Consider the following 55,741-nt stretch of genomic DNA (forward strand, 5'->3'; position numbering starts at 1 on the left):
CGGCCGTTGACGCCGCTGGTCTTGCCTTCGCCGAAGGAGGGCTGCTCGCGCCGCACGTAGCCGACCAGGGCCTGCAGGGTGGTCGAGCCGGTGGCGATCCAGTTGACGCGCGCCTTCAGTTCGTCCTGGGTGAAGTCGTCGGCCAGGGTGTTGTCGAGGCGCCCGGGGCGGCGGAACGGGTAGTCGCCCTCCAGGCGGCGCGCCACCAGGCCGACCGAGCTGCCGCTCTTGGGCGTGTACATCAGCTCGACCTCGGCCGCCTTTTCGGTGCGGTTGTTGAAGCGCTGGGCCAGCAGTTCGTAGGTGAACTCGTCGCGCGCCACGCCGAAGCGCAGCTTCCAGCTCGGGTGCATCTTGATGCCGGCGTCGATCAGGCGGTGCTGCTGCTGGCGCAGGTTGCGCTCGTCGCTGCGGAAATCGGTATAGGGCGCCAGCGTGCGGGCGTAGCTGGCCTCGGCGCGGCCTTCGAACAGGCGGCCCAGTTCCCAGTTCCAGACGCCCTGGACGTCGCGGCCGTCGTAGTCGAGTTGCTTGAAGTAATCGAACTTGACCTTGGAGGCCTTGGCGCTGACCGCCACGCGCTGGCGGCTGATGCGCTTGTTGTAGACGATGCCGCCTTCCAGGGTGCGGTAGGAATCGCCGCGCTTGTTGCCGAAAGGCCTTTCGTTTTCGGGAACGCGCAGCAGGTTGTCGTCATAGGCCCAGCCGATGCCGCCGTACAGGCGCATGCCCTCTTCCGCCTGGGCGAAAGCAGGCGTGGACAGGGGGAAGGTGAACAGGGCGCCGATCACGACGGCCAGGGGGCGGTAGCGGATACTCAGCATATTGTTTGTCTTCTCGAAAGTTAGTTCGCGCTGGATCACCAGAAGGCCCAGTTGCCGGTAGACACCACCCAGATGCCCAGCAATCCGTTGGTGACGGCATGGGCCAGGATGGGTGACCACACATTGCGATGCCGCATGTAGAGCAAGGTATAGGCGATGCCGGCGACGATGCCGGCCAGCCACAGGTTGTGCTCGAAACCAAAGAGCACGACGGAAATCAGGATGGCCTTGAGGCCGACGCGCGCCGGGTCGACGCGCTGGAAATCGGCTTCCTCGATCCAGCGCATCAAGAACGAACGCCAGAACAATTCTTCCATCACGGGAACGACCAGGGCGGCGCCGGCGATGCGGATCGCGACCAGCAGCCAGTCGATCTCGCCCTCGGTGATCGGGTTATAGCCCGCGCTGGAGCCGACCACCATCCATGGCAGGTCGAGGTTGATCCACAGGACCAGCACCAGCACGCCGACGGCGACCGCCAGCGCTGCTTGCTTGAGTGAAATGAATGCTGCGCGCAGCTCCTCGTACTGCTTCCAGAATACCGCCAGCAAGACCAGCACGGCGCCGGCCTGGACCGGGTAGAGCCAGCGCAGCTCGGCGCGCGCCATGCCGGCGCGTTCCAGCATGTCGCCCAGCACGATGAAGAAGATATAGGTGCCGAAAGGCAGGATGCGCGCCCAGGCCGCGCGGCTGAGGAAAGGGGTGTCGACCGAGAGCGCCCCGGGGGCGGAAGGAGCGATACGTGGTTCGTTGTGCTCGGTCATGTGTTGAATCGCAGGCGCCTGGCCTGCATGCCCCCTTCGTTACACTACTCCCCCCTGGCGCGGGCTTCGATGCGCTCCCAGCGTTCCAAGGCGTCGAGCAGCAGGTCATCGATCTCGGCGTAGCGGGCGGTAAGGCGCCGCGCTTCGTCCGGTTGGTCCTTGTACAGCTCCGCGGAATTCAGCTTGGCTGTGATCGCGGACTGCTCTTCTTCAAGATTGGCGATCAGCTGAGGAAGTTCCTCGAGCTCACGCTGTTCCTTGTAGCTCAACTTTATCTTTTTGCCAGATACGTTCTGTGCGGTAGATGACATACCACCGCTTTTTGTTGAGCTGGACTTGAGCGCTTCGGCGGCTTTCGCCGCTGCGGCGGCGGGCGTCGGCTCGCTGGCCTTGACGCGCTCCCAGTCGCTGTAGCCGCCGACGTATTCGCGCCACAGGCCTTCGCCTTCGGCGACGATGACTTGGGTAACGACATTGTCCAGGAAGGTACGGTCGTGGCTCACGAGAAACACCGTGCCGCTATAGTCTTCGAGCAATTCCTCGAGCAATTCGAGGGTGTCGATGTCGAGGTCGTTGGTGGGTTCGTCCAGCACCAGGCAGTTGGCCGGCTTGGCGAACAGGCGCGCCAGCAGCAGGCGGTTGCGTTCGCCGCCCGAGAGCGACTTGACGGGCGAGCGCGCGCGTTCCGGCGCGAACAGGAAGTCGCCCAGGTAGGTCATCACGTGTTTCTTCTGGCCATTGATCTCGACCCAGTCGCTGCCCGGGCTGATGGTGTCGGCCAGGCTCGCCTCCTCGTTGAGCTGGGCGCGCATCTGGTCGAAATAGGCCACGTTCAGGCGGGTGCCGAGGCGCACCGCGCCGCTGTCCGCGCTCTCCTCGCCCAGGATAATGCGCAGCAAGGTGGTCTTGCCGGCGCCGTTGGGGCCGATCAGGCCGACCTTGTCGCCGCGCAGGATGGTGGCGCTGAAGTCGCGCACGATGCACTTCTCGCCGAAGCTCTTGGACACGTTCTCGAGGTCGGCCACGATCTTGCCGGAGCGCTCGCCGCTGCCGACTTCGAGCCGGATCTGGCCCTGCTGCTCGCGCCTTGCGGCGCGCTGCAGGCGCAGGGCTTCCAGGCGCCGTACGCGGCCTTCGTCACGGGTGCGGCGCGCCTGCACGCCCTTGCGGATCCACACTTCTTCCTGGGCCAGGAACTTGTCGAACTTGGCGTTCTCGACTTCCTCGTTGGCCAGCAGTTCGCGCTTGCGTTCCTGATAGGTGGAAAAATTGCCCGGGAAGGAAAGCAGGCGGCCGCGGTCCAGCTCGATGATGCGGGTGGCGACGTTGTCGAGGAAGCTGCGATCGTGGGTGATGAAGAGCACCGAGCCGCGGAATTCGCGCAGCAGGCTTTCCAGCCACTTGATCGAAGTAAAGTCGAGGTGGTTGGTGGGTTCGTCCAGCAGCAGCACGTCCGGGCCGGAGACGAGGGCCACGGCCAGGGCCACGCGCTTCTGCATGCCGCCCGACAAGGTGCCCATGGTGGCCTCGCCATTCAGGCCCAAGCGGTCGAGGGTGGTATCGACCTTGCGCGCCAGGTTCCAGCCGTCGACGGCGTCGAGCTTGCCCTGCAGCTCGTGCATGCGCTCCATCAGGGCTTCGTCATTGCCTTCGCCGAACTTGCCGGTGAGGGCCTCATATTCGGTCAGCATCGCCTGCTGGTCGCCCATGCCGGCGGCGACCGCCTCGAACACGGTGGAGGCCGGGTCGAACACCGGCTCCTGCTCCACGTAGGCGATGCGCAGGCCCTGCTGCATCACCAGCAGGCCGTCATCCAGCTTGGCGCGGCCGGAGATAATCTTGAGCAGCGAGGATTTGCCGGTGCCGTTGCGGCCGATCAGGCCGACGCGCTCGCCGGCTTCGAGGGAAAAATCGGCATGGTCGAGCAGGGCCACGTGGCCGAAGGCCAGCTGGGCGGAGGTAAGGGAGATGACAGCCATAGTCGGTCCAACTTCTCGCGCCGCCAACAAGGGGGCGCAGGAAAATGTGCGGGTTGATTGAGTAAGGCGCACATTGTACCGACTTGGGGGCGAGGACTTCCAATTGTCAGGCTCGCATCGGCTATAATTGCGCTCGGTCCACGGTACCGGCCCGTTCGCGGGGCCCGCCCGCCGGACCGCAGGCCTCGTCATGCCCTGCCCGCCTCACGGCGGCGCTCGCGTCCTCCCTGTAGCACAATGGATAGTGCACATGCCTCCTAAGCGTGGGATCCAGGTTCGATTCCTGGCAGGGGGACCACCACCCGGCCCGATCAATGCCACACCGCAGGATCGATCTCGCGCACCGTGCGCAAGGTCGGCTTGCCGAACAGATAGCCCTGCATCAGGTCCACCCCTGCATTCGCCAGCCAGTCGCGCTCGCCCACCGTCTCCACGCCTTCGGCCAGCACGCACACGTCCAGCTTGTGGCACATGCCCAGCACCCCGCGCACGATGGCCTGGCGCACCCGGTCGGTGTCGATCCCGCGCACCAGCTGCATGTCGAGCTTGACGATGTGCGGCTGGTACTCCGACAGCAGCTCCAGCCCGGCCAGCCCGGCGCCGAAGTCGTCGATCGCGGTCACGAAGCCGTAGCGCCGGTACTCGCGGAAGATGTTCACCAGATGGGGCCGGTCGCGTACCTTCTCCCCTTCCCTGACCTCGAAGATGATGTTCTCGACCGGGTAGCCGGCCTCGCGCGCGGCGTTGAAGGTGTGCTGGATGCAGGTGGCCGGGTGGTAGACGGCGTTCGGCAGGAAGTTGATCGACAGGCGCTCATGGATGCCGAGTTCGGCCGCGCTGCGGATGGCCTGGATGCGGCAGGCCTGGTCGAAGTCGTAGCGGTTCTCCTCGTCGACCTCGGACAGCACCGACCAGGCGCTCTGGCCTTTCGGTCCGCGCACCAGCGCCTCGTAGGCGTAGACGCTGCGCTGCTTGAGGTCGACGATGGGCTGGAAGGCGAAACTGAGCTTGAATTCGCGGCCATGCATGCGCCGGCACCGGCCGCAGGAGCGGAATTCCGGTGGCACTTCGGGCTGGGTCAGCATGCTGGCCTCCTGTCGGGACTGGCGTTCATTATGCGCCGCCCGTCACCGACAGTCGCACGATTGCAGTCCCGACTGTCGGTTACCGCTACCGCCCTTCGGCGATGCGGATCCGGCGCTTCATCGTCGACAGCAGGCCGATCAGGCTTTCCTTGTCCTCGGCCGGGATCTCGGCCAGCATCTCGTCGATCCAGCGCTCGTGCACGGCGGCCATGTCGGCGAAGGCGCGGCGGCCCGCCGGCGTCAGCTTGACGGCATAGGCGCGCCGGTCTTTGGCGTCGGCCACGCGCAGCACCAGGCCTTCGCGTTCCAGCTGGTCGGTGATGCCGGTGACGTTGCCGCCCGTGACCATCATGCGCCTGGAGAGTTCGCCCATGCGCAGGCCGTCCGGATGGCGCTCGAGCTGGGCCATCAGGTCGAAGCGCGGCAGGGTGATGCCGAAGCTGGCGCGCAGCCGGCTGCGGATCTCGTTCTCGATGCGCGTGGTGCAGGACAGCATGCGCAGCCACAGGCGCAGCGACTGGTGGTGTTCCTGCGTCAGCCGGCTTTCGAGGTCGAGCGCGGACAGCGCATCCTCGTCCTCGTCGCGGTCCTGCCCTTTGTCGTCCTGCATGGTTTCTCCGTATTTGTCCGCGCTCCGCCGGCGCTCTGGCGGCGCCTTGTCAGTGTGCCCGCGTGCCAGGGCGCCGGCTAGGGCGCATCGGTGCGCAGCTTGAAGCGTTGCAGTTTACCGGTTTCGGTGCGCGGCAGCTGTTCGCGAAAGCGCAAGGCGCGCGGGTACTTGTAGGGCGCGATCTGCTGCTTGACGAATTCCTGCAGTTCGCGCGCCAGCGCCTCGGACGGGACCTGGCCCGGCTTGAGCACCACGTGGGCCTCGACCAGCTGCCCGCGTTCGGCGTCGGCCCGCCCCACCACGCCACATTCGGCCACCGCGGGGTGGCGCAGCAGCGCTTCCTCGACCTCGGCCCCGGCGATGTTGTAGCCGGCCGAGATGATCATGTCGTCCACCCGCGAGCGGTAGTAGAAATAGCCGTCTGCGTCCATCTCGTAGGCGTCGCCGGTCAGGTTCCAGCCGTTCTTGACGTAGTCGCGCTGGCGCGGATCGTCCAGGTAGCGGCAGCCGGTCGGGCCCTTCACCGCCAGCCGCCCCACCACGCCCGGCCCCAGCTGCCGCCCTTCGGCGTCGAGGATGCAGGCCTGGTAGCCCGGCACCGGCTTGCCGGTGGCGCCGGGACGGATGTCGGCGCCGGCCGCCGAGATGAAGATGTGCAGCATCTCGGTGGCGCCGATGCCGTCGATCATGGCCAGGTTCGTCGCGGCCTGCCAGGCTTCGCGCGTGGCCAGCGGCAGCGCCTCCCCGGCCGACACGGTGCGCGTCAGGCTGGACAGGTCGAAGTCCGGCGCCAGCGCCGCCATCTGGCGGTAGAAGGTCGGGGCCGTGAAGCAAACCGTGGCGCGATGCTGCTCGATCGCCGCCAGCAGGGCCTCGGGGCTGAGCTTCTCGTACAGCACGGCGCGCGCGCCGACCCGCAGCGGGAACAGCAGCAGCCCGCCCAGGCCGAAGGTGAAGGCCAGCGGCGGCGTGCCGATGAAGACGTCGTCGATGTGCGAGCGCAGCACGTGGCGCGGGAAGCAGTCGCAGATCGCCAGCACGTCGCGGTGGAAATGCATGGTGCCCTTCGGCACGCCGGTGGTGCCCGAGGTGAAGCTGATCAGGCAGACGTCGTCGGCCGCCGTGTCGTGGGCCGGAAACGGCGCGTCGTGGCGCGCCATGCGCGCTTCCAGGCCGTCCTGCGCCTCGCTGTCGAAGCGCAGCAGCGGCAACTGCGGCATGTCCATGGCCTCGATCTCGGCGCACAGGCCGCCGGCGCACAGCACCGCGCCCACGCGCGCCCTGGTGGCGATGGTGGCCAGCTCGCGCGCGCGCAGCAGGGGCATGGTCGGCACCGCGATATAGCCGGCCTTGATCACGGCCAGGATGGCGGCCGCCATGGTCGGGCAGTTGGCGCCGCGCAGCATGATGCGGCTGCCGGTCGGCAGGCCCAGGTCCTGGCGCAGCACGTGGGCGATGCGGTCGACCCGCTCAAGCAGCCCGGCGTAGGTGAGCGTCTCGCGCGCCCCAACGAGCGCCACGCGTTGACCCCAGCCGCGCGCCACGCCGGCGTCGAGCAGCTCGGCCACGCAGTTCATGCGTTCGGGATAGCGCAGCCCGGGCAAGTCGAAGCGCAGTTCGGGCCAGTCGGCGACAGGCGGCAGGTGGGCGCGGGCGAAATCGTCCGCGTAGCCGCTCGGCGCGAGCGCGCCGGCCGCCATGGCGTTTGCGGAGGATGCGATTGCTGCTGGGTCGTCGGTCATATGCGGCCTCGATGATTGGACAGGCAACGATGCACTACGCCGTCGCCCCCGCGAGCGCGGGGGCCCTGCAACGCCTTCCAGCTACATTTGGCGTTCCAATTACTTTAAATCTAAAGTAACCCATCAGCAAGCGGATTCGTCGCCCCGCGCTCAGCCATGGCGCGTGCGTTCGGCCTGGCGCAAGACGCTGGCCCCGGCACGCCCCAGGGCCTGCCCGATCCGTCCCGCGTCGAGGGCGCAGGCGTCGAACTGCTCGAGCTGCTCGAGCGCCGCCGCCGCCCCGCGCAGGCCGAGGGTGGCGCAGCCCTCTCGCAGGCGTTTGAGCTTTCCCAGCACCGCATCCAGTTCGCCAGCCGCCAGCAGGGCCGCCAGTTCCGGCCCCGCCGCGTCCAGCTGGCGTCCCAGGCCGTCGAGGTAGAGCTGCAGGCGCGCGCCGTCGATGCCCAGGCGCCGCACCACGCCGGCCGGGGACTCGTCCTCGTCGGCCTGGGCGGCGCCGTCCAGGCGCGCGAACTGCATGCGCACGTCCTCCAGGCGGAAGGGCTTGACGATGTAGCCGTCCGCGCCCAGGCCGGCCGCTTCGGCCATGGTGGCCGCGTCGGCGGCCGAGGACACCAGCACGAAGGGCTGGCGGCACAGCGCGGCATCGGCGCGCACGCGCTCCAGCAGGCCGAGCCCGGACAGGCGCGGCATGCGCAAGTCGCAGAACACCAGGTCGGGGGCCGGCCCGGCCTGCAACTGGCGCCAGGCGTCCTCGCCGTCCTCGGCTTCCAGAATCTCGTGGCTGCCGCTGCTGTCGATCAGATGCATCAGCATCATGCGCGACACCACGTCGTCGTCGACTACCAGGACCTTCATCGGTTCTCCATCCGCAAGAGGAAGCGCATTATAAGCCCGGCCGCGGGGCCGGCCCTGCGCCGAAGGCGGCCAGCAGCACCCCCAGGCGCGGCAGGCCTTCGCGCAGGCGCGCCCGGTCGGCGGCGTCGGCGGCCGCTTCCAGCTCGGCGCACAGGGCCTGCAGCGCGGTCTCGCCCAGGTGGCCGGCGCTGCCACGCAGGCCGTGCAGGATGCGGCCGGCGGTCTCGAGGTCGTCGGCGTCGAGGGCGGCCTCGAGTTCGGCGCGGCGGCGCGGCAGGTCGGCCGCGAAGGCCGCGCGCAGGCGCGCCGCCAGATCCTCGGCGCGCCGCCCCGGGTTGGGCGCCGGCGGCGCCTCCTCGGCCGCCACCGCCGCGCTCACGCCGAACATCGCGTCCAGTTCGGCCATCGCGGCCGCCGGGGCCGAGGCGACGGGCGGCGCGGCCGGCGCAACCTCGGCCTCCCTCCCCTCGCCGCTCCCCGGCATGCGCGGCAGCGTCATGCCGCGCTGCAGCTGGCGCTCGATGGCGCGCGCCAGCTGGAAGTGCAGCGCCTCCTCGTCGATCGGCTTGGTCAGGAAGGCGTCCATGCCGCAGGCCAGGTAACGCGCGCGGTCCTCGCCGCTGGCGTTGGCGGTGAGCGCGACGATCATCACGTGCTGGTCCAGGGTCGGGGCTTCCATGGTGCCGCCGGCGCGGATCAGGCGGGTGGCGGTGGCGCCGTCCATCTCGGGCATGCGGCCGTCCATCAGCACCAGGTCGTAGCGCGTGCGGGACAGGGCGCGCACCGCCTCGGCGCCGTTGTCGACCACGTCGACCTCGTGCCCCATCTCTTCGATCATCAGGCGCGCGATGATCTGGTTGGTCGGGAAGTCCTCGGCGCACAGGACCTTCAGGCGGTGGCTGTGCGGGGTGCGCGGCAGGTGCTCGGCCTGGGGCGGCTCGGCCCCGGCCGGCAGCGGCAGCAGCACGCTGAACACGCTGCCCTTGCCTTCCAGGCTGTTGACGCCGATGGTGCCGCCCATCAGTTCCACCAGCTGGCGGCAGATCGCCAGGCCCAGGCCGGTGCCGCCGTAGCGGCGGGTGGTGCCGGCGTCGGCCTGCTCGAATTTCTGGAACAGGCGCGGCAAGGCGTCGGCCGGGATGCCGATGCCGGTGTCACGCACCGTGAAGCGGATCATGTGCACGTCATCGCGCCCGGCCTGGTCGTCGGCGCGCCGCTCCACCTCGACCCGCACCCCGCCGGAACGGGTGAACTTGAAGGCGTTGCCGACCAGGTTGACCAGCACCTGGCGCAGGCGGGTCGGGTCGCCCATCACGTAGCGCGGCAGCTCCGGGTCCAGGCTCACCGCGAAGTCGAGGCTGTGCGCGGCCGCCTGTTCCTGGAACAGGCTGGCGACGTTGCCGATGGCGGCGTGCAGGTCGAAGTCGATGCTTTCGATGCTCAGCTTGCCGGCCTCGATCTTGGAGAAGTCGAGCAGGTCGTTGATGATCGCCAGCAGGGCCTGGGCATTGGCCTGGCCGCGCAGGATCTGGTCGCGCGTGCTGTCCCTGAGCGCGGTGTCGCGCAGCGCGAAGCCCAGCATGCCGATCACGCCGGCCAGCGGGGTGCGCATCTCGTGGCTCATGTTGGCCAGGAACTCGGACTTCTGGCGCGTGGCGTCCTCGGCGCGCTGCTTGGCGTGGCGCAGGAATTCCTCGTTCTCCTGCAGCGCGCGGTAGGCGCTCTGCAGTTCGTTGGTCTGGGCACGCACGCGCCGCTCCTGGTCGCGCAATTCCTGGGTCTGGCGCTCCAGCACCCGGTTCTGGTGCTCGACCTGCTCGGTGCGCGCGCCTACCTGGCGTTCCAGGCGGTCCTTCTGGCGCCGCAGGCTGGACAGGCGCATGCGCAGGCCGCCGTAGAGCGCCGCGCACAGCAGGACGATGGCGCCGATACGGAACCAGGCCGTGCCCCAGGGCGGCGGTTCGACCGTGATCGCCAGCGCCGCCACGTCCTCGCTCCAGACCCCGTCCTTGTTGGCGGCGCGCACCCGGAACACGTAGGTGCCCGGCTCCAGGTTGGTGTAGGTGGCGAAGCGCTTGTCGGCGCCGGTCTGGACCCAGCCCTGGTCGAAGCCGTCGAGGCGGTAGGCGAACTGGTTGCGCTCGGGCGCGGCGAAGTGCAGGGCCGCGAACTCCAGGGTCAGCACCGCCGCCTCGTCCGGCAGGGTGATGGCGTCGGTGTTCTCCACCGGCGCCTTGAGCAGGCCCGGCATGGCCTGTTCGATCGGGCGGTTGAGCACCTGCACCCCGGTGATCACGGCGCGCGGCGGGTGGCGGTTGTCGCGGATGGCGCGCGGGTCGAAGGCGGTGATGCCGTTGAAGCCGCCGAAATACAGGGTGCCGTCCGGCGCGCGCAGGGCCGAGGCGTCGAAGAAGGCGCCGTCGGTGATGCCGTCGGCCGCGGTGTAGCTGCGCCAGCGCCCGGTCTTGAGGTCGAAGCAGGACAGGCCGCTCGAGGTCGAGACCCAGATGCGGCCCTCGGCGTCTTCCAGCATGGCGGCCACGGCGTCGTCCAACAGGCCGTCCTGGGTGGTGTAGCGCACGAAGCGCACCGAGCCGTCCTGGGCGGTGATCATGCGGTTCAGGCCGACCGCGGTGCCGACCCAGATGTCGCCCCGGCTGTCCTCCATCAGGTAGTGGATCTCGTCGTGACTGAGGCTGTTCTTGTCGTAGGGGTCGTGGCGGAAATGGCGGAAGCGCCCGCTGGCGCGGTCCATCAGGTCGAGGCCGTCGAAGGTGCCGACCCAGAAGCGGCCGCGCCGGTCTTCCAGCATCGGGCGGGTGGTGTCGTCGGCCAGGCTGGCCTGCTTGCCGGGGTCGTGGCGGTAGCTGGTCACCGCGTAGGTCTTCGGATCGATGCGGTGCAGGCCGCCGCGCGAGGTGGCCCAGACATAGCCGTCGCGTGCGGCCAGCAGGCCGCGCACGGTATTGCTGTCGGCGTCGCCCGGCAGCACCAGGCGGCGGAACTGCCGGGTGGCCGGATCGATGGCGCTCACGCCGGTGCGGCTGCCGACCCACAGGCGGCCGTCGAGGCCGCGCGCGAGGGCCGCCACGGTCAGGTCGTTGACGCTGGGCGCGCCGGCGTCGACGTGCCGGTACAGGTCGGCGCGTCCGCTGACCGGGTCGAAGCGGTGCAGGCCGGCGGTGCTGCCGACCCACAGCTTGTCGCCGTCTTCCAGCAGCGCGCGCACCTTGTTGTCGGGCAGGGTGTCGGCCGCGCCGGGACGGGCCACGATGCGCGCGAAGCCGCCGCTGCCCAGGTCCACGCGCGAGACGCCGCCGAACCAGGTGCCGACCCAGAAGGTGCCGACCCGGTCGCGGTAGAGCGAGGACACGTAGTTGTCGGCCAGGCTGCGGCGGTCGGTGACGGCGTTGCGGAAGTTGTCGAAGCGGCCGCGCTCCGGCCGCCAGCGGAACAGGCCGTCGTCGTGCGAGCCCGCCCACACCGTGCCGCCCTCTTCCTGGTACAGCGCGGTGATCCAGTTGCCGCCCAGGCCCTCGGCCGCGCCGAAGCGGCGCACCTCGCCGCGCCGGGCGCCGCGCAGCTGGTGCCGTTCGAGCCCGTTGGCGCGGCCGACCCAGAGGCTGCCGTCGCGGTCGGCCAGCAGCGCGTGCACCGCCTCGTCGCGCCGGGCCAGGCCGGACGGGTGGTGGGTGAAGCGCTTGGCGGCGGGGTCGTAGCTGTCCAGGCCGGCGGCGGTGCCGAGCCACAGGCGGCCGTCGCGGTCGAGCGCCAGCGCATTCACGCCGTCGTCGCTCGGACCGTTGGCGTCGCCCAGCGCGTGGTGCCAGGTGGTGAAGCGCTTGCTGACCATGTCGAAGTGCTGCAGGCCGTCGCCGGTGCCCAGCCACAGGCCGTCGCGGCCGTCGCTGATCAGGGACTTGATGTGGCGGTTGCCGCTGCCGCGCCGCGAGGGTTCGTTGGGCAGGTAGAGGGTGAAGCTGCGGGTGACCGGATCGAAGCGGTTCAGGCCGCCGTCGGTGCCCAGCCAGAGCTGGCCGTGACGGTCGATGTGCAGCACCCTCACCCAGTTGTTGGACAGGCTGTTCGCATTGCCCAGTTCATTGCGGTAGGTGACGAAGCGGTAGCCGTCGAAGCGCGACAGGCCGGACTGCGTGCCGAACCACATGAAGCCGTCGCGGTCCTGGACCACCGACAGCACCGATTCCTGGACCAGGCCGTCCTGCACCGACAGGTGGGCGAAGCGCAGGGTCGGATCGGGCGCGGCGGCGCCGGCGCCCAGCGCCCACAGCAGGAGAAAGACGCCCAGCAGGCGACGCACGGCGCGCATCATGCGAAGAAGTCCAGCACGTCCTGGCGCCGCGCCAGGGTGTCGTGTTCGCCCAGGCGGATCAGTTCGCGCGTATACACCGCCTCGAACAGCAGGTAGGAAGCGAGCGCCGAGCCGCGCGCCTCGGTCGCGCCGATCCCGCTCAGCAGGGTGCGCACCGGCGGCGGCAGGCTGTCGACGTGGCGGGCGGCGATGTCGTCCAGGCGTTCCGAGGGCGCGATCACCAGCAGCTTGACCGGGCGCAGCGCCATCCCCTCGCGCACCTCCTCGGGAATGCGGCTCAGGGTGTGGTTGACCCGCTGCAGGCGCTCGACGTCGACCGCCAGGCTGTCCAGGAAGATCGAGGACAGCGCATGGCCGGCCACCTGGGCCAAGGTCGGATAGCCGCCGCTGTTGACCTCTTCGCGCGCCGGCTCGGTCATGCGCCCAGCGCCGATCACCAGCACGCGGGTGGCGCCCAGGTGGATGGCGGGCGCGATCGGGGCCAGCTGGCGCATCGAGCCGTCGCCGCAGTATTCGCGGCGGCCGGCCAGATAGAGCGGCACGGCCGGGAAGATGAAGGGGATGGCGCTCGAGGCCAGCAGGTGCTCGACCCCGATCTGGGTGGCCAGCGCCATGCGCTGGTGGCGCACCCAGGGCTCGATCGGGGTCGCGCTCTGGTAGAAGGTCATGTGGTGGCCGCTGCTGTACGAGGACGCGGTCACGGCCAGCGCGTGCAGCACGCCGTCGCTCAGGGCCGCGTCCAGGCGCGGCAGGTCGAGGGCGCGGTGCAGCAGGCCGGCCAGCGGCGTGTTGTCGAGCAGGGAGTTGGGCGGCGAGGCATGCCATTTGCGCAGCAGCCAGCCGAAGGACAGCAGCGACAGCCAGCGCGCGCCCGAGCGCAGCACCGCCAGCGAGTCGGCCCGGTAGACCTGGGGCACGCTGACGTTTTCCCACACGGCCAGCAGGCCGCGCACCCCGCTCGCGTAATCGTCGGCGCGGCAGGCCAGCGCGGTCGCGTTGAGGGCGCCGGCCGAGGTGCCGCAGATGATGTCGAAGGGGGTGTGGCGCCTGGCGCGGCCGGCGTCGGCCAGGATCCGGTGGACGGCATGCAGCACGCCGGCCTGGTAGGCGGCGCGGGCGCCGCCTCCCGTCAGGATCAGCCCGGTTTTCTCTTGTCTATCCACCCGACAAGGTTAGCAAAGGTTGTCTGGATTTAGGGAAATTAATGTTGATTAGTCACCTTTTGCGATACCTTCGCGTCGCGGATCCGCACCACCGAACCACAGCGGCACGCCGTGGACGCTGACGCGCTGGATGCCGTGCAGGCCCGAGGTCTGCTCGCTGACCCGGACCTTGTGGCCGCGTGCCTCCAGTTCCTTGATCGTCGCGAGCGGGAAGCGGCCGGCTTCGAGCTCGGTGGGGCCGTTGCGGCTGCCGAAGTTGGGCAGCGAGATCGCCTGCTGCACGTTGAGGCCCCAGTCGAGCGTCCCGACCAGCACCTTGGCCACGTAGTTGATGATGGCCGGGCCGCCGGGCGAGCCGACGGTCAGCACCAGGCGGCCGCTCTTCTTGTCGAACACCACGGTGGGGGACATGGCGCTGCGCGGGCGCTTGCCGGCCTCCACGCGGTTTGCCACCGGGCCGTTCTCGTCGCGCGAGGCGAAGGAGAAGTCGGTGAGCTGGTTGTTGAGGATGAAGCCGTCGACCATCTGGCGAGAGCCGAAGGCGTCCTCGATGGTGGTGGTCATGGCCAGGCCCCTGCCCTCGGCGTCGACCACCGAGACGTGGGAGGTGGACGGGGTTTCGATGGCGTTGTCGGTGCCCCAGGCGACTTCCATGCCGGGCGGCGTGCCAGCCGGGGCCTCGCCCATCGAGCGCGGGCCGACCAGCTTGGCGCGCTGGGCCAGGTAGCCCTTGTCGATCAGGCTGGCGATGCCGCGTCCCGGCAGCGGCACGAAGTCGGTGTCGGCCGCGTAGCGGTTGCGGTCGGCGTAGGCCAGGCGCGCCACTTCCGAGAACACGTGCACCGCCTCGGGGCCGGGGACGCCGGCGGCGGGCGCCAGCTTCTTCATGTCGAAGTTTTCGAACATGCCCAGCATCTGGGCCACGGCGATGCCGCCCGAGGAAGGCGGCGGCATGCCGCACACGGTATAGGTACGGTAGTCGCTGCACACCGGCTGGCGGACCTTGGGCCGGTAGTCGGCGATGTCGCGCGCGGTGAGCAGGCCGGGGTTGGTCGGATGGAAGGCCACCTTGGCCGCGATGTCGTGGGCGATGTGGCCGGTGTAGAAGGCGTCCGCCCCGCCCTCGGCGATCTCGCGCAGGGTCGCGGCCAGGGCCGGGTTCTTGAGGATGTGGCCGACCGGCCAGGGCTTGCCTTGGGCGTCGTAGAAGTAGGCGGCGGCGATGCGGTCCTTGCGCAGGTGGGGGTCGTAGCCGAGCAGGAGGTTCAGGCGCTTGCTGACCGGGAAGCCCTCTTCCGACAGGCGGATGGCGGGCGCGAACAAGGCCTTCCAGGGCAGCTTGCCGTGCTGGCGGTGGGCCAGTTCGAGCATGCGCAGCACGCCCGGGGCGCCGACCGAACGGCCGCCGACGACGCCCTCGGTGCGCGAGACCGGCGTGCCGTCGGGGCGCTGGAACAGGCGCTCGTCGGCGCTGGCGGGGGCGGTCTCGCGGCCGTCGAAGGCCTGGACCTGCTTGCCGTCGTAATGGACCAGGAAGGCGCCGCCGCCGATGCCCGAGGACTGGGGCTCGACCAGGGTCAGCACCAGCTGGGTGGCGATGGCGGCGTCGATGGCGCTGCCGCCCTGCTTGAGGATCTGGTATCCGGCCTCGACCGCCAGCGGATTGGCGGCGGCCACCATGTATTTCTGGGCGGGCCAGCCGGCCTTGTCATGGTAGCCGGTGGCCGCCTCGGGGGCTGCCTGGCGCGCATCCTGCGCATGGACGGGGGAAAAGGCGGCGCCTGCCAGCAGCAGGCCGAGGGCGAATACGCGTGGTGTGCTCAAATCGGATCTCCAGAAAGCAGCCGGGCAGCCGCATAGGCCACGCGGCCGCCCGACATCCGGCATCCTACAGCATTCGGGGATTGCTTTCAGCGCAAGACAATTCCTGTGGCGTATGGAACGGCTGCGTCGTACGAGGCGGCCTGCGGCGTATGGCGCGGCCTGGGTCGCATGACACGGCCTGCGGCGTCTGGCCGGCCTGCGTCGCATGACGCGGCCTGCGTCGCATGACGCGGCCTGCGTCGCATGAGGCGGCCTGCGGCGTATGACACAGCCTGCGGCCTATAAACGTCGTCCCGGCGAAGGCCGGGATCCAATGCCCTCGCGCAGTGAGAACGCGGGCGTTATGGGTGTGCGTAGAAACTTGGATCCCGGCCTTCGCCGGGATGACGTTTACGAAGCGCGGGCCGCAATGACGTCTACAAGGCGCTCGCCGGGGGACGCCTGCTAGGCGCGGGCCGCGCTGACAATCCGCGGCCGAGGTCTTACTTGGGCTGCATGCGGATCGCGCCGTCTAGGCGGATCGTTTCGCCGTTCAGCATCACGTTCTCGATGATGGCCTTGGCCAGGTGCGCGTACTCCTGCGGCATGCCCAGGCGCGGCGGGAACGGGACCATCTTGCCGAGCGAGTCGCGCACTTCCTGCGGCATGCCCATCAGCATCGGGGTCTCGAAGATGCCCGGGGCGATGGTCATCACGCGGATGCCGCTGCGCGACAGGTCGCGCGCCATCGGCAGGGTCATGCCGGCCACCGCGGCCTTGGAGGCGCCATAGGCCGCCTGGCCGATCTGGCCGTCGAAGGCCGCCACCGAGGCGGTGTTGATGATGACGCCGCGCTCGCCGTGTTCCGCCGCCTCCAGCTTGCCCATCGCGTCGGCCGCCAGGCGCGCCATGTTGAAGGTGCCGACCAGGTTGATGTTCACCGCGCGCTGGAACACGTCCAGCGGATGCGGGCCGTCCTTGCCCACGGTCTTGACCGCCGGCGCCACGCCCGCGCAGTTCACCAGGCCGCGCAGCGTGCCCAGGGCCAGTGCCGCCTCGATCACCGCCTTGGCGTCGGCCTCCGAGGTGACGTCGCACTTGACGAACTGCCCCTTGAGCTCGGCAGCCAGCGCCGCGCCGGCCTCGGCCTGCACGTCGGCGATCACGACCTTGCCGCCCGCCTCGACGATCATGCGCGCCGTGGCCGCTCCCAAGCCCGAGGCGCCACCGGTCACGATGAACAGATTGTTCTGAATTTGCATGGTTTTCCCTTATAAAAGTTCTGTGCTGCTCAGCGACGCCCAGGTCCCGCGGTCTCCCCGCAGTTTCCCTTTACGTAAACGTCAAGCAGCCGCATTGTAGCGAACTTTTGGCCGGAAAAGCCATGCCCCGATCAAAGACACTGCATGGTCGCGCCGCTGCGGGTGCAGGGACGGCCGTCGCTGCGCACCGCCGTGCCGGTGGCCGAGCTGGTGTTGTAGCTGGTTCCGCCCGTGTCGACGCAGGCCGCGCCCTGGCAGGCGCCGACCGCGGCCGTGGACGGCAGCACCGGGGGCGGAATGGCGCGCACCGGATCGGCGGCGCGGCCGCTCGCGGGCGCGGCCGGGGCCACGATGCGCGGCGTGCCCTCGACGCGCTGCTGGACCGAACGGCGCGGCGCGGGCTTGGCCTTGGGATCTTTCTTTTGAGGCTGGCGGGTTTGCTCGGGCTTGTTCGGCTCGGGCGCCGGGCGGGCCGAGGGATCGACCTCGTCCTGCCGCTGCGGCTGCTGTGCGGCCGGACCGGCGCGCTCTTCCTGGGCTTGCGGGCTGGCCTCGTTGACGGGCGGCGGCGTGCTCGGCGCGCTGCGCGCCGCTTGCGGATCGAGCACCGGGCCGTAAGTCAGGCCGGCTTCCTTGCCCTGGGCTTTTTCCCTGGGCGTGCCGCCCGTGGTCTGGGCCTGGGCCATGCCGCCCACCGACAGTGCGACGAGGAGCGCAAGGATGTGGCTAGAATGCTTCATGGCTCACCTCTTGGGTTGAAGCTGGGATGCCCCATTATCTGCCCGCTCAGGTTGGCACGGCGCACACGAAACACTTTTTCACATGATTGCGGCTGCGACACGCCGCGGGGAGCAGGCATGAGTGAAGCGGTAAGCATGACCGACGACGACCACGTGCGCGGACCGCGCGAGGCGCAACTGGTGGTGATCGAGTATGGCGACTTCCAGTGCCCCTATTGCGCGCGGGCGCGGCCGACGCTGCTGAGGCTGCAACGCAGGCACGGCGACCGGATCGCCCTCGTCTACCGCCACCTGCCCCTGGAACACCTGCACCCGCTGGCCGAGCTGGTGGCCGAAGCGGCCGAGGCGGCGGGCGCCCAGGGCAAGTTCTGGGAAATGCACGACCTGCTGTTCGAGCACCAGCAGCAGCTCAATTCCGCCAACGTGCCCCTGCTGGCGCAGGAGCTCGGCCTGGACGCCCAGCGCTTCATGGAAGAGCTGCAGAACCGCGTCCACTGCGACAAGGTCCACGCCCATGCCGAACAGGCGGCCCGGCTGGGAGCCAGCCAGACCCCGAGCTTCTTCCTGAACGGCGAACGCTACGAGGGCGACTCCGATTACGATTCCCTCACCGCCGCGGTCGAGCGGGCCCTGGGGGCGCGCTGAACGGCGGCGTTAACGACAAAGCGGCCCGGCGGGCCGCTTTCGATGCGCGTGGAAGCGCTTATTCGGACAGGGCCGCGAAGGCCGCGTCACGCACCTGCTCGACCGGACCCACGCCCGAGATCTTGCGGTACTTCGGCGCGCCCGGCAGGCCCGACTGCGCCCACTTGTTGTAGTAGCCCAGCAGTACCTCGGTCTGGTTGTGGTAGACCTCAAGGCGCTTCTTGACCGTCTCTTCCTTGTCGTCGTCACGCTGCACCAGCGGCTCGCCGGTGACGTCGTCCAGGCTGTCGACCTTGGGCGGATTGAACTTGAGGTGGTACACGCGGCCCGAGGCCGGATGCGAACGGCGTCCCGACATGCGCTCGACGATCAGTTCGTCCGGCACGTCGATCTCGAGCACGTAGTCGATGTTCACGCCGCTGTCCTTCATGGCGTCGGCCTGCGCGATGGTGCGCGGGAAGCCGTCGAACAGGTAACCATTGGCGCAATCCTCTTGCTTCAGGCGCTCCTTGACCAGACCGATGATGATGTCGTCGGACACCAGCTGGCCCGCATCCATCACTTTTTTGGCAGCCATGCCCAGCTCGGTGCCCGCCTTGATCGCGGCGCGCAGCATGTCGCCGGTCGAGATTTGCGGGATGTTGAACTTCTCCTTGATGAAGTTGGCCTGGGTGCCCTTGCCGGCGCCGGGTGGTCCTAACAGAATGAGACGCATGAGTTTCCTAGAGTCCTAGAAGGTGTGAAAGGGATATTTTTTGGAAGTGGAGAGCGATCGCGCTTGATGCATATCTGACTACCTTGACACGAAAGTTACCACAAAAGTCAGTGCCAACGCCACCTGGGCAGGCCTACCGGCAACATCCTTGACGGCGCGCAAACGCCCCGAAGGCGTCGCGCGAACCGGGTCAAGATGGGTAGTGCTGGCGTACGCGCGCCAGGTCCTCGGGGGTGTCGACCCCGGCCGGCGGCGCACTGTCGGTGACGTGCACGGCAATCGGGTAGCCGTGCCACAGCACGCGCAGCTGCTCCAGCGCTTCGATGCCTTCGAGCGGCGAGCTCTCGAGTTTCGGATAGGCCTGGAGGAAGGCGTTGCTGTAGGCGTAGAGGCCGATGTGGCGCAGCGGCGCATAGCCGGGCGGCAGCGCCTCGCGCGACTGGGCGAAGGCGTCGCGGTGCCAGGGGATGGTGGCGCGCGAGAAGTACAGCGCCCTGCCCGCCTTGTCCAGCACGACCTTGACGACGTTCGGGTTGAACACGTCGGCCACCTCGTCGATCGGGTGGGCGCAGGTCGCCATCGGCACGCCCTCGCCGATGCGCGCGGCGCAGGCGGCCAGCAGTTGCGGGTCGATCAGCGGCTCGTCGCCCTGCAGGTTGACCACCACTTCGTCCTGCGGCAGGCCGAGCACCAGCGCCACTTCGGCGATGCGGTCGGTGCCGGACGGATGGTCGGCGCGGGTCAGCACGGCATGCACGCCATGCGCGGCGCAGGCTTCGGCGATGCTCTCGTGGTCGGTGGCGACGATGATGCGGGTGGCGCCGGAGGCGCGGGCGCGCTCGGCCACGCGCACCACCATCGGCTTGCCGCCGAGGTCGGCCAGGGGCTTGTTCGGCAGGCGGGTCGAGGCCAGCCGCGCGGGGATGATGACGGTGAAGCTCATGCCGCGCCTTAGGCCGGCTCGACGCGGCGCGCCTGATCGGCCCACATGATCGGAATGCCGTCGCGGATCGGGTAGGCCAGGCGGTCGCCGCGGCAGATCAGTTCCTGCGCCTTCTTATCGTATTCGAGCGGGGCCTTGCACAGCGGGCAGACCAGGATATCAAGCAGTCGAGCGTCCACGACATTTCTCCACGATTTGTTCGGCCAGCGCAGGGTCGAGCTGCGCCGTCACGGGCACGACCCACAGCCGCGGATCGTCCCTGAGGTTATCAAGTTGCCGACATTTTACTGCATCCTTCTCGGTGATCAGGATGACATCGGCGTCGACGCCGTCGAAAGGCCGGTCGCGGAAGTCGTGGTGGTCGGGCAGCGGCAGCTCGGCGAAGTCCAGGCCGTGGCCGCGCAGCATGGCGAAGAAGCGCCCCGGATTGCCGATGCCGGCGGCGGCAAGCAGGCGCCGTCCGGCCAGGGCCGACAGCGCCAGCGGCGCGCCGCCGTTCAGGGGTTCGGCCAGGGCGCCCACAAGACGCATCTGGTAAGGCCGGCCCCCGACGGCGCGCGCCAGCCCGGGCGTGAGCTCGGGCGCGTTCACCACCGTGAAGTCGCGCCGGCGCGCGGGCGGCTCGCGCAATGGGCCGGCCGGCAGGGTCCAGCCGTTGCCGACACCGCGGCCGTCGAACAGGATGATCTCGACATCGCGCCGCAAGGCGTAGTGCTGCAGGCCGTCGTCGGCGATCAGGACGTTCACCTCGGGGTGGGCGGCCAGCAGCGCCCTGCCCGCCTCCACGCGGCGGCGGCCGACGAAGACCGGGCAGCCGGCGCGCGCCGCGATCAGGAGCGGCTCATCGCCGACTTCCTCGGCACGCGCGTCCGGCCCGACCGCGAGCGGCGCGCCTTCGCTCCCGCCGTGGCCGCGCGAGATCACGCCCGGACGCAGGCCGGCCGCGCGCAACTGCTGGGCGAGCCAGATCGTGAGTGGGGTCTTGCCGGTGCCGCCGATGAAGATGTTCCCGACCACGATCACCGGCGCCGGCAGGCCCTCGGACTTCAGCAGTTTCAGGCGGAACAGCAGCAGGCGCAGCGCGGCCAGCGCGCGGAACAAGAGGGCCAGCGGCAGCAGCGCCCAGGCCAGCGGGCCGCGCCGCAGCCAGGCGCGGGTCAGGGTCGATTCGAGCGTGGAAGCCATGGGGAGGCAGCGGCGGCGCGCGGTCGGCGCGCCTGGCCGCTTACTTCTTGTTGCCGGTCTGGGCGGCGAAAGTCAGCTTGTCGTAGCCGGCCACGCGCGCCGCTTCCAGCACGTTGATCACCATCTGGTGCATCGCGAACTGGTCGGCATTGACGATCACGACCGGGCTGGCGACCACCCGGCCATCCTGGCTGCGCGCGGCGTTCTTCAGGTCCTGGGCCAGGCCGGCCACGCTGTGGAAGGACACCGGCACGTTGTTCACCGTGTAGTTGCCCTTGGCGTCGATGGTGACGTTGATCTCGAAGGGCTTTTCCTGCTGCTTCTCAGCCTCGGCCGTCGGCAGGGTGATCTGCAGCTCGGTGAACTTGCTGTAGGTGGTCGAGACCATCAGGAAGATCAGCACCACCAGCAGCACGTCGATGAAGGGGATCAGGTTGATCTCCGGTTCCTCGGGCCGGCGGCCGCGTCGGAAATTCATCATTTGCGGGACCCGTGCACGACGTCGACGAACTTCACCGCCTGCAGCTCCATGTCGACCACGTAGCTGTCGACCAGGTTGCGGAAGTGGCGGTAGAAGACCAGGGCCGGCATCGCGATCGCCAGGCCGAAGCCGGTGTTATACAGGGCCACCGAGATGCCGTGCGCGAGCTGGGCCGGGTTGTTGCCGGTCGGGCTCTGGGCGCCGAAGATCTCGATCATGCCGACCACGGTGCCGAACAGGCCCATCAGCGGGGCGAGCGAGGCGATGGTGCCGAGGGTGGTCAGGAAGCGTTCCAGGCCGTGGGCCACGCCGCGGCCGGCCTCTTCGATCGACTCCTTCATCACGTCGCGCGGGGCGTCGACGTTGCGCAGGGCGGCGGCCAGCACGGTGCCGAGGGGCGAGTTGTGTTCCAGCTTGTCGACCACGTCGGGCGTGACCTTGCCGCTGCGGTAGACGCGGATCACTTCGTCGAGCAGGGCCTTGGGGAGAATCTTCTCGCGGCGCAGGTAGATGAGGCGTTCGACGATCAGGGCAACGGCGACGATCGACGCGATCAGCAGCAGCCAGATGGGCCAACCTGCAGCTTGAAAGATGGCGAGCAAGAGAAACTCCTATACGTTGGGAAAAATCACTCGGCAATGTAACAAGTTGGGAGCCGTGCGGCAAGTAGAGTTCTTCTTGGGAGCCGTGCGGCAAGTAGAGTTCTTCACAACTTCTGTGGATAAAATTGTGCGCAAGGCCCTCCTCCGGCGCTAAGCACCTTGATTCATAAGAAGATTTTGTTTCTGCGCAAGAAATCGGCAGCGAAAGGACCACGGAAGGGTGCGAGGATGACACCGTCATCGAAGCGTCATCTTTCCGACAGCGGTTTGTAGTTGCGAACAATTTTTGTGGACAAGATTGTGTGCAATGCCTTTCCACACTACTTAAGTCTTTGATTCCCTTGAAAGTTTTTCCAAAGATCAAAATTTGAGCACCACGGAAGAGCTGTACTTGGCGTTCAGTTCGGTGCGGTTCCTCACATTTTTTGTGGACAAAAGTGTGAGCAAGGCCCCTTTTTGACAGCTAAGTGCTTGATCTATTTCATGAAAATGACACCGCTCAAAATTTCATCAACTCAGCCTTATACACAATTTCCACTGTCTTATGCGCCTGGAATGCCCGCTTTATTTGCCTTTTTACCCGTCCATGCACGCAATGTTCGGCTGTTCACATTTTTTGTGGATAACGATGTGAGAAAGGATCAGTTTTCATATCCAAGTCCTTGATTTGATTGAACTCGACCTGCCGTGCCTTTCAAATAGGCAATGCCCCGGGGAGCACTTCGGGAACCGCTTGCAGCCCGCGACCAAGGCTGAAAGGCGAGTATTGTCCCCGGGTACCGGCCCCGAATTGTGCACATGTTTTGTGGACAACATTGTGCGCAAGGCCACTTTCCTAGAGGTAAGTTGTTGATTTTCCTCAATAAAGTTTCTAAGCATCATTTTTAAGCACGCTTGATCACCGAGCCGGTTGGCAAGCTCAGTTGGTGTCCGAGGTCCTGGTCACCATTTCGCTATGCACAGTTTTTGTGGACAAGCATGTGACAAAGCCCACCCCAGCACAGCTAAGTACTTGATCCACAAGGAAACACCCTATCCTGCCCAAATCGCATGCACTCTTCTGTCTTATGCATGAGTTCCCCACAGTTTTTGTGGATAAAAGTGGGGTCTTTGAGGAATACCGCTCTGTAAGCTATTGATTTGAAACGAGTTCAATAGATTGCATTGAAAAGCGGCAGCAATCGCCCCCGCAGCGGCGGCTGTTCCATATCACGCTCCCCTTGTTCTTTGGCGGCAGATGTGACATAAGCATCACCTTTGCCTTTTCCACATTCGCCATGCAACGCCCGCTCGATGCCGACCCTGCCTACACCGCGCCGCCGGTGCTGACCGTCACCGCCCTCAACCAGCAGGTGGCCCGCCTGCTCGAACGCAGTTTCCCCCTGGTCTGGATCGGCGGCGAGATCTCCAACTTCACGCGCGCCAGTTCCGGCCATTGGTATTTCACGCTCAAGGACGACGCCGCCCAGGTGCGCGCCGTGATGTTCCGCAGCCGCGCCCAGATGGCGGGCTTCACCCCGCGCGAAGGCGACAAGGTCGAGGTGCGCGCCCTGGTCACGCTCTACGGCGCGCGCGGCGACTACCAGATCAATGTCGAGGCGATCCGCCGCGCCGGCGTCGGCCAGCTCTACGAGGCCTTCCTGCGCCTGAAGGAAAAGCTGGCGGCCCAGGGCCTGTTCGACCCGGAGCGCAAGCGCGCCCTGCCGCTCTTCCCGCGCACCATCGGCATCGTCACGAGTCCCCAGGCGGCCGCCCTGCGCGACGTGCTGACCGCCCTGCGCCGCCGCGCGCCCCACGTGAAGGTGGTGCTCTACCCGGCGCCCGTGCAGGGCCAGTTCGCGGCCGACAAGATCGCCGAGGCCATCATGACCGCCTCGCGCCGCGCCCACACCCAGGGCGAGGCCGACGTCCTGATCGTCTGCCGCGGCGGCGGCTCGATCGAGGACCTGTGGTGCTTCAACGAGGAATGCGTGGCGCGCGCCATCGCCGCCTGCAGCATTCCGGTGATCTCGGGCGTGGGCCACGAGACCGACTTCACCATCGCCGACTTCGCCGCCGACGTGCGCGCCGCCACCCCGACCGCCGCCGCCGAGCTGGCCGCCACGCCGCGCGCCGACTGGATGGCCTCGCTCTCGGCCGACGCCACCGACCTGCGCCGCGCCATGCGCCGCAGCCTGTCCGACGCCGGCCAGGGCCTGGACGGCCTGAGCCGCCGACTGCTCAGCCCTGTCGAGCGCATCGGCCACCAGCGCCTCAGGCTGCTGGCCCTGGCCACCGCCATGGGTCACGCGGCCCAGGCGCCGCTCAACCGCCAGTCGCTGGTGCTGGCCCAGCTGCGCCAGCGCTGGTCGCGCCACCGCCCCGACATGGGCGCGCTGCGCGCCCGGCTGCTGGCCGACGGGCGCCATCTGAACGCGAGCCTGTGCAGCCAGGTCAAACAGCGGCGCGACCGCCTGGAGGCCCTGGCGGCCCAGCTCGAACTGCTGAACCCGCAGCGCACGCTGGAGCGCGGCTATGCCATCGTGCGCGACGGCAAGGGACAGGTGCTGCGCGACCCGGCCGCCATCCATGCGCGCGACACCCTCACCGTGCGGCTGGCCGCCGGCAGCGCCGAAATCGCCGTGGCCAGCGTCCAGAGCGTGCTCGAGTGAGCAGCCGCGTTTCAGAAGCCATTTATGCAACATTGCGCCAACCGGTTTAGAATAAGCGCCGCTTCGGAACAAACCCGTTTCCAATCACGAAAAGGAATAGAACATGGAACATACCCTGCCGCCGCTGCCGTATGCCAAGGACGCCCTCCAGCCGCACATCTCGGCCGAGACCCTGGAATATCACCACGGTAAGCACCACCAGACCTATGTGACCAATCTGAACAACCTGATCAAGGGCACCGAGTACGAAAACATGTCCCTGGAAGAGATCATCAAGAAATCTTCCGGCGGCCTGTTCAACAACTCGGCCCAGGTCTGGAACCACACCTTCTTCTGGAACTGCATGTCGCCGAACGGCGGCGGCGCGCCGACCGGCAAGGTGGCCGACGCCATCAACGCCAAGTGGGGCTCGTTCGACAAGTTCAAGGAAGAGTTCAACAAGGCCGCGCTGGGCAACTTCGGCTCGGGCTGGACCTGGCTGGTGCAGAAGACCGACGGCAGCGTCGACATCGTCAACACCTCGAACGCCGGCACCCCGCTGACCACCTCGGACAAGCCGCTGCTGACCGCCGACGTCTGGGAGCACGCCTACTACATCGACTACCGCAACGCCCGCGCCAAGTTCCTGGAAGCGTTCTGGAACGTCGCAAACTGGGACTTCGTGAACCAGAACGCGGCCTGAATCGCCGCCTGACGCCTCCCGGGGCGTCAACGCTTGCAACGGCCCGCCGGACGCGGGCCGTTTTATTTGGCAGCCCGTGCGCTGGTGGATGTGGCATCCGACATTGCCGCCGCCGCACCTCCCCTCCGCTGCCGCTGCCGCCGCACGCGGCGCCACCGGCTAAAGATGATTTGTCACAACATGTATTGAAATGTCACCCCCTTGTGGAGGTTGTGATTTTTCATATCCGCTCGCATACAATGCCAGACCAAGGAGAATTTTGTATGTACCGAGTGATGTTGGTGGAAGACGACGCGCGCTTGGCCGAGCTCGTCACAGAATACCTGTCCGGCTACGAGTTTTCGGTCGACCTGGTCACCCGCGGCGACGCGGCGCTGGAGCGCTTCAAGGAGATCAGTCCGGACGTGGTGGTGCTCGACCTGATGCTGCCCGGGCTGGACGGCATGGTGGTGTGCCGCCAGATCCGCGACATGTCGGACGTGCCCATTCTCATCCTGACCGCGCGCGAGGATTCCTACGACGAGGTCTCGGGGCTGGAGCAAGGGGCGGACGACTTCGTCAATAAGCCGGTCCAGCCGCGCGTGCTGCTGGCGCGCCTGCGCGCGCTGCTGCGCCGCACCCAGGCCAAGACCGGCGCCGACAGCCGCGTGCTGCAATTCGGCGCGCTGCGCATCGTCACCTCGGACCGCAGCGTGATCTGGCGCGGCCAGCCCTGCGTGCTGTCGAACACCGAATACAAGCTGCTGCTGGTGCTGGCCGAAGCTGCCGGCCGCGTGCTCTCGCGCGACGCCCTGCTCAAGAAGATGCGCGGCATCGAGTTCGACGGGCTGGACCGCAGCATCGACAACTGCATCTCCAAGCTGCGTCGCAAGTTCGATGATGCGGATTCGGAGAAGATCAAGACGGTCTGGGGCGAAGGCTACCTGTTTTCGCCGTCGGCCTGGAATTAAAGGGCGAAGGCCTGGGTGCCGGCTGCGCGCAGGCTGGGCGCGAGCTGCACGTAGGCTCCGCGCACGACTGCACCTAGGCTCCGCGCACGACTGCACCTAGGCTCCGCGCACGACTGCACACAGGCTCCGCGCAAGACTGCACGTAGGCCGCGTGCAGGCTGCACGCAGGCCGACACACCAGCACCTTAGTCACGTACCCTTTGAACGTCATTCCGGCGAAGGCCGGAATCCAAGTTTGCTTGCGCACCCACTAACGTTTAACGTGGACGGGACGCAGAGAAACTTGGATTCCGGCCTTCGCCGGAATGACGTTTTAATGCCAACAATAGAATGATGTGCGTGGCCATCAGGCCGTGGGACCAGCGGGCCATGGGGCTAGCGGGCCAGGTTCGCGGCGAGCGCCGCGTGTCTTACTCGAACACCGGCACGATCGCCAGCGGCGCGTTGTACGCGATCACCTGCGCCTTCTCCCCCCCGCCGAAACGGAAGTTCACCACCGGGAAATCATCCTCCAGATCCCCCGCGAAGGCCGGCCCGCGCGTCACCGGGAGCGCCTGCTCGGCGCCGTCCGCGCGGCGCAGCTTGGCCGACGCCTCCATGCCCTTCTTCGCGAACACGAAGCGCACCCCGACGCACTGGCGCCCGCGCGCACGCGGATCGACGTAGCCGGCATAGCCCAGCGCCTGCTCGCAGGCGGCGCGCAGTTCGGTCACTTCATAGGCGCCGTCGGCCTGGGGCGTGATCGAGACCCGCGGGCGGATCGTGAAGCCGCCCAGGCGCCGGTTCGGCGCCAGCACGGCGTTCTCGTCATAGGCGGCTTTCAGCAGCGGCAAGGCGCCTCGCCCGGTCGCGTCCAGCGGCAGGTTGGCCTGCACGCTCTTGCCGCTCAGGACCAGCTGCACGCCCTCGCCCAGCGCGCCCTTCTCTTTCGGGACCACGCCCAGGTGGTTCTGCAACAGGTTCTTGGCGCCGCCGTATTTATCGAACAGCACCATGGCGCGGTAGGCGTCGCGATAACTCACCCATTCACCGGCGGCCGGCTGCGACTGCGCCACGGCCAGACCGGCCGGGAACAGCAGACAGACGCAGGCGGCGATGTGAGCGGGACGCATCATCAGAACCGGTAGGCAAGCGCGGTCGAAACCGTGACGTTGGTGGGCCGCTCGACGAGCGGGCTGCGGCGGGCGTCGCCGGTCAGGCGCAGGGCCTGGACATTGGTGGTCAGCATCCAGGATGGGCTCAGGGCCCAATTCCAGCGCGCGCCGATGCGCACGTCCTTCAGGCCGCTGCCAGGCTGGTACACGGGATTGCCGCTGGAGCGGGATTGATCGAGAGTCACGCCAAAATACGATTCGTTATACGCCCGGTTCACCAGGGTCGCGTTGATACTGAACGACAAGGTATGGTGAGGCGCCACTTCCAGCGCCAGGCGCTGCAGGCCGAGCTGCAACTGGGCGCCGTCGTGGTCCTTGCCGGCGCCATACAGCGCGCTGCTGGTCAGCCGCCACTGGGGCGACAGATAGAGATTGAGGAAGCCGCCGCCCTGCAGGCGCGCGCCGATGTCGGGCATGCCGGCCAGGCGGTTGGTGCTGCGCACGCGCAGCAGCTCGGGCACCGCGGTCGGCAGCAGCGAAAAATCGCCGACCTCGCCCAGCCCGCCGCCAGTGCCGGATTCGTCGCGGCTGGCGTGCACGCTCAGCAAAGGACCGTACTCGAGGGTCGGGCGCTGCGACAGATGCATGCCGGCGCTCATCCCGGAAACGAAAACGCCGTTGCTCCATTGGATCTGAAGCACCGGCAATGCTTTCACTTCCTTGCTTTTCGCCCCTTCGTATCTCGGCGCCCATACCGCGCCCAGGCCCGCGTACATGTCGCGCGAGCCGTCAGGCATCGGATTAGTGGTCGGCGTCTGCGCGCTCGCTGCGCCGCCCGCGACTGCCAGGACCAGGACGAAAAGCTGTTTCATGTCGATTTCATGGAGAGTTCGATGAGCCGGTATTTTACGTCGAGCAAGCCGAACTCTCCCAACTAGTTACTGCAAGATACGGATCTCGCTGGCGAACTCCACCGGAGCCTCGCTGCGTTCCACCGCGATCAGGTGCGCCGGGTAGTTCAGCGCCTGGCCGCAGAACACGTTCGGCCCCGGCCGGGTGTCGACATGGCGCACCAGGATGCGCTGCGGCGACATGGCCACCCGGTCGATGCCGGTGCCGTGGCAGGTGGTCGGCTGGGCGCCGAGGAAGACCCCGATCACCATCTGGGTGGCGAAGTCGACCGCGGGCGCCTTGGCCTCCGCGCCCGCATGTTCCGCCCACAGCTGCTCCCAGGCGGCGGCGTCGCGCACCACCACGTCGCGCGGGGCGGCGATGCGCGAACGGTTGGTCGCGTCCAGGGTCCGGAAGGAATGGAAGCCCGACTGCACGCGCAGGAACTCGACCTTGGCGTCCAGCTTGTCGATCACGACCAGCTGGGCCGGCTGGGTCACCACCGGCAGGCAGATCGCCACCGGCGTGATGTCGCGGATCTCGTATTCGACCACGATGCGGCCGTCCAGCGCGCCGACGCGCAGGATCGATGTGTCCCAGCAGCCGCTGTTGTGCTCGCCGCTGAAGACGCCGACCACCATCTGCTTCGAGAAGTCGACCTCCGGGGCGGGAGCCGGATTGCGGCCGGCGCTGTGCTCGGCCCACAGGGCGCTCCAGGCGGCGGCGTCGGTGACGACCACCTGGCGCGCTTCCTTGACGCCCGAGAAGCTTTCCCGGATCAGCGGGCGGAAGGCGATGGCCTCGCCCGACTTCGGCAGGAAACGGATCTGCTCGACCTTGCGACCGGTGCCCAGGTCGTCCTTGTCGAGGTTGTTGCGGATGGTCTCGAACAGGTTGCGCGCGCTCTCGTCGGCGCAGGTGGTGCGCGGGCCGGCGATGCTGTCGCCCGCTTCGCACAGCACCGCCCCGGGGGTGGCGCCCATGAGGCTCAGACCCCAGGAAGCGTCGGCGCAATTGCCGGCGCGGTCCCAGACCACGTATTTGCTGTCGACCATGAACAGGCGGTTGCGCTGATCGGTGCAGACGCCGTCCTGGGCCAGCTTGATGAACTCCGAGGCCACCGGGACGCCGCCGTTCGGCTCGCCGACCGCGATTCCCTGGCCGGCCTGGCGGCTGACCGTCGCGCCACCCTCGCTGCCGCCGCCGCCGCAAGCGGCCAGCATGGTGCCGGCGAGCAGGCCGGCAGCCACAACCTGTACGAACTTGCTCATTGCTCTCTCCGACTCGGGGCGCGTTCGCCGCGCCTGCGTTGTGAGGTCCGGACGGGATGCCCCGTTCGTCCCTTCTGAATAAAAAAACCCACCGACACTCGCGCATCAGGTGGGCAAACGGAAAACCTACTCCTGATGAAACGCCATGTTAAAAGTTCTCCACTATTCATTCCCCCTCGGAATGTCGAGGATTTGTCATCAATTTGTAAGTCGCCCGCAGGCTCAATTGCCCCTGTACAATGCCGGGCGAAGGAGATCGACGGACTTGGCAGCGTTTCCACCCACACAGCGCAGGACGACACCGTGAACCGGATATTTTTCCGCTTCTTCGTGCTCGTCATGCTCTCGATCACGGCCGCGACCTTCGTCATCTATTTCGCCTTCAGCCGCCTGTTCGGCGACCCGCTGGACGACATCGCCCGGCGCCAGGCCGCGGCCCAGATCTTCCTGATCGAGCAGTATGTGGACAAGGCCCCGGCCGACGAGTGGCTGGCGCGCCTGAACAACGTGCGCCTGGTGTCCGAGGTGCGCTACGACCTGGTGCCGCTCGAGCAGGCCAGGCAGCAGGTCGGCGGCGCCCGCCGCGCCGCCCTCGACCGCGGCGAGATCGTGCTGGACCCGGCCAACAAGACCCTGTACCGGCGCGTCGACCTCGAAGGGGAACGCTACATCGGCAGCCACGAGGAGGTGCTGGTCGCGCACAACCTGCCGATCGACATCGGGCAGGCGCTCAAGATGGAAGCGCTGCGCTACATCATCGTGGCGGTGGCCCTCCTGGTGCCGATCGCGCTGTGGTCGCGCTCCCACTGGCAGGGGCTGCAGGCCCTGTCCGGCATGGCCGACGAGTTCGGCAGCGGCAAGCTGTCGGTGCGCGCCCACATGAAGCCCTCGGCCAGCATCTATCCGCTGGCCGAGCGCATCAACCACATGGCGGGGCGTATCGAAGACCTGATGGAATCCCAGCGCAGCCTGCTGCATTCGGTCTCGCACGAGCTGCGCACCCCGATCGCCCGCCTCGAATTCGCGCTCGAACTGCTGGACGCGCGCGCCAAGGACCCCGACCTGCACAAGCGCATCGCCGCCATGGAAGGTGACCTGGCCGAACTCAACAACCTGGTCAACGAACTGCTCGATATGAGCAAGCTGGACAGCGCGCGCTCGCTCCAGGTCGCCACCCTGGACCTGCACGCCCTGCTGCAGGAATGCTGCGCCGCCCTGCCGCACGCGGCGGCGCGCCTGGATTGCGAGTTCGCGCAAGGCCTGGGCGAGGTCGAGGCCGACGGCCGCCTGCTGGGCCGGGCGATCGGCAACCTGCTGCGCAACGCGCAGAAGTACGCGGCCGGCCGCATCCTGCTCTCGGCGCGCCGTGCACAAGACGCGATCGAGATCGCCGTCGAGGACGACGGCCCCGGCATTCCAGAGGACGAGCGCGAGAAGATCTTCGATCCCTTCTACCGCCTCGACCGCAGCCGCGACCGCGCCACCGGCGGCTTCGGGCTCGGCCTGTCGATCGCGCGCAAGGCGGTCGTCCTGCACGGCGGCAGCCTGCGCGCCGAAGCCTCCACGGGCCTGGGCGGGGCGCGCTTCGTGATCGCCCTGCCGCTCGCCACCGATGGCGAATAAATAAACAAAATCGTTTACTTATTGTCGCGTCCGGGTTAGGCTGGTGCCATGAACGATCGCCTGCTCATCGCCACCCTGTGCGGCCTGGGATTGCTGTCCACCACCGGCGCCTCCCTGGCCTATCCGCTGCTCGCGCCCCTGTTCGCCGACGGCGGCAGCAATGGCCTGAACAGCTTCCTCGGCCTGCCGCCCAAGCTCCTGCTCGGCATCGCGCTGATGGTCAACCCGGTCGGCCTGCTGATCGGCAGCGCCGTGCTGGGGCCGCTCTCGGACGGCTTCGGCCGCCGCCGCGCCCTGCTCACGACCACCATCGGCGCGGCGCTCGGCCACGTCCTGACCGCGGCGGCCCTGGTCTCGGAATCCTATCTGCTGTTCCTGGGCGCGCGCTTCTTTACCGGTCTGCTCGAAGGCAATGGCGCGGTGATGCGGGCCATCGTCATCGAACGCATCCCCGGTCCCTTGCGCAACCACGCCCTGTCCTGGCTGAACGGCGCCTTCCACCTCGGCTGGCTGGTCGGTCCGCTGCTGGCCGGCTTTTCGATGGGCGGCGGCATCACCCTGCCCTTCTACGTGGCGGCCGGCGCCCTGCTGCTGGGCTCGTCCTGCGTGGCCGCCAGCCTGCCAGCCACGGCGGTCGCGCCGGGCACGGACAGCTGGTGGGCGGTGGCGCGCCGGCGCCACGCCTTCACCCTCCTCGGCCACCTGCCGCTGCGCACCCTGTTCACGGTCCATTTCGCCTACGCCTGCGGGGTCGCCTCGCTCTACGAATTCTTCCCGCTCTGGCTGGTGGACGTGGGCGGCTACGACGCCCGCGAGATCGCCCTGGTGAACATGGGCATGTGCGCGCTGATGACTTCGGCCGCCCTGTTCGCCGGCCGCGCCAGCGAACGCGAGGGCCGCCGCCGCGCCGCCCTGTACGCGGCGGTGGCGGCCGCCGCCATCCTCTGCCTGGGCTTCGGCAACCTGGTCCTGGGAATCATGGCCATCATCGCCTTCGGCGTGCCGCACGCCTACTACAACGCGGCCTTGCAGACGTGGTCGGCCGACCAGTTCGCCCACCACGGCCAGGGCAGCGTGATGGCCCTGCTCTCGACCACCTTCTGCCTGGCCAACATCGTCATGGCCCTGGTGGGCGCGGTGCTGACCCTGATCGACACACGGGTGGTGCTGGTGCTGGGCGGCGTGCTGGCTGCATGGGCCGCGTTCGCGCTGCGCAACTGGAGCCTGGCCAGCGCCCACCCCGGCATGGAGGGCCGATGAACACGCTCGAACAGACCCTGATGCTGCTCAAGATGCGCGGACCGCAGACGGCCCAGGCCCTGGCCGACCTGCTCGGCCTGACCTCGATGGGCGCGCGGCGCCAGCTCGAACAGCTCGAAGAAAAGGGCTTGGTGCAATGGGAAGACAGCGGCGGCAAGGTCGGCCGGCCGGTGCGGCGCTGGCGCCTGAGCGAGCGCGGGCATGCGCGCTTCCCGGACCGGCATGCGGAACTGACGGTCGACCTGATCGGGCAGGTCCAGGCCCTGTTCGGGCCGGCGGCGCTGGAGCAGTTGATCGCCGCCCGCGAGCGCAGCAGCGAGGCAGCCTACCGGGCGCGGGTGGAGACGGAGGAAGGATTGGCGGAACGGGTGGCGGCGCTGGCGGCGGCGCGCTCGGAGGAAGGCTACATGGCCGAATCCGAACTGCGCGAAGACGGCAGCGTGCTGCTGGTGGAAAACCATTGCCCGATATGCGCGGCGGCGCGCTCCTGCCAGGATTTTTGCCGTTCGGAGCTGGAGGTGTTCCAGCGGGTGCTGGGGCCGGGCGCCAGGGTGATCAGGATCGAGCACCAGCTTGCCGGGGCGCGGCGCTGCGCCTATGCGGTGACGCCCTGCGGAGAATGACCGCGCGCCGGCGCGCGGTCGTACTTCCTCAGCCTACTTCCTCAGCTTACTTCGCTTCGTCCGGGCGGGCGCGCACGTGCGTCACGCCGTACCAGAGATGTTCCCACCAGTGATCGCGCGAGCGCACGGTGACCAGGCAAGCCTTGTCGATCCCGCCCTTGAACAGCGGGTCCGGGCACTTGTTGGTCATCAGCGCATGGCGCTGGTTTTCGGCATTGACCAGGGCGATCGCCAGCCAGATCGCGGCGAACGCGAAGAACGCCACCAGCGACCAGGCTAGGTGATTGAATCGGCTGGTCTCGAACAGCTCTTCCTCGCGGGGCCGGGACCCCTCGTACATCTTGAGGACTTCGCGTTCGACGTCGTCACTGCTCATTTCGTTTTGGCTGCCTTTGCAACGAGTGCGTCCATCACTTGGGTGGTGGCCGACAGGGCTTCGTTCATGCCCTGGATTTTGTTAGCCTGGGCAACGGTCGCCGGCGACACCACATATTTACCATCGATCACGATGGTCGGGGTGCTGCTCGCCTTGTAGGCTTCGGCCACTGCCTGCAGGCGGCGCAGCTTGGTCTGCACGCCGAAGGAATTCCATGCTTCAAGGAACTTGGCGCGGTCCAGGCCACTCTTGACGGCCCAGTCGATGATGGCGTCGTCCTTCATCAGGCGCTGGCGCTCGACGTGCACCGCACGGAACACCTTGCCATGATACTCCTCCAGCTTGCCCATCGCTTCCAGCGTCAGGAACAGGTGGGCTTCCGGATCGTTGGCGCCCTGGAAAGGCAGGTGGATGCGGCGCAGGACGATGTTGTCACCCTGCTTCTTGACCCAGGCGTTCAGGGTCGGCTCCATCGCGTTACAGGCCGGGCAGTGATAAGCGAAGAATTCGATCACCTCGACCTTCTTGCCCGTGGCCTGGACCGGTTGCGGCGAAGACAGCGTGGTGTATTCGGCGCCATTCTTCGGATCGGCTGGCGAAGCGTTGGCGAACCCGGCGATCAGGCTGGCGGCAACGAGGGCAAAACGCAGAGAGCGCATAACTATCCTTCCACAAAAGTGATTGAGCAAACGAGCGCGAGATTACCACTTTTTTGCCCTCCCCATCGGGGGCCGGGGCCGGATTTTTGCATTTGCTTACCGCTTTAACGGCCGGTTAACCCTCTCTTAAGGATTCGTCAACGCCGGCTGCGCGCCGTCTCCAGCTGTTCGCACAGGCGCGCCGCCCCTTCGGCGGTGCGCGGACCGGGCCGGCTCAGGAGGTCGCCGTCGACGGTGAACAGGTTGTTGCGCTTCACCGCCGTCATGCCGCCGTAGGCCTGCCACAGCTTCAAGCCGGGGTTGGCCGGATCGTAGCGCTTGCCGGCCAGGATCACCTCGGGGTCGCGCGCCACCACGGCTTCGACGCCGACCTGGGGCGCCACCGTCTTCAGCTCCCCGAACACGTTGCGCCCGCCGCACAGGCGGATGATGTCGCTCGCGATCTGGGCGTCGTTGAGGGTATAGAGCGGGCTGTCCCAGACCTGGTAGAACACCGTCACCGGGGAGCGCTTGCCATAGCGCGCGCCCAGGGCGGCGATGCGCGCCCGGTAGTCCGCGGCGGCCTTGTTCGCCGCCGCCTCCGCACCCAGCAGGCTGCCCAGGCGTTCCAGGCTGGTGGCGACCTGCTCCAGGCGTGTGGGCTCGCTGCGGAAGATCGGGATGCCCAGGCTTTCGAGCTGGGCGATCTGGCGCGCGGTGTTCCCGCTGTGCCAGACCACCACCAGGTCGGGATTGAGCGCCAGCAGGCTCTCGACGTCGATCTGGGTGTTGCTGCCGACCAGGGGCAGCTTCTTCGCGGCCTCGGGGTAGTCGCTGTAATTCATCGCGCCCACCACCTTGGGCCCGCCGCCGGCCGCGAACAGCAGTTCGGTGACGTGGGGCGCCATCGCGATCACGCGCTGCGCCGGCCTGGCCAGGGTGACGGTGCGGCCGGCGTCGTCGACCACGCTGACGGCCGCCTGGGCCGGGACCAGGGCGCAGGCGAGCAGCAAGGACGTAAGCAGGCGCGATCGCATGGCCGGCCTCAGAAGTCGTAGCGCGCCGACAGCTTCAGCTGGCGTCCGTCGCTCGGGTAGATGCCCGAGCGGCAGCCGAAGGCGTTGCTGTAGTAGTCGCGGTCCAGCAGGTTCAGGCCGCTGACCGCGACTTCCCAGGCGCCCAGGCGGCGCGCGTAACGCGCGTCCACGGTGGCGTAGGACGGGATGCGCGCGCCGCAGGTATTGCTGAAGTCGCTGCCGTAGCGCTGGCTGTCCACCCATTGCACGCCGAGGTCGGCGCTCTGTTCGCGGCCAGGTGTCCAGGCCAGGCGCGCGCTCAGCACGTTCTTCGGCACCAGCACCATCTCGCGGCCGGCGTTGGGGCCGCCGGTGAACTCGGCCTGCACGTACTGCCACTGGCCGCTCAGGCGCCAGGCCGGCGTGAACTGGCGCCAGGCCTCGATCTCCACGCCCTGGCGGCGGGTCGGATCGAGGTTGGTGTTGGCGCCCCAGCCGATGGTCGGGTCGTAAAAGATCTCGTTGCGCAGGCGGTGGCGGAACAGGCGCGCGGACAGCTGCTGCACGGCGCCGCCGACGCTCAGGCCCAGCTCGAGGTCGCGCGAAGTCTGGGGCTGGAGCACGTCGAGGGTGGCGCGCAGCGCGTTCTCGTCCACGTTCGGGATGCGGTAGCTGCGGCCGGCCTTGGCGAACACGGTCAGGCCCGGTAGCAGGTCGATGCTGCCCTCCAGCGACCAGGCGTTGAGCGACTGCTCGCGCTTCTCGCCGGCCACCGCCGGGAAGGCCAGCGGGTCGGAATAGGTCTTCTCGAACTTCTCGTGGCGCGCGCCCACGGCCAGGCGCGCATTGTGCGGCGCGTTCCAGCGCAGCTCGTCGCGTACGTAGAATGCCTTCGAATCCTGGCGCGCATCGCCGAGCGAGAAGTCGGAGACGGTGTCGCGCTCCCAGCGCACCAGGTCGACGCCTGCCACCAGCTCGTTGCGCTGGCCGCCCAGTTGCGCGCTGTGGCGCAGGCGCGGCGAGAACTGGGTCTGCTTCGCGTCGTAGGTCGAGCGCGACAGCGTCTCGACGCCGGCCACGGTGAAGTGGTAATTGGCCTCGACTTCGCGCTTGCGGTGCGAGAGTTCGGCGGCCAGGTCGAAGGCGCCGGCGCGCTGCTCGACGAAGAGGTTGACGCGGTCGCTGTCGAGCGAGCCGTAGTCCTTGCGGGTGAAGCTGGCGCGCGGATTGTCCAGGTAATGCGCCTCGCTCAGCGAGCCCGGGAAGCGCGAATCGGCGCGCGCGCTTTCCACGCGCAGGCCGGCGCGGCTGCCCGGCGCCCAGGCGTATTGCAGGCCGCCGCTGAAGGCGGTCTGCTCGAAGTTGGCGTTGTCGCGGTAGCCGTCGGTGGCGCGGTCGTTCACCGCGGCGTCGAAGGACCAGGGGCCGGCGCCGTGGGCCAGGCTGGCGCGCAGGTCGCGGTGGTGGAACTGGCCGCCTTCGGCGAACAGCGAGCCGCGGGTCCCGGCCTCGCCGGCGCGGCGGGTGATGATGTGGATCACGCCGCCGGTCGCGCCTTCGCCGTACAGCACGCTGCTGCCGCCGCGCGTGATCTCGATGCGTTCCACGCTGTCGACCGGGATGGTCGAGAGCACGGTGGTGGCCAGCTCGTTCTCGTTCAGGCGCACGCCGTCCACCATCACCACCAGGTTCTGGGCGCTGTTGGCGCCGAAGCCGCGCAGGTCGAGGGCGAAGTCGGGCGAGGCGTCCAGGCTCTGGCGGCCATAGACGCCGCCGATCTTGCGGATCGCCGCGTTGACGTCGCTGGCGCCGGCGCGGCGAATCTCCTCGGCCGTGATCACGGTGGCGCCGATCGGGGCCTGGGCGGCCTGCACCGGGAAGCGGGCGCCTGTGACCAGCACAGAAGGCAGGGCGTCCTGGGCCAGCACGGGCGCGAGGGCGGGAAGGGAGATGGCGCAGGCCAGGGCGAGCGGCTTGAGGGCCGGCGCGCCGCGCGTTACAGCAGCAAGATTCATGTCGGATGCATTCTTCGAAAAAATCCGCCGTCGCTGCGTCCCCGCAGTCCGGCGTCAACGAACGAGCGCGCATCTCCATGCGCGGCCGTTCACCTGTCCTGGCCGGTATCCGGGCTGGCAAGACCGACTGCCTCACCTTCCTATGCGCGGGCACAGTGGTTGTCGAGGCGGCCTGTCGCCGGGGGCGGCGACGCTTGTTGACCGTTGCGGGGGCAGCACACCTTGGCCGCGGCGCGGAGCGCGGCGGCCTCGTGTTTCCCGTTTAACTGCGCAGGCGGAGAGCCTGCGCGGGCACCAGAACGGCGGGCATTATAACCCTGCCAAGCCCGGCCCGCGTCGGCCGATCCTGCCTTCCAGCCCGCGCTTTGCGCATTCCGTCGGAAAAACTTGGACCAGAGCAAGCTTCTCGCTATAGTCATGCGTTAACGACAAGACAAGATCGAGAGCCCAGCAATGCAGACCCTCATGCGCCGGCGCGCCGCCGGCTTCGCTGCCGCCACCCTGCTCCTGGCCGGCTTCGCCCTGGCCTGGCAGACCGGGGCGCCTCCCGCGAAGGCCCCGCCGGCCTCGTCCGACGGCATCGCCCTGGCGGCGTCCGACGCCGCCGCCGTCGCCACGCCCAGCAGCCCACAGGCCTGGGGCGGCATCCGCAGCGGCGAGCACGCCACCCTGTCGGACCGGGTGGTCCATTACCGCATCGCGGCCACGCTCGACCCGGTCAAGCACCTGGTCAGCGGCCAGCAGCAGCTCACCTGGCGCAACCGCAGCGCGCAGGAGGTGCGCAGCGTCTACCTGCACCTCTACATGAACGCCTTCGAGGGCATGGGCAGCACCTTCTTCACCGAGCAGCGCCTGGCCGGCGAGGGCTTTCGCAGCGGCCTCGCCCTGAACGAGGGCGAATGGGGCTATATCGCCCTGGGCGCAGTGCGCCAGGGCGCAGCCGCCGTGCCCTGGCATTTCGTGCAGCCCGACGGCGGCCCCGCCACCGACCGCACCGTCGTGCGCCTCGACCTGCCCCAGCCGGTGGCGCCGGGCGCCAGCACCACCCTGGACATCGGCTTCGCCACCCAGTTGCCGCGCGTGGTCGCGCGCACCGGCCACCACGGCAGCTTCCACCTGGTGGCCCAGTGGTTCCCCAAGATCGCGGTGCTCGAACTGCCGGGCGAGCGCGGCGCCACCGCCCCGCGCTGGAACGCCCACGAGTTCCACCAGAACTCCGAGTTCTACGCCGACTTCGGCAGCTTCGACGTCAGCCTCACCCTGCCCAGGGACTATGTGGTGGGCGCGACCGGCGAGCTGCAGGGCCAGCCGGTCGAGAAGAACGGCATGCGCACCCACCGCTACCTGCAGGCCGACGTCCACGACTTCGCCTGGACCGCGGACAAGCGCAGCAGCCGGCCGCTGGTCGAGACCTGGACCGGCCCGGGCAGCCCCACCGTCACCGTGCAGGTGCTCTATCCGCCCGAGTACGCGGCCAGCGCCGGACCAGCCATGAAGGCGGCCAAGGATTCCCTCGCCTATTTCTCGCGCACCCTCGGGCCCTACCCCTACAAGACCCTGACGGTGGTGATTCCGCCCTACGGCGCCGAGGAAGCGGGCGGCATGGAGTACCCGACCTTCATCACCGCCCTGGGCTTCGAGGACGTGCCGCCCGGGTCGCTGGCCGAGTTCGAACTGGACGGCGTGACCATCCACGAGTTCGGCCACAACTACTTCTACGGCATCCTGGCCTCGAACGAATTCGAGGAGCCCTTCCTCGACGAAGGCATGAACGAATACTGGGACGCGCGCATGATGCGCGAGCGCGGCCAGCGCGTGCATCCGGCGCCGGCCTGGCTCAAGCGCATCGGCATCGATCCGGGCTTCGAGCCCTTCGACGCCGTGCGCATGGGCGCCCCGCGCGACCAGCCGGCCGACGCGCCCGGCCAGAACGCCTGGGCGCGCCTGCAGGGCATCAGCCCGGTCTACACCCGCAGCGCGATCGTGATGCGCGATCTGGAGGAGCGCATCGGCCGCGAAGCGATGGAGCGCGGCGTCAAGGAATACTACCGGCGCTGGAAGTTCCGCCACCCAAGCATCGCCGACCTGCGCGAGGCCCTGGCCGAGGGCAGCGGCCAGCGCGCCGCCGTCGAAGAGGTGTTCGCGCGCCAGGTGTTCGCCACCGCGCGCGTGGACGACCGCGTGCTCGAACTGCGCAGCGAGGAAGAACTGCCGCTGCCGGGCACCCGCGACGAGAACGGCAAGCGGGTCGAGGAGACCCAGGCGATGGTCGACGAGCGCATCGAAGACGCCCGCGCGGCCTGGGAGAAGGCCCACGCCAACCCGGCGCCGGGCGCCGGCCCCTTCCCTTTCCGCACCACGGTCACCGTGCGCCGCCAGGGCGCGGCCGTGCCCCAGACCCTGGTGGTGCGCTTCGCCGACGGCAGCAGCGAGACCGTGCAGTGGAAGGGCGAGGAGAGCTGGCGCAGCTGGAGCTGGGTGCGGCCGGCCAAGGCGGTGTCGGCCCAGCTCGACCCGCGCCGCGCCCACTACCTCGACGTCAACAAGTTCGACGACGGCCGCAGCATCGACCCCGACAAGCGCGCCTCCAGCCGCTGGAGCGCCGACTTCGCCGCCTTCGTGCAGCTCGTCCTTTCCCTGATCGCCACCGTATGACGACCCTGAGCCCTTCCCCCCTCGCTACCGCGGCCCCGCTCCAGGCGCCGTCCGCGCGCCCGGCTTCGCCGCTCCTGGCCAGCCTGCGCCCCGCCCTGCAATGGCGCCTGCTGCTGCTGTGGGTCGCGGCCTTGCTGCTGCCGACCCTGGCCGCCACCCTGCCCGTGTGGCGCATGCTGTCCGGCGCCTTCGACTACAGCGTGCAGGCGGCCGGCCTGGCCGAGCGCCTCGACCTGGTGGCCGTGGCCGACCTCGCCACGCTGTCGATGCGCCACGGCAGCGCGCTGAGCGGCGGCGCCATCGTGGCCGCCGCGCTCGGGCTGCTGCTCTCGCCCCTGCTCACCGGCGCCGCCATCACGGCGGCGCGCGCGCCCCAGCCGCCGCGCATGGCCCAGCTGCTGGCCGGCGCCATGCACGAGTACGGGCGGCTGCTGCGCATGCTGCTGTGGGCCCTGCTGCCGCTCGGCCTGGCCGGACTGGCGGCGGGGTTCGCGCTCGACCTGGCCGACGGCTACGCCCTGGACGCGCGCGTGCCGGCCGAGGCCGACCGCGCCAGCATGGCGGCGGCGGCCGTGGCCGCCCTGCTGTTCGCGCTGGTCCACCTCACGCTCGACCTGGGGCGCGCGGTGCTGGCCCTGGACCGGCGCCGCCGCTCGGCGGTGCGGGCCTGGTTCGACGGCCTGCGCCTCCTGGCGCGCCGACCGCTGGCCAGCATCGGGTTCTACCTGGGCGTGAGCGCCGCCGGCCTGGCCCTGGCCGGCCTGCTGGGGCTGGCGCGCATCCATCTGCCGCCGATCGGCCCGCTCGCCTTTGCCGGCGCCTTCCTGCTGACCCAGCTCGCGGTGGCGGTGCTGGCGGCGACGCGCTGCGCCCGCCTGTTCGGCCTGATGCATCTCGCGCGGGGCCCCGGCAGCTTCTAGCTGGATCGGCTACCATGGGCATTTCAGCCAACGCAGGAGTGACCGTGGCGACCCTACCCACGTATTTCGTTTCCCACGGCGGCGGCCCCTGGCCGTGGATGAAGGAACAGGTAGGCCCGGCCTACGACAAGCTGGCCGCCTCGCTGGCGGCGCTGCGCCTTGATGCCGGCGACACGGTGCGCGCGGTGCTGGTCGTGACCAGCCACTGGGAAGCGCCGCGCTTCCTGCTCTCCTCCGGCAGCGCGCCCGGCATGATCTACGACTACGGTGGCTTCCCGCCCCACACCTACCAGATCCGCTACCCGGCCCCAGGCGAGCCGGCGCTGGCCGCACGCGCCGCCGCCCTGCTGCGCGAGGCCGGCTTCGATGCCGACCTCGACCCAGAGCGCGGCTTCGACCACGGCACCTTCTCCATGCTCTATCCGGTCTATCCGGAAGCGACCATGCCGGTGGTGCAGATGTCGCTGCGCCGCGACCTCGACCCGGCGGCCCACATCGCGGCCGGGCGCGCGCTGCGGGCCCTGCGCGACGAAGGCGTCCTGATCATCGGCAGCGGCCTCTCCTACCACAACCTGCGCCAGTTCGGCCCCGGCGGGGCCGAGGCCTCGCGCGCCTTCGACGGCTGGCTGCAGCACAGCCTGCTGGAACTGCCCCCGGCCGAGCGCGAACAGGCGCTGCTGCGCTGGGACGCGGCGCCGGCGGCGCGCGCCGCCCACCCGCGCGAAGAGCATTTGATTCCGCTGATGGTGGCGCTGGGCGCGGCCGAGGACGAAGCGGCCGCCTGCGTCTACCATGAGGACGATTTCTTCGGCAGCTTGAGCGTGTCAAGCTTCCGCTTCGGCGCGCCGGCCGCCTAGCCGGGCGCCCTTTACCAGCAAAGGAGCCTTCCCATGCACATCGATCTGACCGGTAAAACCGCCCTGGTCACCGCCTCCACCGCCGGCATCGGGCTGGCCAGCGCGATCGGCCTGGCCCGGGCCGGCGCCAGTGTCGTGCTGAACGGGCGCAGCGCGGCCTCGATCGAGCGCGCGCGCGAGGCCCTGCTCGCGGCCGTCCCGGGCGCCGCCGTGCGCGGCGTGGCGGCCGACCTTGCCGGCGCCGAGGGCGCAGCGGCCCTGATCGCGGCCGAGCCGGCGGTCGACATCCTGGTCAACAACGCCGGCATCTACGGCCCCCAGCCCTTCTTCGAGATCGATGACGCCACCTGGGAGCATTTCTTCCAGATGAACGTGATGTCGGGCGTGCGCCTGTCGCGCCACTACCTGCAGGGCATGCTGGCCAGGGACTGGGGCCGCATCCTGTTCGTGTCCTCGGAATCCGGCCTGAACATCCCGGCCGACATGATCCACTACGGGATGACCAAGACCGCCCAGCTCTCGGTCTCGCGCGGCCTGGCCAAGCTGGCCGCAGGCAGCGGGGTCACGGTCAATGCGGTGCTGCCGGGCCCGACGCTGTCGGAAGGCGTGCGCGAGATGCTGCAGGAGCAGGCGCGCGAGAGCGGCGCCAGCATCGAGGAAACCGCCACCCGCTTCGTGCGCGAGCACCGTTCCAGCAACCTGCTGCAGCGCCCGGCCACGGTGGACGAGGTGGCCAACATGATCGTCTACCTGTCTTCGCCCCAGGCCTCGGCCACCACGGGCGCTGCGCTGCGGGTGGACGGCGGCACGGTCGACACCATCGCCTGAGCCGCCCGCGCCCTCAGGTGCCGCGCTTGCCGCGCGCGGCCTGTTCGGCCTTCTCGGCCGCCTTCTCGGCGGCGATGCGCGCCTTCTCGGCCATCTCGGCCTCGTGGCGCGCCAGCGCCGCGGCGCGCGACTCGGGGGTCTCCAGGCTGATGCGGCCCAGGGCGCCGGTGCGGTAGTCGTGCAGCAGCACGTGCGAGGCCTTCTCGTAGTCGAAGTCGCCGCCGCGCATGCGGTAGCCGCGGCGCGCGGCCACGCCTTCGATCACCGCGACGCCATCCATGCCCTCGGTCTTGAAGCCATAGCGCGCGCTGAGCAGCTGCGGGTAGCGCTCCAGCAGCACGTTGCCGAGGAATTCGGCCACCTCTTCCTCGACCAGGGCGTTGGAGCCGATGGCGTGGCTGGCCGCCAGCATCAGGCCGTCGCTCGCCATCGCGATCTTGGGCCACAGCATGCCGGGGGTGTCGACCAGCACCGTGTCCTTGTTCAGGTAGAGGCGCTGCTGGGTCTTGGTCACGGCCGGCTCGTCGCCCACCTTGGCCACGCGCTTCTTGAGCAGCGCGTTCATCAGGGTCGACTTGCCGACGTTCGGGATCCCCATGATCATGATGCGCAGCGGCTTGGTCGGCACGCCCCGGTGCGGCGCCAGCTTCAGGCACAGCTCGGGGATGCGCGCCACGTCGCCCGGCTTCTTGGTCGTCATCGGGTAGGCGGTCACGCCGTCCTGGGCGTCATAGAAGCTCTTCCAGGCGGCGGTCGCGGCCGGGTCGGCCAGGTCGATCTTGTTCAAGACCTTCAGGCAGGGACGCTGGCGGAACTTGCGCAATTCCTCGACCAGCGGGTTGCGGCTCGCTTCGGGCAGGCGTGCGTCGAGGACCTCGACCACGACATCGATGTTTTCCATCTGTTCGGCCGCTTCCTTCTTGGCCGAATTCATATGCCCCGGGAACCATTGTATCGACATGCTCTTGCTCTCTTAATCTTTCATCCAAGGCGGTATTTTACGCTGCTGGCCGCCGGAGTCGGCATCTACGCCACACGAGGGCGTTGTATTGACGCGTTGCAACGCAATTGACACATTTGGCGCGCACACTGTTTCCTGGGCCGGCAAGGCTGCTCGAGGAGACAAGGATGAGAGTACGGCGACTGGACAGGCGTTCCCTGGCGCGGTGGTTCTGGTGCGGCATGCTGTGCGGCGCGATCGGCGCCGCGATGATGATGGACCGCCTGCCAGTGCTGCCCGGCTGAGTACCCGGACTCAGGCGCCCGGCGTGGCGCAGGCGCTGGGCGGCGGGGCCTGCCCCGGGTCGAAGGCCGCCAGCCGCGCGCGCGCCGCATCGCGGTCCCTGGCGTACTCGGCGAGGTAGCGGCTGCGCTCCTCGCCCTGCCATTCGGCGTTCGAATAGCCCTTGAGGGACAGGGCGCGGCTGGTGTGCACCTTGCCTTCCAGGCGAGGCAGCAGCAGGCGGTCGGGGTCGACGTTCTCGCGCAGCAGGTAGCCGTCGACGTCGCGCAGCACCAGGGGCAGCGCGGGCGCCGCGTCCGTCATGAGCTTGCCGAACACGGTCAGCTTGATCTCCTGCACGCCCGGACCGAGTGGCTCGTTGAAGCTGGCCAGCGCGAAGGGCTTGCCGCGGGCGTCGTCGATGCGCCCGTTCACCACGTAGCGCCCCGGCTGGCGCACGTCCAGGCCCAGGTAGAAATTCAGCGAACCGTCTTCGCTCCCCTCGCGCACCCGCCCGGTCCAGTTGGCGGGCAGCACCGGCGTGTGGATCACGTCGAACAGGACGAAGCCGCTGCGCCCGCCGGCGCTGTAGCGCACTTCGGTGCGGATGGTGCCGTGGAAGCCCGCCAGGCCCGACTGCGCGGGCGCGAGCACGCCGGCATGGGCGCCGTCGCCGGCCACCGGATCGGCGCCGCCGCCGTCGTCCGCGAAAGGCAGGCTGACCTGGGGCGTGGGACGGCTGGCGCCATAGGTCATGCCCTGGGCCACGGCGCGCGTCACCACCAGCGGCAGGGTCTGGCCCTTCGGGTCGACCGCGCGCAGCGAGAAGGCGACCGACTCGCCGGCCGCCAGGTAGACCCGCGACTGCGAGGTCTGGAGCAGCACCGCGCCGGTGTCGGGTCCGCCGTCGGCCGGGCGCAGCGGATGGGTTTCCGTCACCGGCTGGTTGGGAAAGGCCTGGTCGGGGTGCTCGGTGATCGGGCGCGACTCGTGCGGGTATTTCGTGCCCTCGAGGTAGCTGCAATAGGTGAAGTCGGTCAGCTGGACCTGCTCGAGCAGCTGGCTGCGCCGGGCCGAGCGGCTGTCGGGTCCCGGCGCGCCGTCGCCGCCGGGCAGCGGGCCGAAGAACTGGGGACCGGAAGGCGGCGCCGCTTCGGCGACCGCCGTCGGGCCGGGCTCGCCCTCCCCGGTCCCGGCCAGGATGCCGAGCACGGCCAGCGCGCCCGCTCCCAGGCCCAGCGGCCAGGCCAGGCGGCGCCAGCCGCGCTTGCGCGCTTCAGTAGGCACTGTTGACGACCGCGCTGCGCACCACGCCCACGATGCCGCCCCAGTTGCCGTTGGCGTAGTGGTTATAGGCTTCGCTGTCGTCGCGGAACACCACCGAGTGGTAGCTCCACTTGGCGCTGCCGCCCTCGTTGGCGCCCGAGCCCAGGCTCAGGTCGTTGCAGAACCAGTCGCTCGGGTTGCAGTAGGAGCCGCCCGAACTGCCAGCCACGCCGCCGGTGCTGTGGTAGGCCACGGCCTCGTCGTCCTGGCCCGGCAGGATGCCGGAATAGGCCGTGCCCTTGGCGCCGGCGTACATGTAGAACCAGACGTTGCGGGTGGTGTTGTGGTTGTACATGGCGCGCGCGGTGGAGGTCTTGAGGTCCTGCACCAGGGGCTCCGAAGTGGTCCAGGAGCCGGCGTCGGACAGTTCCGAGCCGCCGGCCGCGCCCGAGGCGGCGCGCACCCACTTGATGTTCCAGCCGGTCTGGGAGCTGCCGTCGGCATTGCCGCACACCCCGCTGGAATTCGGAGTGGCGTTCTTCTTGAGGCGCGCCGAGCCGCCGTAGTTGGCCAGGGTATAGCCCAGCATCAGGTCGCCCGCGCTGTGGGTGGCGATGTAGCACCAGTTGGCGCCGGTGCAGAAGCAGTCGAGGGCGTCGCGGATCTTGCCGCTCTGGGAAGCGATGCTGCTGCGGCCGTCCCAGTTGACGGCTTTCTTGTTGACGCCCGCGGCGGTGCTGGCCGGGCCCCAGTAGGCGAAATCGTTGTAGTTGCCGATCGCCCCGCCGCCGGTGCGGCCGTTGATCCACAGGGTGTAGTTGGCGGCGGCGGCGAAGCCGGACGCCCATAGCAGGCACAGCGCACACAAAACGCGAACGAGTTTCACTGGTCGTCTCCTTGTTGTGATTGGCGCCGTGCACCGGTCCGTGGTCCGGAGGCTTGCCGGCGGACCATTGGTATGGCCGAGATCACTCTATTCCCGACATATGCACGTGTCAAATTGCACACTGCCGAAAGTGTGGCGCTTTTGCGTAAACGCCTCATAGTCGATTTGATCCAGATCTAGGTCCGCCCTAGGGATCGCGCTACAGCGATTTTGGACTTGCACAGTCCGCCGCAATGAATATATGATCCATATATGGAACATATATTGAAAACCTCATGGGTATCGTGAATATCGACGACGAGCTGCACGACCAGATCCGCAAGGCCAGCGCCGTGTCCTGCCGCTCGATCAATGCGCAGGCGGCGTTCTGGATCAAGATCGGCATGCTCAGCGAGCTCAACCCCACCCTGTCCTTCAACGAGCTCGTCGCCCGGGAGCTGCGCGCGGCGGGCGTGGAGCTCGATGCGCTCAGGGCCGTCGCCACATGATCAAGCGCGCCGACGAAGTCGAGCTGATGGCGCAGTCCGGCCGCCTGCTGGCGGGCGTGTTCGCCCACCTAGACACCCTGCAGCTGGCCGGGATGTCGACCATGGAAGTCAACGACCTGGTCGAACGCCACATCGTGCAGGAACTGGGAGCGCGCCCGGCGAGCAAGGGCCAGTACGGCTATGCCTACGCGCTCAACGCCTCGATCAACCAGGTGGTCTGCCACGGCGTGCCCTCGGCCCGGGAAGTGCTGCGCGACGGCGACATCGTCAACTTCGACATCACGCTGGAAAAGCACGGATGGATCGCCGACTCCAGCAAGACCTACCTGGTCGGCAAGGTGTCGCCGGCGGCGCAGCGCCTGGTCCAGGCCACCTATGACGCGATGTGGCGCGGGATCGCGGCGGTGCGTCCCGGGGCCCGCCTGGGCGACGTCGGCCACGCCATCGAACGCCACGCGCGGCGCTGCGGCTATTCGGTGGTGCGCGACTACTGCGGCCACGGCATCGGCCGCGAGATGCACGAGCCGCCCCAGGTCCTGCACTGGGGCCGGCCGGATACCGGCACGGTGCTGCGCGAAGGGATGGTGTTCACGATCGAGCCGATGCTCAACGAAGGCCGCCACGGCGTGCGTACGCTGGACGACGGCTGGACCGTGGTCACGGCGGACGGCCGCCTGTCGGCCCAGTTCGAACACACGGTGGCGGTGACCCGCCACGGCGTGCGGGTGCTGACCTTGCGCCCTGGCGAGCGCCCACCCGTCTGAAACTCAGGCGAGGATATCGAACAGCGACATCGGCCGGCCCGCCCCGCCCAGCAGGGTGCCGGCGCCGGCTGCGCTCTGCTCGGCCTGGTACATCAGCAGGGCCGCCTGGCGGTTGACCGATTCCGTCACCTTGGCCTTCTGCTCCTGCAGCTCGAGCCGGTCGGCCTGCAGCGAGCGCGCCTCCTGCACCAGTTCGCCGCCGCTGCCGATCTGCTTGTCCACCAGGGCCACCAGGCGCGCGGCCAGGCCGCTGCCGCTCTTGCCGAACAGCTCGTTGACCTTGCCCGGATCGGCGGCGATGGCCGCCTCCAGTCTGGCGCCGTCGACGCTCAGCTTGTCGCCGTTGACACCGATGCCGATCGCGGCAAGCTGCTTCGGATCGATCTCGGCCAGCGCGCTGCGGATGCCGGCCTGGATCGCGCCCGCCGGCGACTGCGCGCTGCGCGCCTTTTCCAGCTGCTCGCCCAGGGTATTGAAAGCCTTGACGAAGTCCTTCACGTTGGCCGCGATCTTCGCATTGTCGCCCACCACCTTGACTTCGCTGGTCCCGGTGGCGCCGAGGCTGAGCGTGAGGCCGGCGATCGCCTTGTCCAGCTGGTTGGTGCTGGACGTGAACAGCTTGCCGTCGACCTTGACCCGGGCGTCGCTCGCGGCCACGGTCTGGCGCAGGCCGCCGCTGCCGTCAGCTCCATACGAGAACAGGGCCTGCAGGGCCGGTTCGCCGCTGGCGCTGACCCGCATGGTGTTGGCGGCCCCGGTCTGCCCGTTCAGGCTGAGCACATAGCCGGCGTCCTGCTTGAGCACCTTGGCGTCCAGGCCCGCGTCGCGCATGGCCTTGGCGATGCCCTCGAGCGTGTTGTTGCTGCCGTCGATGCGCACCGAGACTGTCTTCGCGTCCGCTCCACTCCCGGTCTCGACCTTGATGGTGGTCGGCGCGCCGCTGCCCAGCGGGGCATCCTTGCTGGACAGGGTCTTGGTGCTGAGCTGCTGGGCGGTCGCGAGCTGCTCGACGCTCACCTGGTAGCTGCCCGCCGCGGCGGAACCGGCATTGAGCTTCGCGGCCAGGCCGGCGCCGCTCACGCTCACCGCCTTGCCCAGGTTGCCCGCCGCGAGGCCACCGCTGCCGGCGCGGAACTCGGCCAGGGCCGAGGCCAGCGTGCCGACCAGCGACAGGCGCGCATCGCTGCTGCGCACCTGGGCGTCGATCTTCTGCAACTCGGGATTGCGCGCCAGCAGGGCCTTGGCGAGGGCCGGGCCGACGTTGGCGGGCAGGCCGGTGCTGCCGGCGGGGGCGTAGGGGTTGTAGGCGTTGATGTTCATGGCAACATTATAGAACGGTCAAGCCGCGTCAATACATGGAACAGCCGCTGATTCACCCGCTGTTTGCGCCGCCACGGGCGCGCCGGGATCATTCGAGATCGGCCAGCACCTTGAGGTGGGCCACCACGCTGCGTCCCAGGGCCGAGAGCTCGTAGCCGCCCTCCAGGCAGCTCACGATCCGTCCCTGGGCGTACTGTCTGGCCACCGCCACCACCTGGCGCGTGATCCAGGCATAGTCCGCCTCGACCAGGCCGATGCCGCCCATGTCGTCCTCGCGGTGGCCGTCGAAGCCGGCCGAGAAGAAGATCATCTGGGGCTGGAAGGCATGCAGGGCCGGCAGCCAGTACTCCTGCACCAGCTTGCGCACCGCCTCGCCGTCGGCGCGCGCCGGCACCGGGACGTTGACGCAGGTCGCCGTGATCGGCTCCGGCTCGCTGTACGGGTAGAAGGGATGCTGGAAGAAGCTGGCCATCAGCACCCGCGGCTCGTCGCGGAAGGCGTCGGCGGTGCCGTTGCCGTGGTGGACGTCGAAGTCGACGATGGCCACCCGCTCCAGCCCATGCACCTCGAGGGCGTGGCGGGCCGCGATGGCCACGTTGTTGAACAGGCAGAAGCCCATCGGCTCGGTCGGGGTGGCGTGGTGGCCCGGCGGGCGCACCGCGCAGAAGGCGTTGTCGACCGCGCCGGCGATCACGTCGTCGGTGGCCTGGATCGCCGCCCCGGCCGCGCGCAGCGCCGCCTGGTAGCTGTAATGACAGAGCGAGGTGTCGCCGTCCAGCGGATAGTAGTCGCCCGGCGCGGCCGGGACGTGGTCGCGCACCAGGGCCAGGGCGCCCGGGCTGTGGTTGCGCAGGATGGATGCGGTGTCGGCCAGCGGCGCGCTGCGCTGCTCGATCAGCCCGTCCAGGCGCGCCAGGATCAGCTGGTCGTCGATCGCCTGCAGGCGCGCCGGGGATTCCGGATGCCAGCTGCCCATCTCGTGCCGGCGGCAGTCGGGGTGGCTGTAGATTGCTGTGCTCATGGTACTCGTGTCTCCGCCTGTGCTCATGCGTTTGCCCCCATCGCCGCGTTCTCGCATAGAATCCTTGCGTCGGCTTGTTGCCGTCGGAGTACAAAGCTTGCCAATGGCGCTAATCTACCATGCCGGCGGCCCGCTCCGCACGACCGGCCACCCATGAACGCCCAACCGGAACCGCTATGTTCAATCAACTGCATGCCGCCGCGCGCCAGGTCAGCCAGGTCGTGATCGGCAAGGACGAGCAGGTGCGCCTGGCCATCACCTGCCTGCTGGCGGGCGGCCACCTGCTGCTCGAAGACCTGCCCGGCGTGGGCAAGACCACGCTGGCGCATGCGCTGGCGATCTCGCTCGGCCTCAAGTTCAACCGGGTCCAGTTCACCAGCGACCTGCTGCCGGCCGACGTGGCCGGGATCTCGGTCTACGAGCGCGACCGGAACGACTTCGTGTTCCATCCGGGCCCGATCTTCACCCAGGTGCTGCTGGCCGACGAGATCAACCGCGCCACGCCCAAGACCCAGTCCGGCCTGCTCGAAGCGATGGAGGAGCGCCAGGTGACGGCCGACGGCGTCACCCGCGCCCTGCCCGAGCCCTTCTTCGTGATCGCCACCCAGAACCCGGCCAACCAGGTCGGCACCTTCCCGCTGCCCGAGTCGCAGCTCGACCGCTTCCTGATGTGCCTCTCGCTCGGCTATCCGGACGCCGCCGCCGAGCGCGCCCTCCTGATGGGCGAAGACCGGCGCGAGCTGCTGCGCGCCCTGGCGCCGGCGATGGACCCGGCCGAGCTGGCGCGGGCGCGCCGCGCGCTGCGCGAGATCCACGCCTCGCCCGCCCTGGTCACCTACGTGCAGGCGCTGGCCCAGGCCTCGCGCCAGAACGGCCTGTTCGCCGAAGGCCTGTCGCCGCGCGCCGCCATCGCCCTGCTGCAGGCCGGGCGCGCCTGGGCCGCGCTCGAGGGACGCGACCACGTGATCCCCGAGGACATCCAGGCCGTGCTGGTGCCGGTGTGCGCGCACCGCCTGCGCCCGCTCAAGGCGGCCCACGGCGCGGCGCTCGCCAGCCGCGACCTGGTGCTGCAGCTGCAGAAGTCCGTCCCGGTCTGATGGCGCAGGCGTTCCGAGCCTGGCTGCGCCGCACCACGGGCGCCTGGCTGCCGCGCAAGGGCGCGCTCGACATGGGCGAGGTGCTGCTGTCGCAGCGCCGCGTGTTCATCCTGCCCTCCAAGGCCGGGCTGGGCTTCGCGGGCCTCTTGCTGGTGCTCCTGATCGGCTCCGTCAACTACGCCCTGGGCCTGGGCTTCGGCCTGACCTTCCTGGCCGTGGCCTGCGCCCTGGTCGACATGGTCGCCACCTACCGCAACCTGGCCCAGCTGCGCCTGCGCCAGGGCCGCATCGCGCCCGTGTTCGCGGGCCAGGAAGCCCAGTTCGAACTGAGCATCAGCAACCGCACCCGCCTGGCGCGCTACGGCATCCATGCCGACTTCGCCGAGTTGTCCGACCTTGGGCAGGCGCGCCACGTCACCGACGTTCCGGCCGCTTCCCAGGCCAGCGTGGTGCTGGCGGTGCCGACCACGACGCGCGGCTGGCTGGCGCCGGCGCGGGTCAGGCTCTCGACCCGCTTTCCGCTCGGCCTGTTTCATGCCTGGTGCTACTGGCGCCCGGGCCTGCGCGCCCTGGTCTACCCGCGCCCCGAGGAAGGCGGCCCGGCCCTGCCCCTGAGCGCCAGCAGCGGCAACGAGGCGCGCAGCGCGGGCAGCGACGACTTCGCCGGGGTGCGCAACTACCAGGCCGGCGACAGCCCGCGCCGGCTGGCCTGGCGCCAGATCGCGCGCCTCGACCCCAGCCTCGGCGGCCAGCTGGTGAGCAAGCATTTCGAGGGCGGCGGCGGGGGCGAGCTGGTGCTCGACTTCGACGCCCTGCCGGCCCAGCTCGACCTCGAGTTGCGCCTGTCGCGCATGACGCGCTGGGTGCTGGACGCCGAGAGCCGCGCCCTGCCCTACGCCTTCCGCCTGGGCGCCCTGCGCTACGAGGCCGCGCTGGGCGCGGCCCACCAGGCGGCCTGCCTGCGCGCGCTGGCCCTGCACGGCAGCGGGGAGCAGGCATGAAGGCGCCGGCGCTGACCCGCGACAAGGCCGACACCCTGCTGCTGCTGGGCAGCGCGCTGCTGGTGCTGCTTCCGCACACCCTGCACCTGCCGCTGTGGGTCTCGCTGCTGTGCGGCGCCCTGCTCGCCTGGCGCGCCGCGATCACCCTGCGCGGCAAGCGCATGCCGTCCAGCCTGCTCTTGCTGCCGCTCGCTGCCGGCGCCATGATCGGGGTCCAGGCCAGCTACCAGACCCTGCTCGGGCGCGACGCCGGGGTCGCGATGCTGGTGCTGCTGGTGGCCTTCAAGATGCTGGAGATGCACGCGCGGCGCGACCTGTTCGTGGTGATCTTCCTGTGCTTCTTCCTGATCCTCACCAACTTCTTCTATTCGCAGTCGATCGGCACCGCGCTGCTGATGGTGGCCTCGGTGCTGGCCCTGCTCACCACCCAGCTCTCCTTCCAGTTCCCCGGCAGCCGGCCGCCGCTGCGCCAGCGACTGGCGATGGGCGCGCGCACCCTGCTGCTGGCCGCGCCGCTGGCCCTGGTGATGTTCGTGGTCTTCCCGCGCATCAGCGGGCCGCTGTGGGGCACCGAGGGCGGCAACGCCGCCGGCAAGAGCGGGCTGTCGGACACGATGGCGCCGGGACAGTTGTCGCGGCTGGCGATGTCGGACGAACCGGCCTTCCGCGTGCGCTTCGCCGGCGCCGTGCCGGACCAGGCGCAACTGTACTGGCGCGGTCCGGTGTTGGACGCCTTCGACGGCCTCACCTGGACCCGCGGGTCCGGGCATCCGGGCGGCGCCCTGCCGGGTCCCGCGCTGCATCTGGCGGTGGGCGGGCGCGGCGTCGACTACGAGGTCACGCTCGAGCCCACGCCCTCGCGCTGGGTGTTCGCGCTCGAGATGCCGGGCAGCGTGCCCAGGCTGCCGGGGCGCGCCACCCTGGTCTCGCCCCAGTTCGAGCTGACCAGCGCCACGCCGCTCGACGCGCGCCTGCGCTATCGGGTGCGCTCCCATCTCGAGTACGCCCTGCAGGGCGGCGCGCGGCTGGAGGACGCCAGCCGCTGGATGCTGCTCCCCTACGGCTACAACCCCCAGGCACTGGCGGCCGGCCTGGCCTTGCGCAAACATGCCGACCCGGCGCGCCGGGTCGAGGCGGTGCTGCGCCAGTTCCGCGAGCAGCCCTTCGTCTACACGCTCGAGCCGCCGCTGCTGGGGCGGCACACGGTCGACGAATTCCTGTACCGCACCCGGGCCGGCTTTTGCGAGCATTACGCGGGCGCCTTCGTGTTCCTGATGCGCGCGGCGGGCGTGCCGGCGCGCGTGGTCACCGGCTACCAGGGCGGCCAGGTCAATCCGCTCGACGGCTACATGACGGTGCGGCAATCGGATGCCCATGCCTGGGCCGAGGTCTGGCTGGCCGGACGCGGCTGGACGCGGGTCGACCCGACCGCGGCGGTGGCGCCCGAGCGCGTGCGCCAGAGCCTGCGCGCGGCGGTGGAGATGCCGGCGCCCTTCGGCATCGACGCCTTGCGCGGCTTCGGCCTCGACGGCGGCGGGCCGGGCTGGCTGGGCCAGCTGCGCAACGCCTTCAGCGCGGTCAACAATGGCTGGAACCAGTGGGTGCTCAACTACACGCCGGAACGCCAGCGCAGCGTCGTCAATAGCATTCAGGAAAGCCTGTTCGGCTGGCGCTTTGTCGCCCTGCTAACGGCAGCTGTGCTTTTGTTGCTGCTCACAGGAATTTTAGTTCGCCGCAGAGAAATTCATCCTGTCGATGCTCTATACTCGACCTTGTGCAAGCGCCTCGGCCAGCACGGCCTGGCAAGGGCAGCGGACGAAGGGCCGAGCGCCTACGCGGCCCGGGTCGCGGCGGCCTCCCAACTGGCCCCACCCGCGCGCGCGGCCGCTGCCGAATTCCTGCGCCGCTACAGCGCCTGGCGTTATGCGCCACCCCATGCCGATCCCCGGCTGGTCGCAACCTTGAAGAGTTTATTGTCGCAAGTCAGATGAAGTCGATCGCTCCCCTGTTTGCCGCACTGGCGCTGGCCTTGGCCACCCAGGGCGAAGCCCATGCCTTTGCCAAGGAATCCCACGCGAAGGCCAAGCCCGCGAAAACCAAGGCCGCCGTGACGGCCAAGGGCAAGGGCAAGAAAGCCAAGGCCGCGCCGGCGAAGGCGCGCGTGCTGCCGGCTGCGGCCGCCGCGGCCGTGATCGACTACGATGGCGAGCACGGCGACTTCCTCGAATGGCAGGCGGTGCGCGAATTCATCGACGAGATGGTCGCGCAGCAGGGCTTCGACCGCGCCAGCCTGGAAAGCCTGTTCGCCAAGGTGCGCTTCGTCGACTCCGCGGTGCAGCTGGTCAAGCCGGCGCCGCCGGGCAAGCCCAAGAACTGGCAGGCCTACAGCGAGCGCTTCATCGAACCGATCCGCGTCAACGCCGGCGTGCGCTTCTGGAACGAGAACGCCGCCGCCCTGGCGCGCGCCGAAGCCGCCTATGGCGTGCCGGCCGAGATCATCGTCGGCATCATCGGCGTGGAAACCATCTACGGCCGCGACACCGGGCGCTTTCGCGTCGTGGACACCCTGACCACCCTCGCCTTCGCCTACCCGGAAACCCCGAACCGCGAAGCGCGCAAAGCTTTCTTCCGCAGCGAACTGGCCAACACCCTGCTGCTGGCGCGCGAGCGCGGCAGCGATCCCCTGGAGCTGCTGGGCTCCTTCGCGGGCGCGGTCGGCATGCCGCAGTTCATGCCTGGCAATGTCCTGAAATACGGCGTGGACTTCGACAACGACGGCCGCATCGACCTGCGCGGCTCGCCGAGCGACGCGATCGGCAGCGTGGCCAACTTCCTGGTCCAGCACGGCTGGAACGCCGAGCATCGCGGCCCGGCCGTGTACGCCGCCGACGTGGCCCCGCACCAGGCCTGGGAAGGCCTGCTCGGCCGTGGCCTGGCCGCCACCCTGCAGCCGGAAGAACTGAAGGCCGCCGGCGTCATGACCGAGGTCGCCCTGCCGGCTGGCCGCCTGTACGGCCTGGTCGACCTGCAGAACGGCGCCGAACCCACCGAGTACTGGGTGGCGAACGATAATTTCTTTGCTATCACCAAATACAACCGCAGTTACTTCTATGCCATGTCGGTGATCGAGCTGGGACGCGCCGTGCGTCTTTCGCGCGAGAGCTGATTATTGCCGAGCGGGAAAGTTTGTAAGGGTTTGTAACGGCTTTCCCGCCTTTACCTCGCGTCAATCTTACCTCCAAAGCAAGATACCCCCAGGGGTATCTCACTCCATGCCGTCTCCGTTCTCTGCGGAAATTGTGCATATCTTGCCATACCCCCCATTTTCTTGTATTTCCGTCAGCAAAAATTGTACCGTGCGGCATCAAAAGCTGATGTAACGTACACTCTTGGTTAATCAAAAAACAATTATTATTTCCGTGAGTTTGTGAGAGAATTGCATTGCGGCTATTGTTGCATGTAGACAACAATGTCGCGGGCGTGTGATCTATCTCGCATGGCGCATAAGTAGCGAGATGGAAATAGTTGTACAATTGGATAGAAATTTACGAAATTAATATTCCGGATTCGAAACGCCGCCAGCGATTCCGATCAACCCACATATAGGAATTTGAATCATGACTAATCAAGTCGGCATTGACATGAACAGCGATTCGGAAGGCGATGAACTGCTGCAGTACAACCCGAACCGTCTGCTGGACACCCTGATCGAGAACCTGCGTCTGAAGAACGACGCCGCTCTCTCGCGCGCGCTGGAAGTGGCGCCGCCGGTGATCTCCAAGATCCGTCACCACCGCCTGCCGGTCGGCGCTTCGCTGCTGATCCGCATGCACGAGGTCAGCGACCTGTCGATCCGCGACCTGCGCTACCTGATGGGCGACCGCCGTGCGAAGTTCCGCATCAGCGACAAGCAGTTCAAGCCGAAGGAAGGCGCCGTTCCGGCATCGAAAGACCAGCAGGCTTGATCGCCGTGCTGCATTGACGCCCTGCCGCATTGGCGGCCAGGGCCTGGGCTGGCGCCTTGCACGCCATGCCGACTTCTTACGCGCCATCCGCTTGCGCGCGGGCCCCGTCTTGACCGCCCGCTGACAGCGCAAACCCGCCGTTCCGGCCACGAGCCCGGATCGATGCGGCCGTCCCGGACCCCGACGGCCTGCAGGATGGATCAGGCGGGGAAGACTCCGGTCGACAGATAGCGGTCGCCGCGGTCGCAGACCACGAACACGATGGTCGCATTCTCCACCGTCTGCGAAATACGCAGCGCCACCTCGCAGGCGCCCGCCGCCGAAATCCCGCAAAAGATGCCCTCTTCCGCCGCAAGCCGGCGCGCCATGTGCTCGGCCGCGGCCTGGCTCACGTTCTCGACCTGGTCGACGCGCGCCTTCTCGAAGATCTTGGGCAGGTAGGCTTCCGGCCACTTGCGGATGCCGGGGATCGACGAGCCCTCTTCCGGCTGGGCGCCGACGATGCGCACCGCCTCGTTCTGTTCCTTCAGGTAGCGCGACACCCCCATGATGGTGCCGGTGGTGCCCATGGCGCTGACGAAGTGGGTGATGCGGCCTTCGGTATCGCGCCAGATCTCGGGACCGGTG

General features: G+C 68.6%; 49 protein-coding genes, 1 tRNA gene and 1 riboswitch (2 of these 51 running past the window's edge). Of the genes, 19 read left to right on the forward strand and 31 right to left on the reverse strand.

All coding sequences use genetic code 11. The features are described from left to right. The 3 genes in view from epsL to B0920_RS10870 are tightly spaced (at most 44 nt apart) and all read right to left on the reverse strand, a layout consistent with a single transcriptional unit that may run on beyond the window. A protein-coding gene (gene epsL / locus B0920_RS10860; protein WP_229455359.1) for an XrtB/PEP-CTERM-associated polysaccharide biosynthesis outer membrane protein EpsL crosses the window boundary here: on the reverse strand, nt 1–824 show its 5' portion. Its footprint begins 388 nt before the window's first position; 824 of the gene's 1,212 nt are visible here — the first part of the coding sequence; its start codon is at nt 822–824; its stop codon lies beyond the left edge, outside the window. A 35-nt stretch (nt 825–859) separates the two neighbouring features. Then, nucleotides 860–1,588 carry a CAAX prenyl protease-related protein gene (locus B0920_RS10865; protein WP_078032510.1) on the reverse strand — a complete coding sequence of 243 codons (729 nt, stop codon included), beginning with the start codon at nt 1,586–1,588 and terminating at the stop codon, nt 860–862. Between the two features lie 44 nt (nt 1,589–1,632). Beyond that, nucleotides 1,633–3,567, reverse strand: coding sequence for an ATP-binding cassette domain-containing protein (locus tag B0920_RS10870; protein ID WP_078032511.1), 1,935 nt, complete (start codon nt 3,565–3,567; stop codon nt 1,633–1,635). Between the two features lie 223 nt (nt 3,568–3,790). Here B0920_RS10870 and B0920_RS10875 point away from each other — a divergent pair. Continuing rightward, nucleotides 3,791–3,865 (forward strand) — tRNA-Arg (locus B0920_RS10875). 13 nt (nt 3,866–3,878) lie between these two features. On the opposite strand, the gene B0920_RS10880 is transcribed toward B0920_RS10875, so the two are convergent. The 9 genes from B0920_RS10880 to B0920_RS25570 all read right to left on the reverse strand — a co-directional run bounded on the left by B0920_RS10880 (nt 3,879) and on the right by B0920_RS25570 (nt 17,163). Then, entirely contained in the window at nt 3,879–4,652 is a 774-nt protein-coding gene (locus tag B0920_RS10880; protein WP_078032512.1) for an EAL domain-containing protein, read from the reverse strand. Between the two features lie 85 nt (nt 4,653–4,737). Continuing rightward, complete coding sequence (locus B0920_RS10885) at nt 4,738–5,262, reverse strand: MarR family winged helix-turn-helix transcriptional regulator (protein ID WP_078032513.1); 525 nt, start codon at nt 5,260–5,262, stop codon at nt 4,738–4,740. 77 nt (nt 5,263–5,339) lie between these two features. After that, on the reverse strand, nt 5,340–6,962 hold the full coding sequence (locus B0920_RS10890) for an AMP-binding protein (protein ID WP_078032514.1): 1,623 nt from the start codon (nt 6,960–6,962) through the stop codon (nt 5,340–5,342). 192 nt (nt 6,963–7,154) lie between these two features. Then, entirely contained in the window at nt 7,155–7,862 is a 708-nt protein-coding gene (locus B0920_RS10895; RefSeq protein WP_078032515.1) for a response regulator, read from the reverse strand. Between the two features lie 28 nt (nt 7,863–7,890). Next, on the reverse strand, nt 7,891–12,195 hold the full coding sequence (locus B0920_RS10900) for a two-component regulator propeller domain-containing protein (protein ID WP_229455360.1): 4,305 nt from the start codon (nt 12,193–12,195) through the stop codon (nt 7,891–7,893). Continuing rightward, complete coding sequence (locus tag B0920_RS10905; RefSeq protein WP_143745704.1) at nt 12,192–13,358, reverse strand: patatin-like phospholipase family protein; 1,167 nt, start codon at nt 13,356–13,358, stop codon at nt 12,192–12,194. The genes B0920_RS10900 and B0920_RS10905 overlap by 4 nt, the downstream gene beginning before the upstream one ends. A 48-nt stretch (nt 13,359–13,406) precedes the next feature. Then, nucleotides 13,407–15,245, reverse strand: coding sequence for a gamma-glutamyltransferase (gene ggt, locus B0920_RS10910; RefSeq protein WP_078032516.1), 1,839 nt, complete (start codon nt 15,243–15,245; stop codon nt 13,407–13,409). Nucleotides 15,246–15,664: 419 nt separating this feature from the next. After that, complete coding sequence (locus B0920_RS10915; protein ID WP_078032517.1) at nt 15,665–16,423, reverse strand: 3-hydroxyacyl-CoA dehydrogenase; 759 nt, start codon at nt 16,421–16,423, stop codon at nt 15,665–15,667. 131 nt (nt 16,424–16,554) lie between these two features. Beyond that, on the reverse strand, nt 16,555–17,163 hold the full coding sequence (locus tag B0920_RS25570; protein ID WP_143745705.1) for a hypothetical protein: 609 nt from the start codon (nt 17,161–17,163) through the stop codon (nt 16,555–16,557). A gap of 117 nt (nt 17,164–17,280) precedes the next feature. Between B0920_RS25570 and B0920_RS25575 the strand changes: the two genes are divergently transcribed. Continuing rightward, nucleotides 17,281–17,808 (forward strand): DsbA family protein, encoded by a 528-nt coding sequence (locus B0920_RS25575; RefSeq protein ID WP_179119139.1) that lies wholly within the window; start codon nt 17,281–17,283, stop codon nt 17,806–17,808. Nucleotides 17,809–17,866: 58 nt separating this feature from the next. On the opposite strand, the gene adk is transcribed toward B0920_RS25575, so the two are convergent. The 6 genes from adk to B0920_RS10950 all read right to left on the reverse strand — a co-directional run bounded on the left by adk (nt 17,867) and on the right by B0920_RS10950 (nt 21,734). After that, nucleotides 17,867–18,523, reverse strand: coding sequence for an adenylate kinase (gene adk, locus B0920_RS10925; protein WP_078032519.1), 657 nt, complete (start codon nt 18,521–18,523; stop codon nt 17,867–17,869). 190 nt (nt 18,524–18,713) lie between these two features. Next, nucleotides 18,714–19,466: a 3-deoxy-manno-octulosonate cytidylyltransferase gene (gene kdsB / locus B0920_RS10930; RefSeq protein WP_078032520.1), complete on the reverse strand. Its 753-nt coding sequence runs from the start codon at nt 19,464–19,466 to the stop codon at nt 18,714–18,716. A gap of 8 nt (nt 19,467–19,474) precedes the next feature. Further along, the gene (locus B0920_RS10935) at nt 19,475–19,645 is read right to left on the reverse strand and encodes a Trm112 family protein (RefSeq protein WP_078032521.1); all 171 of its coding nucleotides are present in this window, start codon (nt 19,643–19,645) and stop codon (nt 19,475–19,477) included. Continuing rightward, entirely contained in the window at nt 19,626–20,651 is a 1,026-nt protein-coding gene (gene lpxK, locus B0920_RS10940; RefSeq protein ID WP_078032522.1) for a tetraacyldisaccharide 4'-kinase, read from the reverse strand. The genes B0920_RS10935 and lpxK overlap by 20 nt, the downstream gene beginning before the upstream one ends. A 40-nt stretch (nt 20,652–20,691) precedes the next feature. Beyond that, a complete protein-coding gene (locus B0920_RS10945) occupies nt 20,692–21,129 on the reverse strand; it encodes a biopolymer transporter ExbD (RefSeq protein ID WP_078033382.1) in 438 nt (145 codons plus the stop codon). Continuing rightward, nucleotides 21,129–21,734 (reverse strand): MotA/TolQ/ExbB proton channel family protein, encoded by a 606-nt coding sequence (locus B0920_RS10950; RefSeq protein WP_078032523.1) that lies wholly within the window; start codon nt 21,732–21,734, stop codon nt 21,129–21,131. Before B0920_RS10950 ends, B0920_RS10945 begins: the two co-directional genes overlap by 1 nt. A 1,277-nt stretch (nt 21,735–23,011) precedes the next feature. On the opposite strand from B0920_RS10950, the gene xseA reads away from it, so the two are divergent. From xseA to B0920_RS10965, 3 genes are all read left to right on the forward strand, one after another. Beyond that, nucleotides 23,012–24,385 carry an exodeoxyribonuclease VII large subunit gene (xseA, locus tag B0920_RS10955; RefSeq protein WP_078032524.1) on the forward strand — a complete coding sequence of 458 codons (1,374 nt, stop codon included), beginning with the start codon at nt 23,012–23,014 and terminating at the stop codon, nt 24,383–24,385. A 103-nt stretch (nt 24,386–24,488) separates the two neighbouring features. Continuing rightward, entirely contained in the window at nt 24,489–25,067 is a 579-nt protein-coding gene (locus tag B0920_RS10960; protein ID WP_078032525.1) for a superoxide dismutase, read from the forward strand. A 263-nt stretch (nt 25,068–25,330) separates the two neighbouring features. Continuing rightward, entirely contained in the window at nt 25,331–26,017 is a 687-nt protein-coding gene (locus B0920_RS10965) for a response regulator (protein ID WP_143745707.1), read from the forward strand. 410 nt (nt 26,018–26,427) lie between these two features. On the opposite strand, the gene B0920_RS10970 is transcribed toward B0920_RS10965, so the two are convergent. The 3 genes from B0920_RS10970 to B0920_RS10980 all read right to left on the reverse strand — a co-directional run bounded on the left by B0920_RS10970 (nt 26,428) and on the right by B0920_RS10980 (nt 29,273). Next, nucleotides 26,428–27,132: a hypothetical protein gene (locus B0920_RS10970; protein WP_078032527.1), complete on the reverse strand. Its 705-nt coding sequence runs from the start codon at nt 27,130–27,132 to the stop codon at nt 26,428–26,430. Continuing rightward, nucleotides 27,132–27,983 (reverse strand): MipA/OmpV family protein, encoded by an 852-nt coding sequence (locus B0920_RS10975; protein WP_078032528.1) that lies wholly within the window; start codon nt 27,981–27,983, stop codon nt 27,132–27,134. The genes B0920_RS10970 and B0920_RS10975 overlap by 1 nt, the downstream gene beginning before the upstream one ends. Nucleotides 27,984–28,049: 66 nt before the next feature. Next, a complete protein-coding gene (locus B0920_RS10980; RefSeq protein WP_078032529.1) occupies nt 28,050–29,273 on the reverse strand; it encodes a protease complex subunit PrcB family protein in 1,224 nt (407 codons plus the stop codon). Nucleotides 29,274–29,576: 303 nt separating this feature from the next. Here B0920_RS10980 and B0920_RS10985 point away from each other — a divergent pair, with 303 nt between their 5' ends. The 3 genes from B0920_RS10985 to B0920_RS10995 are packed head-to-tail and all read left to right on the forward strand — an operon-like array spanning nt 29,577 to nt 32,779. Then, nucleotides 29,577–30,896: an ATP-binding protein gene (locus B0920_RS10985; protein WP_078032530.1), complete on the forward strand. Its 1,320-nt coding sequence runs from the start codon at nt 29,577–29,579 to the stop codon at nt 30,894–30,896. Between the two features lie 48 nt (nt 30,897–30,944). After that, entirely contained in the window at nt 30,945–32,156 is a 1,212-nt protein-coding gene (locus tag B0920_RS10990; RefSeq protein ID WP_078032531.1) for an MFS transporter, read from the forward strand. Beyond that, nucleotides 32,153–32,779, forward strand: coding sequence for a metalloregulator ArsR/SmtB family transcription factor (locus B0920_RS10995; RefSeq protein WP_078032532.1), 627 nt, complete (start codon nt 32,153–32,155; stop codon nt 32,777–32,779). The genes B0920_RS10990 and B0920_RS10995 overlap by 4 nt, the downstream gene beginning before the upstream one ends. Before the next feature lie 46 nt (nt 32,780–32,825). On the opposite strand, the gene B0920_RS11000 is transcribed toward B0920_RS10995, so the two are convergent. The 4 genes from B0920_RS11000 to B0920_RS11015 form a co-directional block, all read right to left on the reverse strand. Then, on the reverse strand, nt 32,826–33,155 hold the full coding sequence (locus B0920_RS11000; protein ID WP_078032534.1) for a hypothetical protein: 330 nt from the start codon (nt 33,153–33,155) through the stop codon (nt 32,826–32,828). Next, entirely contained in the window at nt 33,152–33,814 is a 663-nt protein-coding gene (locus tag B0920_RS11005) for a thiol:disulfide interchange protein DsbA/DsbL (RefSeq protein ID WP_078032536.1), read from the reverse strand. The genes B0920_RS11000 and B0920_RS11005 overlap by 4 nt, the downstream gene beginning before the upstream one ends. Before the next feature lie 137 nt (nt 33,815–33,951). Continuing rightward, nucleotides 33,952–34,830, reverse strand: a complete 879-nt coding sequence (locus B0920_RS11010) for a cobalamin-binding protein (protein WP_078032537.1) — start codon at nt 34,828–34,830, stop codon at nt 33,952–33,954. An 8-nt stretch (nt 34,831–34,838) separates the two neighbouring features. Then, nucleotides 34,839–36,824: a TonB-dependent receptor gene (locus B0920_RS11015; RefSeq protein ID WP_078032538.1), complete on the reverse strand. Its 1,986-nt coding sequence runs from the start codon at nt 36,822–36,824 to the stop codon at nt 34,839–34,841. Nucleotides 36,825–36,906: 82 nt separating this feature from the next. Beyond that, a riboswitch (cobalamin riboswitch) is annotated at nt 36,907–37,138 on the reverse strand. Nucleotides 37,139–37,277: 139 nt separating this feature from the next. Between B0920_RS11015 and B0920_RS11020 the strand changes: the two genes are divergently transcribed. The 4 genes from B0920_RS11020 to B0920_RS11035 are packed head-to-tail and all read left to right on the forward strand — an operon-like array spanning nt 37,278 to nt 42,084. Beyond that, nucleotides 37,278–39,479 carry a M1 family metallopeptidase gene (locus tag B0920_RS11020; RefSeq protein ID WP_218669352.1) on the forward strand — a complete coding sequence of 734 codons (2,202 nt, stop codon included), beginning with the start codon at nt 37,278–37,280 and terminating at the stop codon, nt 39,477–39,479. Beyond that, the gene (locus tag B0920_RS11025; RefSeq protein ID WP_078032539.1) at nt 39,476–40,399 is read left to right on the forward strand and encodes a hypothetical protein; all 924 of its coding nucleotides are present in this window, start codon (nt 39,476–39,478) and stop codon (nt 40,397–40,399) included. Before B0920_RS11020 ends, B0920_RS11025 begins: the two co-directional genes overlap by 4 nt. Nucleotides 40,400–40,443: 44 nt before the next feature. Continuing rightward, entirely contained in the window at nt 40,444–41,256 is an 813-nt protein-coding gene (locus B0920_RS11030; RefSeq protein WP_229455361.1) for a class III extradiol ring-cleavage dioxygenase, read from the forward strand. A 33-nt stretch (nt 41,257–41,289) separates the two neighbouring features. Next, nucleotides 41,290–42,084 carry an SDR family NAD(P)-dependent oxidoreductase gene (locus B0920_RS11035; protein WP_078032541.1) on the forward strand — a complete coding sequence of 265 codons (795 nt, stop codon included), beginning with the start codon at nt 41,290–41,292 and terminating at the stop codon, nt 42,082–42,084. Between the two features lie 13 nt (nt 42,085–42,097). Here B0920_RS11035 and ylqF read toward each other — a convergent pair whose 3' ends face one another. The 3 genes from ylqF to B0920_RS11050 all read right to left on the reverse strand — a co-directional run bounded on the left by ylqF (nt 42,098) and on the right by B0920_RS11050 (nt 45,458). Continuing rightward, nucleotides 42,098–43,018 (reverse strand): ribosome biogenesis GTPase YlqF, encoded by a 921-nt coding sequence (gene ylqF, locus B0920_RS11040; protein ID WP_229455590.1) that lies wholly within the window; start codon nt 43,016–43,018, stop codon nt 42,098–42,100. A gap of 321 nt (nt 43,019–43,339) precedes the next feature. Continuing rightward, nucleotides 43,340–44,593 carry a hypothetical protein gene (locus tag B0920_RS11045; protein ID WP_078032543.1) on the reverse strand — a complete coding sequence of 418 codons (1,254 nt, stop codon included), beginning with the start codon at nt 44,591–44,593 and terminating at the stop codon, nt 43,340–43,342. Next, the gene (locus tag B0920_RS11050) at nt 44,583–45,458 is read right to left on the reverse strand and encodes a hypothetical protein (protein ID WP_078032544.1); all 876 of its coding nucleotides are present in this window, start codon (nt 45,456–45,458) and stop codon (nt 44,583–44,585) included. The genes B0920_RS11045 and B0920_RS11050 overlap by 11 nt, the downstream gene beginning before the upstream one ends. A gap of 275 nt (nt 45,459–45,733) precedes the next feature. Between B0920_RS11050 and B0920_RS11055 the strand changes: the two genes are divergently transcribed. Next, entirely contained in the window at nt 45,734–45,946 is a 213-nt protein-coding gene (locus B0920_RS11055; protein WP_078032545.1) for a ParD-like family protein, read from the forward strand. Next, the gene (gene map, locus B0920_RS11060; protein ID WP_078032546.1) at nt 45,943–46,710 is read left to right on the forward strand and encodes a type I methionyl aminopeptidase; all 768 of its coding nucleotides are present in this window, start codon (nt 45,943–45,945) and stop codon (nt 46,708–46,710) included. Before B0920_RS11055 ends, map begins: the two co-directional genes overlap by 4 nt. A gap of 3 nt (nt 46,711–46,713) precedes the next feature. Here the strand turns inward: map and fliD are convergent, their stop codons facing one another. Then, nucleotides 46,714–48,030, reverse strand: coding sequence for a flagellar filament capping protein FliD (gene fliD, locus B0920_RS11065; protein ID WP_078032547.1), 1,317 nt, complete (start codon nt 48,028–48,030; stop codon nt 46,714–46,716). An 88-nt stretch (nt 48,031–48,118) separates the two neighbouring features. Continuing rightward, nucleotides 48,119–49,051, reverse strand: coding sequence for a histone deacetylase family protein (locus B0920_RS11070; protein ID WP_078032548.1), 933 nt, complete (start codon nt 49,049–49,051; stop codon nt 48,119–48,121). A 176-nt stretch (nt 49,052–49,227) separates the two neighbouring features. On the opposite strand from B0920_RS11070, the gene B0920_RS11075 reads away from it, so the two are divergent. The 5 genes from B0920_RS11075 (at nt 49,228) to B0920_RS11095 (ending at nt 55,114) form a co-directional block, all read left to right on the forward strand. Beyond that, nucleotides 49,228–50,148: a MoxR family ATPase gene (locus B0920_RS11075; RefSeq protein WP_078032549.1), complete on the forward strand. Its 921-nt coding sequence runs from the start codon at nt 49,228–49,230 to the stop codon at nt 50,146–50,148. Beyond that, complete coding sequence (locus B0920_RS11080) at nt 50,148–51,149, forward strand: DUF58 domain-containing protein (RefSeq protein WP_078032550.1); 1,002 nt, start codon at nt 50,148–50,150, stop codon at nt 51,147–51,149. The genes B0920_RS11075 and B0920_RS11080 overlap by 1 nt, the downstream gene beginning before the upstream one ends. Then, entirely contained in the window at nt 51,146–53,140 is a 1,995-nt protein-coding gene (locus tag B0920_RS11085) for a DUF3488 and transglutaminase-like domain-containing protein (protein WP_078032551.1), read from the forward strand. The genes B0920_RS11080 and B0920_RS11085 overlap by 4 nt, the downstream gene beginning before the upstream one ends. Further along, nucleotides 53,137–54,315, forward strand: coding sequence for a lytic murein transglycosylase B (gene mltB / locus B0920_RS11090; protein WP_078032552.1), 1,179 nt, complete (start codon nt 53,137–53,139; stop codon nt 54,313–54,315). Before B0920_RS11085 ends, mltB begins: the two co-directional genes overlap by 4 nt. A gap of 451 nt (nt 54,316–54,766) precedes the next feature. After that, nucleotides 54,767–55,114 (forward strand): hypothetical protein, encoded by a 348-nt coding sequence (locus B0920_RS11095; RefSeq protein ID WP_078032553.1) that lies wholly within the window; start codon nt 54,767–54,769, stop codon nt 55,112–55,114. A gap of 200 nt (nt 55,115–55,314) precedes the next feature. Here B0920_RS11095 and cysM read toward each other — a convergent pair whose 3' ends face one another. Then, a protein-coding gene (gene cysM / locus B0920_RS11100) for a cysteine synthase CysM (RefSeq protein WP_078032554.1) crosses the window boundary here: on the reverse strand, nt 55,315–55,741 show its end. Its footprint extends 476 nt past the window's final position; 427 of the gene's 903 nt are visible here — the last part of the coding sequence; its start codon lies off the right edge, out of view — the gene reads right to left on this strand; its stop codon occupies nt 55,315–55,317.

The organism is Massilia sp. KIM (assembly GCF_002007115.1).
Taxonomy (GTDB): Bacteria; Pseudomonadota; Gammaproteobacteria; order Burkholderiales; family Burkholderiaceae_D; genus Telluria.

What these genes read in the sequence shown, in the direction of transcription:
- B0920_RS10970 (WP_078032527.1), bottom strand. Translation starts at nt 27,132, where the DNA reads ATGATGCGTCCCGCTCACATCGCCGCCTGCGTCTGTCTGCTGTTCCCG.
- B0920_RS10945 (WP_078033382.1), bottom strand. Translation starts at nt 21,129, where the DNA reads ATGAATTTCCGACGCGGCCGCCGGCCCGAGGAACCGGAGATCAACCTG.
- B0920_RS10870 (WP_078032511.1), bottom strand. Translation starts at nt 3,567, where the DNA reads ATGGCTGTCATCTCCCTTACCTCCGCCCAGCTGGCCTTCGGCCACGTG.
- adk (WP_078032519.1), bottom strand. Translation starts at nt 18,523, where the DNA reads ATGCGTCTCATTCTGTTAGGACCACCCGGCGCCGGCAAGGGCACCCAG.
- B0920_RS25575 (WP_179119139.1), top strand. Translation starts at nt 17,281, where the DNA reads ATGAGTGAAGCGGTAAGCATGACCGACGACGACCACGTGCGCGGACCG.
- lpxK (WP_078032522.1), bottom strand. Translation starts at nt 20,651, where the DNA reads ATGGCTTCCACGCTCGAATCGACCCTGACCCGCGCCTGGCTGCGGCGC.
- B0920_RS10885 (WP_078032513.1), bottom strand. Translation starts at nt 5,262, where the DNA reads ATGCAGGACGACAAAGGGCAGGACCGCGACGAGGACGAGGATGCGCTG.
- B0920_RS25570 (WP_143745705.1), bottom strand. Translation starts at nt 17,163, where the DNA reads ATGAAGCATTCTAGCCACATCCTTGCGCTCCTCGTCGCACTGTCGGTG.
- B0920_RS11010 (WP_078032537.1), bottom strand. Translation starts at nt 34,830, where the DNA reads ATGCGATCGCGCCTGCTTACGTCCTTGCTGCTCGCCTGCGCCCTGGTC.
- B0920_RS11080 (WP_078032550.1), top strand. Translation starts at nt 50,148, where the DNA reads ATGGCGCAGGCGTTCCGAGCCTGGCTGCGCCGCACCACGGGCGCCTGG.
- B0920_RS10960 (WP_078032525.1), top strand. Translation starts at nt 24,489, where the DNA reads ATGGAACATACCCTGCCGCCGCTGCCGTATGCCAAGGACGCCCTCCAG.
- B0920_RS10980 (WP_078032529.1), bottom strand. Translation starts at nt 29,273, where the DNA reads ATGAGCAAGTTCGTACAGGTTGTGGCTGCCGGCCTGCTCGCCGGCACC.
- B0920_RS10880 (WP_078032512.1), bottom strand. Translation starts at nt 4,652, where the DNA reads ATGCTGACCCAGCCCGAAGTGCCACCGGAATTCCGCTCCTGCGGCCGG.
- B0920_RS11085 (WP_078032551.1), top strand. Translation starts at nt 51,146, where the DNA reads ATGAAGGCGCCGGCGCTGACCCGCGACAAGGCCGACACCCTGCTGCTG.
- B0920_RS11075 (WP_078032549.1), top strand. Translation starts at nt 49,228, where the DNA reads ATGTTCAATCAACTGCATGCCGCCGCGCGCCAGGTCAGCCAGGTCGTG.
- B0920_RS11000 (WP_078032534.1), bottom strand. Translation starts at nt 33,155, where the DNA reads ATGAGCAGTGACGACGTCGAACGCGAAGTCCTCAAGATGTACGAGGGG.
- B0920_RS10895 (WP_078032515.1), bottom strand. Translation starts at nt 7,862, where the DNA reads ATGAAGGTCCTGGTAGTCGACGACGACGTGGTGTCGCGCATGATGCTG.
- fliD (WP_078032547.1), bottom strand. Translation starts at nt 48,030, where the DNA reads ATGAACATCAACGCCTACAACCCCTACGCCCCCGCCGGCAGCACCGGC.
- B0920_RS10865 (WP_078032510.1), bottom strand. Translation starts at nt 1,588, where the DNA reads ATGACCGAGCACAACGAACCACGTATCGCTCCTTCCGCCCCCGGGGCG.
- B0920_RS10975 (WP_078032528.1), bottom strand. Translation starts at nt 27,983, where the DNA reads ATGAAACAGCTTTTCGTCCTGGTCCTGGCAGTCGCGGGCGGCGCAGCG.
- B0920_RS11070 (WP_078032548.1), bottom strand. Translation starts at nt 49,051, where the DNA reads ATGAGCACAGCAATCTACAGCCACCCCGACTGCCGCCGGCACGAGATG.
- mltB (WP_078032552.1), top strand. Translation starts at nt 53,137, where the DNA reads ATGAAGTCGATCGCTCCCCTGTTTGCCGCACTGGCGCTGGCCTTGGCC.
- B0920_RS11095 (WP_078032553.1), top strand. Translation starts at nt 54,767, where the DNA reads ATGACTAATCAAGTCGGCATTGACATGAACAGCGATTCGGAAGGCGAT.
- kdsB (WP_078032520.1), bottom strand. Translation starts at nt 19,466, where the DNA reads ATGAGCTTCACCGTCATCATCCCCGCGCGGCTGGCCTCGACCCGCCTG.
- B0920_RS11005 (WP_078032536.1), bottom strand. Translation starts at nt 33,814, where the DNA reads ATGCGCTCTCTGCGTTTTGCCCTCGTTGCCGCCAGCCTGATCGCCGGG.
- B0920_RS11020 (WP_218669352.1), top strand. Translation starts at nt 37,278, where the DNA reads ATGCAGACCCTCATGCGCCGGCGCGCCGCCGGCTTCGCTGCCGCCACC.
- map (WP_078032546.1), top strand. Translation starts at nt 45,943, where the DNA reads ATGATCAAGCGCGCCGACGAAGTCGAGCTGATGGCGCAGTCCGGCCGC.
- B0920_RS10965 (WP_143745707.1), top strand. Translation starts at nt 25,331, where the DNA reads ATGTACCGAGTGATGTTGGTGGAAGACGACGCGCGCTTGGCCGAGCTC.
- B0920_RS10990 (WP_078032531.1), top strand. Translation starts at nt 30,945, where the DNA reads ATGAACGATCGCCTGCTCATCGCCACCCTGTGCGGCCTGGGATTGCTG.
- ylqF (WP_229455590.1), bottom strand. Translation starts at nt 43,018, where the DNA reads ATGAATTCGGCCAAGAAGGAAGCGGCCGAACAGATGGAAAACATCGAT.
- ggt (WP_078032516.1), bottom strand. Translation starts at nt 15,245, where the DNA reads ATGCCGGATGTCGGGCGGCCGCGTGGCCTATGCGGCTGCCCGGCTGCT.
- B0920_RS11025 (WP_078032539.1), top strand. Translation starts at nt 39,476, where the DNA reads ATGACGACCCTGAGCCCTTCCCCCCTCGCTACCGCGGCCCCGCTCCAG.
- B0920_RS11015 (WP_078032538.1), bottom strand. Translation starts at nt 36,824, where the DNA reads ATGAATCTTGCTGCTGTAACGCGCGGCGCGCCGGCCCTCAAGCCGCTC.
- B0920_RS10995 (WP_078032532.1), top strand. Translation starts at nt 32,153, where the DNA reads ATGAACACGCTCGAACAGACCCTGATGCTGCTCAAGATGCGCGGACCG.
- B0920_RS11055 (WP_078032545.1), top strand. Translation starts at nt 45,734, where the DNA reads ATGGGTATCGTGAATATCGACGACGAGCTGCACGACCAGATCCGCAAG.
- B0920_RS10900 (WP_229455360.1), bottom strand. Translation starts at nt 12,195, where the DNA reads ATGATGCGCGCCGTGCGTCGCCTGCTGGGCGTCTTTCTCCTGCTGTGG.
- B0920_RS11035 (WP_078032541.1), top strand. Translation starts at nt 41,290, where the DNA reads ATGCACATCGATCTGACCGGTAAAACCGCCCTGGTCACCGCCTCCACC.
- B0920_RS10890 (WP_078032514.1), bottom strand. Translation starts at nt 6,962, where the DNA reads ATGGCGGCCGGCGCGCTCGCGCCGAGCGGCTACGCGGACGATTTCGCC.
- xseA (WP_078032524.1), top strand. Translation starts at nt 23,012, where the DNA reads ATGCAACGCCCGCTCGATGCCGACCCTGCCTACACCGCGCCGCCGGTG.
- B0920_RS10915 (WP_078032517.1), bottom strand. Translation starts at nt 16,423, where the DNA reads ATGCAAATTCAGAACAATCTGTTCATCGTGACCGGTGGCGCCTCGGGC.